Genomic DNA, 52,658 nt, shown 5'->3' with positions numbered 1-52,658 from the left:
GCCTCCACCACTGCCTGACCAAGCGCATCCCCTACAGCGAAGAGATCGCCTTCCCCACCATGGCTTGACAGATCAACCGCATCGGATGTCTGCCTCCGCCGCGATTCCGTGGCGCCCGCCCGTCGAACTCGGCCCCCGCCGTCCCGCAGGCCTGGTCTCCCAACTCCCTTTGCGCGAAGGGTTGACGACTCCTGTGTGTTCGTGAGCAACTTTGTGCGTTTACATCGTTGTAAGCATGGCAGTGAAAGGACGCGCCCGATGCCTTTCTCGTTAGGCCGAGTCCTCCGTCTCCCCGCCCGATCGGCAGCGAGCGCCACCGCGCTGCTGATGATCGTGCTCAGCCTGGTCGCCGTCCCGGCGCGCGCGGCCGGCGCGCCGCCGGGGCAAGCCGCACCGGCCCCTCTCCCGTCCGTGGGGGCCGGGACCCACTTCCTCGATGACGACGCGTACCTGGAGGGCTTCGCCGACCCCGACTGGTACAGAGCGAACGTGCCGTTCGTGGACCTGCCGGACCGCACGATGCAGAGCGTCTACTACTACCGGTGGCGCGTGTACAAGGAACATCTGCGCTGGACCGGCCCCGCCGACGGCTGGATCTCCACCGAGTTCCTGGACTGCTGCGGTTACGCGGCCCCCTACCAGGCGATCAACGCGGCCGTCGGCCACCAGGTCACCGAGGGACGCTGGGTGCGCGACCAGAGCTACAACCGCGACTACGTCGACTTCTGGCTCACCGGCCCGGGCGCCGGGCCGAAACCGGCCACCGACGCCGTGAACGCCGACACGACCGACTGGGCGCACGAGTACAGCATGTGGCTGGCCACCGCCGCCTACCAGCAGGCGCAGGTCACCGGCGACTTCGCACACCTGACGGCCCTGCTTCCGCAGTTGGTCCGCCAGTACCGCGGCTGGGACGGGCAATTCGACGAACGGCTCGGTCTCTACTGGTCGGTTCCGGTCTGGGACGCCATGGAGTTCTCCGCCTCCTCCTACGAGTCCGGCGACCCCTATCACGGCGGCGCGGGCTACCGGCCGACCCTCAACTCCTACCAGTACGGCGACGCCCAGGCGATCGCCGCCGTCGCACGTCTCGCGGGGGACACCGCACTCGCCCGTGAGTACGCCTCCCGGGCCGCGGCGCTCAAGTCCGCGATGCACACGTGGCTGTGGGACCCCGAGCGCGGCTTCTACTACGCCATGGCGCGCGACGGCAACCCCGGTCACAAGCTCTCCGGCACGCGCGAGGAGATCGGCTACATACCCTGGATGTTCGGTGCCGCCGAGCCCTCCGCCGCCGGTGCCTGGTCGCAACTGCTGGATCCCCAGGGCTTCGCCGCCCCCTACGGCCCCACGTCCGCCGAGCGCCGCAGCCCGTACTTCATGAAGGACGCCGGCAACTGCTGCCGCTGGGACGGGCCGAGCTGGCCGTTCGCCACCTCGCAGACGCTCACCGGGCTGGCGAACCTGCTCGACGACCAGCCGGCGCAGAAGGCCGTCACCAAAGCCGACTACGCGGCCGCACTGGCCCGCTACGCCGCGACGCAGACCAAGAACGGCAAGCCCTACGTGGCCGAGGCGCACGCTCCCGACCAGGACGCGTGGATCTACGACGGCACGAACCACAGTGAGGACTACAACCACTCGACCTTCGACGACCTGGTGCTCTCCGGCCTCCTGGGGCTGCGGCCGCAGTCCGGTGACACGCTCGAGGTGCAGCCCTTGGTCCCCGGCTCCTGGGACCACTTCGCCGCGGAGAACGTGCCCTACCACGGCCACAACGTCACGGTCCTGTGGGACCGCGACGGCACGCACTACCACCAGGGCACCGGCATGCGCCTGTACGTCGACGGCGACCTCGTACGCCGGTCCACGACGCTGCGCGACACCACCGTGAGCGTCGGCCGCACCGTCCCCGCCCCGGACGACGGTCTGGTCAACGACGCCGCCAACCCGCTGCGCACCGGCTACCCCCGGCCCATCGCCTCGTACACCTCGCCCTACGACAACCCGTGGAACGCCCTGGACGGCAAGGTCTGGTACGACGAGGTCCCGCAGAACACCCGCTGGACCAACTACGCCTCCCCCAACGGCAGCGACTCCTACGGTGTCGACTTCGGCGCCGCGATCCCGGTCGGCGACATCCGCTGGTCCGGATACGACGACGGCGGCGGGGTCAGGCCGGCGGCCGCCTACCGCGTGCAGTACTGGGACCGGGACGGCTGGCAGGACGTGCCCGGCCAGGTCCACAGCCCCGCCCAGCCGGTGGGCAACGGCACGAATCGGGTCACGTTCCCGACGGTGACCACCAGCAGGGTCCGGCTGGTGTTCACCGACCCGCCGGGCGCCTTCGTCGGCGTCACCGAGTTCCAGTCGTGGGCCCCGTCCAGTGCCGACGCCGACGTCGCCGTCGGGCCCGTCAACGCCGCCGGACTGGTCACGGTGCACCCCTCGACGCCGATCCGGGTGACGGTGCGCAACACGACCGACCGTACGCTCACCTCCCCGCGGGTCCGCCTCTCGCTGCCGCAGGGCTGGTCGGCCGAGGCCGTCGGGAAGCACCCGGGCGCCGCGATCCGGCCCGGCGGGCAAGCGGCATGGAGCTACCTCCTGACCCCTCCCGCCGGCGCCGAACCGGCGGGCACCGCCGCCCTGACCGCCACCGCCTCGTACCGTGCGGCGGGCAAGGGGACCCGCTCGACCCACCGCCTGCAGAACCTGCGCGTCGCGTACCCGGCCGGTCAGCGGGACCCGGTCGGCACGTGGAATCTCGACGAAGCCGCCGGCAGCACCGCGCACGACGGATCGGGCGCCCACGACGCCGGCCTGACCGGCTCGCCGGCCTGGGTCGGCGGCGTCTCCGGAAGCGCCGTGCAGTTCGACGGCGCGAACCAGTACGCCCAGACCGCAGGACCCGTCGTGGACACCGCCGGCAACTTCACGGTGTCCGCCTGGGTCCGGCTCGACAGGACCGGCACGTTCGCCACCGCCGTCAGCCAGGACGGCACCGTCAGCAGCGGCTTCTACTTGCAGTACTCGGCGGCCGACAGGCGGTTCGCGTTCTCGACCGGCGAGGGCCGCGCGCTCGCCGGCACGGAGCCACAGACCGGCCGCTGGTACCAGCTGGTGGGCGTGCACGACGGGGACGCGGGCACCTACACCCTCTACGTGGACGGCGTGCGGCAGTCCACCGTGTGGACCCAGCTCACCGGCGACACCGCGGACGGCCCCCTGGCCATCGGCCGCGCCTTCTCCGGCGGCCGCACCGCCGACCCCTGGCCCGGCACGATCGACCAGGTCCAGGTGTGGGACAGGGCCCTGACCACCACCGACGTCGCCGGCCAGTACCACCCGCCGGCCTGACCCCTGACGTGCGGCGGGTCGCGGCGCCCGGCCCACCGGCCGGACGCCGCGACCGCGCGCGTCACGCCTGCGCGGTGACCGCTCCGCCGAGGTGCCGGGCGAAGAACCGGACCGCACTGTCGGCCTCGAAGCGGGGCAACTCCTTGTGCCCGCCCGAGTTCACGTGCAACGACTTCTCCTTCGAGGCGAAGGCGTCGAACAGCGCGAGACCCTCTTCGCGGGAGATGTGCTCGTCGTCCCACTGCAGATCGAACTCGATCGGGACGGTGATCCGCCGCGCCTTCTCGGCCAGGGCGTCCGGCCAGTGCTGGCCGAAGACCGCGGCCCGGATCCGGGGCTCGGCCGCCACGAACGGCACGCCGATCGCGGTGCCCATGTTGATGCCCCAGTAGCCGACCGGCCCGTCGGCGCCGATCTCCGGAAGCTCCTGCAAGGCGTCCAGGAGTGCCATGTACTCGGGCACGGCGAGCCCGGCCAAGTGGTCGTTGTACCGGACGACGATCGGGCCTTCCGGCTCGCCGGCCGCCCTCGCCCCGAACAGCTCGGCGATCTCCGCCTCGTCGTGCGCCGTTCGCGGCCGGTCGCCGTGACCGGGCGCGTCCAGGACGGCCACGTGGAAGCCGCCGCCGGCCACCAGGCGCTGGGCCCGGCCGGACATCGCCGGGTGCTTCTTGTGGTTGCCGCCGCCGTGCCCCATCAGGACCAGGGGCGCGGGCCCGGCAACGGAAGCCGGCGACCAGAGCACGCCGGGGACCCCGTCCACGGTGAAGTCGCGCTCCACCATGCCGTTCGACGACGACTCGGCGGTGAACTGCAAAGAGTGCATCAGTGGTGCCTTTCGGGAGTGCCTTGTTGTCGAGGCGCTCCCAGCGACACCTACGTCAATCGCCGGACCGTGACGGCAGGGGGAGCACCCACACAGATACCGCGTTCATGGGTCTCACCTCCTCGGACTACGTCACGGGCAACCGAAAGCTACCAGACCGGCCACCCAGTCCGCCCCGGCTTTCTTCCTGACCCGGGATCACGATCCGGGCGGAGCAGCCCTCAGTCCCACCAGAAGGACCACACGTGCCGGCCCAGGACCTGGTGTGCCGCGTAGGCGCCCAGGCTCTCGTCGCACCCCTGGGTGATGTTGTCGGGCGCGAACGCGAAGTGTTCGGCGGCCACGGCCTCCGCTTCGCTCATCGTCCTCACGGGTGCTGCCACCGAGACGGTCACGCGGTCGTCCTCCAGGCCGATCAGCCGGATTCCGAAGCGTTCCTCCCAGGACCGGAGGACCGTGCACATCTCCGCCACGTCAAAGGGCCAGCACCCTCCCAAGTCCCGCTCCTCGGCCAGGGCAGGAAGATCCGCACTGCGGTACGCCCTCTCCAGGAGCGCTGTCTCCCCGTCCTCGTCCTCCTCCAGGCCGGCGATCTTCTGCGCCGCCAGTTGCTCGGGATCCGCCCAGGGCCCGGCCGGCGCTGCCGCCTGCCCCGGCCATCGGGCGCCGAAGGGGGAGACGACCTCCGCGAAGGCAGCGGACTCACCGAAGACCTCGAGGACCGTGTCCCGGCCGGGATAGTCCCGACCGGCGTCGGCCGTCTCCTCCCGCGCGTACCTCTCCCAGCTCTCCCCCAGGATCTGATCAGCTGTCCGCTCCTGCACGGCTCGTCCCCCACCTTCCCGACTCCGAGTTCACCCGCAAGCTAACAGCCACCTCCGACAGCGGGACGAGGAGTGCGGGAGCCGACCGGACCGGGTCCGGCGGCGCGGAGCAGGCGCGCGCGTTCGCCGTCACTCAGCGGAGCCCCGGCCGGCAGTCCTTTGTCGGCCGGCAGGCGCCGCACCCATGTCGCGCGGGCGGCGAACGACGCCCGGCACTGGGCCCGTTCCGGATGAGCCTCTTCGGGGCCGCTGACCGCGAGGTCCCAAGCACTGCTCGGGTCGGTCGGCTCGGACAGGGCCGCGGCCACGAGAACCAGGTCGAACAACCTGTCCCGGCGGCACCGGGGCGTCGGCCGCAAGGCGCAGCAGGAACGGCACGATCGCCGGCATCGCGCCGCTGATACGCAACGACCTTCAGCGGTCCGGCAGTCCTTCGCCCCCGGGGCGCTCGCGGTACGTCAGTCGCTCGCCGGGGCGGCGACCGGTTCGGGCTCGCCGAAGCGGGAGAGCGTGACGACATGTGCAGCGGGGTCCTGCCGGCCACGTCACGACCACGGTCACGCGGTGAGGTTCTCAAGGTTCTTGTCGGCTCCCGGGCGGCCGTCGGAACCCTGGAACCGGACGTGCGTGTGCGGGAGCTGCACGTGCCCGGTCGGCGTGCGCCAGGGCGTCGGCGTCGTCGAAGTCCGCGGTGACGCGGGGAAAGCGGCCGCCCCGCTCGGGCGGCGATGCGACGGCCCGAAGGGACCGGCCAGGTCGAGGGCACCGGCGGTCACTGCGAGGACGGAACGAGGGGTTGCGGGCACCGGCACGGCAGATGCCGATTCTCCTGCGGGCGGCGGACGGGCGGGGCGGACGCTGTCGTGCACGCTCCCGGTCCTGGGAACGGAATCCGGAGTCGCCCCGACTCACCTCGCGCGTCCGGTGGTTGAGCACACGATCGTTCACTTCCTGCGCCGGACGGCCTCACCGTAAGGTCCCCCCATGGACTGGCTGGCCCCCGTGAACACGTTGCTCGGCGCCGCGATCGGCGTCGGCTCCACGCTCCTCGCCGATCGCCATCGCTGGCGCCGTGACCGCGTGGCACTCGACCGGGACACGCGCCTGAAGGCGTATGCGGCGTTCATGGGTGCGTTGGCCGACGTGTACGCGCAATTGTGGGAGATCGCCCGCGACGGACGCCCGGTGGAGGAGGCACGTGCGGCGGCCCACGAGGTGTTCGCGTCCAGCCACTTGTACCCGCTGCGTTACGAGCTGGCGCTCATCGCCCCGTGGGAAGTGATGGACCCGGTCAACCGGGCCTTCTGGAAGGTGCGCTCCCTCCGGGACCTCGTGGCCGGCGGGGTCACCACCGAGGCCCCGGGGCTCGGCCGGCAGGGGCGCGACTACCTCGCGGCCGCCGAGGAAGCGCAGGCGGCCATGCGCCGCGATCTCGGCACGTCCTGGCCGCGACGGGACCCGGGCCCGGACCCCGGGGCGCCCGTGCCGGATGCCTGAGCGGCCGCTTCCCGGACGGCGGCGCGGTCACACCGCACACACTGTGGTCATCCCGTGTCATCACACTGTCAGTGCTTGAACGAGTCCTTGGTGTCCTCCTTCGCACTCCGCATCCTGCCCCGCGCTTCGAGGGCCGCGCCCTTAGCCGCGAGGGTGTCCTTGTGCATGGCGTGGGCCCCCTTCCGTACGAGCTTTCCGACGACCTGTTCGGCCTGGGCCTTGACCTTCTCCTGCGCGCTCATCTCGGTACCTCCGGGCACTCTCACTGGCCCCGTGCCCCTGGATCAGTCGGTAAAACCACCAGGAGCCGTGGGCCGGCCCCAGAGGCCGAACGCAGGGCCTGCGCCCCGTAGCCACAGACACAGCGGGCCGCCCGCCCGCGCAGGGATGCGCGTGGCGGGCGGAACCGTACCGAGCCGTGTCGTACGGCGCTTCAGGACTCGGCGGCCGCCTGCTGCGGCGCCGGCGCCGACGCGGACCCCGCGCCGCCGGCCGCGGCGCGCGCGGCCGGGATGGCGACGGCGATGAGGGCGGAGACGAGGGCGATGCCGCAGCCGATCACCAGTCCGGTGCGGAAGCCGCTCTCGGAGGTGAAGGTGTAGCCGCCCGCGGTCGTGGTCAGGTGCGAGAGGACCACGCCGATCACCGCGGCACCCACCGAGGTGCCGAGCGAGCGCATCAGGGCGTTGAAGCCGTTGGCGGCCGCGGTCTCCGAGACCGGGACCGAGCTCATGATCAGGGCGGGCATCGATCCGTAGGCGAGGCCGACGCCGCTGTTGACGACCATGATGGCGAGCATGAGCCCCCACGCGGTGCCCGTGAGCACCAGGGCCAGCCCGTAACCGGCGGCAAGCACCAACGCGCCACTGATCAGGGTGAACTTGGGGCCGCGGGCGTTGGTCAGCTTGCCGCCGAGCGGGGAGACGATCATCATCATGATGCCGCCGGGCAGCAGCCACAGGCCCGCCGCGAGCATCGACTGGCCGAGGCCGTAGCCGGTCGCCTTGGGGAACTGCAGCAGCTGCGGGACGACCAGCATGCCGGCGTACATGCCGAAGCCGACGAAGACCGAGGCGACGTTCGTCAGCAGCACACGGGGGCGCGCCGTCGTCCGCAGATCGACCAGCGGATCGCGGGTGCGCAGCTCCCACCAGCCCCAGGTGATCAGCACGACGACGGCGGCGGCGAGCAGGCCGAGGGTGGTGGCCGAACCCCAGCCCCAGTCGGCGCCCTTGGAGACCGCCAGCAGCAGGCAGACCAGGCCGGCGCCGAGGCCGATGGCCCCGGGGACGTCGAAGCGCTGGCCCTTGGCGCCGGCGGGGACGTCCGGGATGAAGAACCAGATCAGCACCGCGACGACGGCGGCCAGGCCCGCGGAGCCCCAGAAGAGCACACGCCAGTCGGCGTACTGCGCGATGGCGGCGGCGATCGGCAGACCGAGGCCACCGCCGATGCCCATGGAAGCGCTGACCAGGGCGATGGACGAGCTGAGCTTCTCCGCGGGGACGACGTCGCGGAGCAGGGCGATGCCCAGCGGCACCATGCCCATGCCCATGCCCTGCAGACCGCGCCCGACGATCATGGGGACCACGGAGGAGGACAGGGCGCACACCACCGACCCCGCCACCAGCGGCACCGAGCACACCAGCAGCATGCGCCGCTTGCCGACCAGATCGCCGAGGCGCCCGAACACCGGCACGCACACGGCGGCCACGAGCAGGGTGGCGGTGATCACCCAGGCGGCGTTCGAGCCCGAGGTGTGGAGGATCTGCGGCAGCTCGGCGAGGAGCGGGGTGACCAGGGTCTGCATGATCGCGGCCGTGATGCCGGCCAGTGCCAGCGTGGCGACCACGCCGCCCGCCCGGGCTGTCGGTTGTGGGGCATTCATGACGGCACTCCTCGCACGAACTGTCGGACGTCTCGGTGTGCATCGTACATAGGAAGTGCATCGCGCACATGATATGGCTGGTGCATACGCTGTGAGAGGATGGTTCCGGGTCCCGAACAGGCACGCCGGCGACCCGGCGAACGGCAGGAGGCTGAGGCACATGGGCAGGGCCACCCACGAGGTCGAGTACGAGCAGATGCTGCTCAGCCGGTACGAACTCCTGCGCCACAGGGACAGCTCGCTGGAGCGCAGCGCCTACATCCTGCTGAGCCGGATCCGCGTCCAGGGACCCATGTCGATCGGCGAGCTGAGCGACGCCTTCGCCCTCGACGCGTCCACCCTCAACCGGCAGACGGCCGCCGCGATGCGCGCCGGTCTCGTGGAGCGCATCGCCGACCCGGAGGGCGGGATGGCCCGGAAGTTCCGCATCACGGACAAGGGCGCCCAGATGCTCGACGAGGTACGCGACAGCAGCATCGGTGGCCTGGACAAGGTCATGGCCGATTGGCCGGACGAGGACATCGCCGCCTTCGCCGCTTACCTGAGGCGCTTCAACACCGACATCGAACGCCTCGACGGGCGGCCCTGGCCGCGCCCGTGAGCCGAGCGGGGTCCGGCGGTCCTGAGGACCGCCGGGGCACCCGCGAACAGCGACCCGCGCAGGATCTCCCCCGCCGCGCCCCGGGACGGACCCGCTCCGCCGTGGCCGGCCACGAGATCGGCATGGCCGCCGACCCGCACGGCCTCTCGGCGATGTTGGTCGGCCCCCTCCTCTACCACGCCACCATGCGGGCGGGGAGCGTCTCCCCGCGCCTGATCGAGCAGCTCATCGACAGCCTGGGAGAGTGGCACGGGACCCCCTCTGCCCCCGCCGGGCCCGGGCAACCGTAGGGGGCTCCCGGTCCGTCAGCGGGACTTCAGGCCGCCATGGCGCGGGACGGCGCCGTGGCCGGCGCGTCGGCGCTGCCGGTCCGCGGTGTGATCGCCGACCGCGCCGCCCCGCGCACGGGGTCGGACCGGCGCGGCCCGCGATGGCGATCCGCCCGAAGAGCACGGTCGTGGAAGGGGCCGACGAGTCGGTGCGCCCGTACCCCTTGGGGGCGATGCTCGGCTGGGAGAAGAGCCGCCTGCACCACCAGCCGATCCGGACGAGCCCGCGCGGCCTCCGCGGCCATCACCCCGAAAGGCCGCGGCGCCCTCGCCGAGGCGGCGCCCAACCGCAGCCGGCGTGCGCGAGCCGGTCATCGACCGCCTGAGCGCCGACGACCGCGTCTCGGGCCGGACCCGGTCGTGGACCGGCACGATCCGCGCGGTCCGGTGGTCCGGGTGGTCCGGGTGGTCCGGGTGGTCCGGGTGGTCCCTATCCCCGGCGCCGCCGCCCCCTGGCCTTGCGGGGGTACGGGAACAGCCGCGGGCTGCGCCGGGCGGCGACGTCCTCGATCCACCCGAAGAGCAGGATCGCGAGGGCGATCAGGGGGACGGCGACGATCAGCGGGAACCACTGGCTCCGCAGCAGCCACTGCAGGTGGGCGTAGAAGAAGCCGTTGCTCCACAGCGGGTCGATCAGCGGCTCGCAGAGCACCAGCGCGACGCAGTGCCACAGGTAGACGGTGACCGCTCGCGAGTTGAGCAGACTGATCACACCGTTGAATCGCTCCAGGTGCTTCGGCCACTGTTCCCACGAGGGGCTGAGGTGGAGCAGCAGCAGCACGCAGCCGAAGGACCAGATCGCCTGTGCAAGCGGTACGGCCTCGAGGTCGGCGCCGATGCGGGGGTCCTCGACCGGCTGTTGCTGCAGCCACCAGTATCCGGCGACGAGGACGAACGGCGCGAGCGACGGCACCACGTACTGCGGGATGCGGCGCAGCAGTCCCTCGTGGTGGGCCATGCCGAGCAGCCAGCACGCGCCGAAGGTGGTGAAGTCGGTGGCGGTCTCCATGATGCGCCCCGACTGGTCCACCAGGCCGGAGTTGAGGAGGGCCGACAGCGCCAGGGGCGTCAGCAGGGTGACCCAGGGCAGCCGGCGCATCGCCTTGAGCATGAGCGGGGACAGCAGCACGAACCAGAGGTAGGCGCGGAGGTACCAGAGCGGGACGGTGATCTGCTCGGCCCAGGTGGCGGGCAGGTGGCCGCCGAAGCCGTGCAGGGCGTCCGCGTAGGGCGGGGTGCTCAGCGGCAGGATCCAGAAGGCCAGTTCGCCCCACCACCGGTGGGGGTGGCCGGTGGCGTGCGGCCCCCAGCCGTCGATGATCATGGCGGGCAGCACGACCGCGCCGAACAGCCACATCGGCGGCAGCAGACGCCGCACCCGGCTGCGGATGACGCTCAGCGCCGGGCGCTTGAGCGACCGCGCCATCAGCGAGCCCGCCAGCGCGAACATCACGCCCATGGACGGGAACACCAGCGGCAGCCACGTCCAGCTGAAGTTGTGGTAGATCACGACGCGGACCAGGGCCAGCGCGCGCAGCAGGTCGAGGTAGCGGTCCCGGCCCGGCTTCGGCGCCGCTTGCGCGAGTTCGGGAAGGCGGGGAACGCGGAGCGTCAGGGTCTTCGAGGAGTCGCCGAGGTCCGCGGCGCCGAGGTCGGCCGTGCTCATGTCGGCATCTCCGAGGTGGTGACGTCAAGGCCGACCTCGCCGGTGCGCCGCAGCTTCTGCCAGCGCAGCCGGCCTCCGGTCAGGGCGGTTATCCAGGATTGGAGCAGGACCATGTACATGAGCACGCGATAGACCACCTGCTGTACGGGCAGGGTGATCAGGTGCCAGGCCTTCTCGCGGTCCAGGTGGAAGGACCACCACGCGCAGAAGCCCTGGAGGGTCAGCACCGAGAGCCAGGCGCCCAGGCTCTTGTACGGGTCGACGAAGAACACCCCGTACACCATCGCGATGTCGATGGCCGGCGCCAGCAGCGGGGTGAGCACCATGAACAGGGCGACGAAGGGGAGGCCGACGCGCCCGAAGCGTCCCGCGGCGCCGTGTTCGAGGACGGCGTGGCGGTGCTTCCACATCGCCTGCATGGTGCCGTAGCTCCAGCGGTAGCGCTGGGACCACAGCTGGCTCATGCTGCCGGGCGCCTCGGTCCACGCGCGGGCGTTCTCGACGTAGACGATCTTCCATCCGCCCCGGTGCAGGGCCATGGTCACGTCGGTGTCCTCGGCGAGGGTGTCGTCGCTCATGCCGCCCACCTCGTCCAGGGCGCTGCGGCGGAAGGCGCCGACCGCTCCGGGGATGGTGGGCATGCAGCCGAGCACGTCGTACATGCGCCGGTCGAGGTTGAAGCCCATGACGTACTCGATGTGCTGCCAGGCGCCGATCAGGGTGTCCCGGTTGCCGACCTTGGCGTTGCCGGCCACCGCGCCGATGCGGGGATCGGCGAAGGGCTGCACCAGTTCGCGGACGGTCCCGGGTTCGAAGACGGTGTCGCCGTCCATCATCACGACGAGGTCGTTCGACGCCGCCGCCACACCCGTGTTGAGGGCCGCGGGCTTGCCGCTGTTCGGCTGGCGGATCAGCCGGACCATCGGCAGGTCCATGCTCTCCACGATGGCCGCGGTGTCGTCGGTCGACCCGTCGTCGACGACGACGACCTCGACGGGATGGTCGCTCCTGGCCAGCGAGAGCAGGGTGTTGGTGATGCACTCCTGCTCGTTGTAGGCGGGGACGATCACGGTCACCCGTTCGGTGACGGCCGGGCCCCAGGAGAAGCCGGGCTTCCGTGTCCGCCGCACGTGGATGAGCGAGAGCACCAGCATCAGCGCGAACCGGGCGAAGACCAGGACCCCCACGACGGCGAGCAGCACGACCAGGAAGGGCATCACCCGCATCGAGAAGGCGGTGCACCACAGGAACGCCTTGCCGGCCCACAGGTCGTAGCCGGTGACCGGGGTGTTCGCGGGAGCCGTTCCGAGCGCCTCGCTGATGGTCTTGAACTGGTAGCCCTCGTCCTTGAGTTTGTCGATGATGACGGGGAGCGCGGCCAGCGTCTGCGACCGGTCGCCGCCGGCGTCGTGCAGCAGGATCATCTCGCCCTGCCCGGCGAGGTCGGGCAGGGCCGCCTTGACGATGGCGTCCACACCGGGACGCTTCCAGTCGTCGGTGTCCTTGTCGATGAAGGCCGTCAGGTACCCGTGCGCGCCGACGTCCTTGGTGACCGGCCAGGACCAGTCGTCAAGGGCGTCGGCGGTGGACGAGTAGGGCGGGCGGAACAGGCTGGAGTGGATGCCCGCGACGCCCGCCAGGGCGAGCTGGGTCTCACCGAGCTCCCAGGTGAGCCGGGTCCCGGAGTGCAGCGCCAGATCGGGGTGGGTGAAGGTGTGCAGCCCGATCTCGTGGCCGCCGGCCACGATCCTGCGGATCAGCGCGGGGTTGTGGGTGGTCATCGACCCGGTGACGAAGAAGTCCGCGCGGACGTCGTGCTGCTTGAGCACGGCGAGGATCTTGGGTGTCCACTGGGTGGACGGGCCGTCGTCGAAGCTGAGCACGACGGTCTTGTCGGGGATCGAGTAGCTGACCGGCTTGTCGTTCCTCGCGCCGCGCGCGTCGACGAGCGGCCCGCCCACCAGCACACTGCGGGGCACCGCGTCCTTGTCCACGGAGACCGCGATGCGCTCGTCGTGGAAGACCTCGTTACCGGCCATGCCGCGAAGCACCAGCAGGGCCAGCAGGGTCGCCAGGACGGTCACCGGCAGGAAGAAGCGCAGCGGCGGTGCGGCGAGCCGGCGTGGCCGCAGGAGGGACTGCCGGTGGCGCTGGTGGCGTGACATGGATTTCCTGGTGTGTCGCGTGCTGCGGTGTGGACGTCGTGGCTGTCACGGAGTCGGGGTGGGGACCCCGGTGGGAGTGGCCGCCTCGCCGGAGGCGGCCGGGACACCGGTCACGGGCGCGGCTCCCAGCGGCGCCGACGGGAGCGGCGCGTTGACGTACTGCCCGGGTTCCGCGGTGTCCGCGGTGGACGGGATCGAGAAGGCCGGCGCGTGCGACTGGGTCCCGACCAGACCTGAGATCATGGCCAGGACGAAGCCGACGAGGACGAGGCCCAGCAGCCAGCCGAAGCCGCGCAGACGCCGGCCACGGCGCCCGGTCCGGTCCACGAAGACGGGCGAGGTCTCCGCCTTGGTGAGCGTGCTGGTCAACGGGGGGCCTCGGGCTTTCGGTGAACGCGTCGCCGCGCGGTGGGTCGGATGCCGAACTTAGTCCAACCCCGGGGCGGATAGCGGACTGTATGTTCGATTTGCCGGATCCCGCGGCCAACGATGTGATCTTACTGAAATGAAAGTGTGTAGATCGCACTCAGGTCTCCTACACTCCCCGAGGTCACCTCCTTCGCCGTCGGCCGGATCGGAACGCCTCGTATGCCCAGCCCTCACCGCCTCGGCCGTCTGGCAGCCGCCGCGGCCCTCGCGGCCGGTGCCGCGGTCCTCGCGAGCGCGTGCGACGGCCAGGCCGCCGGCGGCGCCTCCTCCAGCGCCCCGGCGGCGCCCTTCGACGTCTCGTCCCTGCGGCACCCGACGGGCCGCATGCTGGGGGTCGTCGACGACAAGTCGCCATGGCAGTACGGCATCGTCACCACCTTCACCCGGCAGGCGGGACGCGCCCCCGACATCCGCGAGTACTACGGCTCCTGGGGGGACGACTTCGACACGGAGGGCAACGCCTTCCTGTGGCAGCACGGGCAGCTCCCGATGCTGGAGTTGGTCCCCTCCGACACCTCGCTCTCCGACATCGCCCAGGGCGCGGACGACGCGTGGATCCGCCGTCTCGCCCGCCAGATCGCCGCCTACGACGGCCCCCTCGCGCTGTCCTTCGCCGGTGAGATGAACGGCCCCTGGAACTCCTGGGGCCCCGGCCACGCCACCGCCGCCGATTTCGTCGCGGCCTGGCGGCACCTCCACGACGTCGTACGCAGTGCCGGTGCGGACAACGTGGTCTGGGTGTGGAGCCCGCACGTGGTGGACTCCGGTACCCGGGCCCGACTTCGGCCCTACTACCCGGGCGACGCCTACGTCGACTGGGTCGGTGTCATCGGCTACTACGGACCGATCGACGGTGCGGCGTTCTCCGGCCTCTTCACACCGACGCTCCGCGAGATCGCGCGCTTCTCGGACCGTCCGGTGCTGATCACGGAGACCGGTGTGGCGGAGAGCGGTCGCAAAGAGGCGCAGATCCGCGACCTGTTCACGGGAGCCGCGCAAGCGGACGTCATCGGACTGGTCTGGTACGACCAGCGCAAGAACTGGCCCGGCAGCTCGCTGCCGATGGACTGGCGGATCGACACATCGGTGGGCGCCCAGGCCGCGTTCCGCGTGGAGTCGGAGCGGGCCGGCTTCGGCCACCCCCTCAAGGACGGCTGAACCGCGGGGGCGGACCCGCCGGACGCAGGCCCGCCGGTGCGCCCCGCGATGACGCGCCGGGCCGGCCGAGGCCACGACACGTGACGAGCAGAACCGAGCAGAGCCGAGCAGAGCGGAAGTACAGGGATGACGACGGAAGGGCCGCCGGGACGGGGTGTTCCGCGGGAGTACCCGGACCAGGGTTCCTGGTCGTCCGGGCAGGGCGGGCCGCAGCCGGAGCCGAAGCCCGAGCCGTGGGAGGCGTGGCCGGCCTGGCCCGGCGAACCGCAGTCCCGCAACTCCCGCCACCTGCCGTCGGATGCATATGGCCAGGAGCCCGCGCCCGGGTCCGGCGCGCGGGCGGAGCAGTGGGCGCAGGAGTGGAACCTGCCCCCTGAGTGGGCGGAACCCTCCCCCGGTGCCGTCGCTGCCCGGTCGGCGGCCGCGCCGGCCGTCCCTGCCCCGGCCCCCGCCCCGCAGGCCGCGCCGCTGCCCGTGCCGGTACGCACTCGGCCCACGCGCGGTCCCCGCAGGGGCAGGCGCGTGGCCGGCGTCGCCCTGACGCTCGCCGTCCTCGTGGCCGGCGGCGCCACCGCCGTCGCCCTGGACCGGAAGGACGCCGCGCCGGTCGCGTCCCGGCAGTTCACCCAGGCCTGGCGGGTGCCCGCGCCGGCCGCCGACGACGCCCTGATCGGGAGTTGGGTCACCCGTGAACTGCTGATCCGGGCGAGCACCCGCGGCGGCATCAGGGCCTACCACCTGTCCGACGGCAGCGAGGCGTGGAAGGCCGCCCTCCCCCGGTCGGCGGGCACCGTGCCCTGCGCGATGTCACCGACGCTCTCCGCGGACGGGATCGGGACGGTCGCGCTCGGCACGGACGGCAACTCCTGCACCGCGCTGGCCGGTATCGACGCGGCCACCGGCCGGGTCCGGTGGACCAGCCCCCTGGTCGACCGCGGGCACCGCACGGCGACAGCCGCCCGGACGTACCTCCAGGGCGAGGTCGCCACGATCGTGAGCGGGAACTTCCTCGGCGGCCTCGACGTCCGTAACGGTCGCCCCGTCTGGGGCTACCGGGCCCGGGGGCACTACTGCAACGTCCGGGCCTCGGGCAGCGCCGGCGTCGTGCTGGTGGACGACTACTGCGCCGACCGCACGGACAAGTTCACCCTGCGCGCCTACGACGGCAGGACCGGAAGACTGCTCTGGGCCCTTCCGCAGCGCACCCACACCGACGTGCTCCAGGCCTTCTCCGGCTCCCCCCTCATCGCGTCCCTGCACACGCCGGACGAGGACAGCACCCGGGTCTTCACCGCCGCGGGCGGAAGTCGCAAGCTGGCCGTGGGCAACTCCCAGACGCTCTCCGGGAACGACACGGACGCCGACCACTCCGCCCGGCTCGTCGGGGACGTCCTGATCACCCCGGCACTGGGCGCGGACCACCTGGAGGTCGACGCCTTCGACGTCACCACCGGCACCAAGCTCTGGACCCTGCGCTCGGCCGCGCTCGCCACAACGGTGGCGGGGGACGACTCGGTGTACGCGGTGTCCTCCGCCGGATCGCCGCAACTGGTCCAGGTGGAGCCGCGTACCGGCACCCTCACGCCCGTCGCGGCTCTGCCGTCCGGGGTGGTCGGCTCCGACGCGCTCCACACGGGCACCGTGTACGTGATGCCGGACGACGGCGGAGTGCTGGAACTCGGCGCGCAGGGCAAGAACGGCGGAGCCCGGATGTACCGCTGACCGCCGGCGGCGCACGCTGCATACGCTGCGAGCGCCGGCCCCGCCCCCGGTCCTGGAGCGAGCGGAATCGGGCGAACCAGTGGAATCATCGGCAGTCCGAGGGTTCCGGTTCCCGGTGAGGGCGGTGGACGGACGTGGCGGCGACCGACTGGGAGTGGGACGACACGCTCTTCTCGGGCACGGCTCCCTACTACCGCCGCGGGCGGCTTCCCTACGCTCCCGGGCTGGTGGACACGCTCGCCGGGGAACTCGCGCTCGACGGGCGCGGGCGCCTCATCGACGTGGGGTGCGGGCCGGGCACCCTCGCGCTGAGCCTGGCGCATCTGTTCGCCGAGACCGTCGGCGTCGACCCGGACCGCGGGATGATCGCCGAGGCCGAGCGGGATGCCGTCGGCGTCGGCATGAGTGACAGGACGCGGTGGGTATGCGCCCGGGCCGAGGAACTGCCTTCGGGATTGGGCACGTTCACCGTCGCGACCTTCGGCCAGTCCTTCCACTGGATGGACCGGGACCTGGTCGCGGCCACCGTCCGGGACATGCTCCGGCCGGGCGGCGCGCTGGTGCACGTCTCCGACGCGAAGGCGGAGTCCCGGCCGGTCGACGGCCTCCCGCACCCGGCCGTGCCGTACGCCGCGATCGAGGAACTGGTCCGGCAGTACCTCGGTCCGGTCCGGCGCGCCGGCCGGGGAACGCTGCCCCGGGGAACACCGGGTGGCGAGGCCGCGATTCTCTCCCGCGCGGGATTCTCAGGACCGCGACGCCATCTCGTTCCCGGCGGGCAGGCGCTGGAACGCACCTGCGACGACGTGATCGCGTGGGCGTTCTCCATGTCGTTCTCCGCGCCGCACCTCTTCGGCCCGCGCCGGGGCGGCTTCGAGGACGACCTGCGCCGGCTGCTGCGGGAAACGTCCGCCTCGGGCCGGTTCAGCGAGCGGCTGCCGAGCACCGAAGTCCTCGTCTGGCGGAGGGGCGCCACGCGGTCCGACGTGCCCCTGTGACGTGCGGGATCACGCGGCGGCCCCCCTGACGAACCGGCGATGTGCCGGTCCGCCGGGGGACCCTGTGTTCGGCTCCGCGGGCGAGGGTTACCGGGAACCGCGCTTGACGCTGCGGAGCAGGACGAATCCCGCGATGGCGAGTACCGCTCCGAGCGCCGCCGGCCAGAGGTCGGCCCCGGTGTCCGCCAGCCCGCCGCCGATCTCCTGCTGACCGGCCTGCCCGGCGGGGCTGGGGGCCGGCACGGCGGCGGGCGTCTCCCCGGCCGTGGCCGCGGCGGACTGGTGGTCGTGGTGGTGCTCCTCGGGGACCACGGCCGCCGGGTTGTCCGTGGCGTCCTGGGTCGCCGGCGGTGCCGGGTCCGCCTTGGGCGTCACCGTACCGGGCACGGCGGGTGCGTCGTCACCGGGCTGCCCGTCCTGGGGTGCGCCCGCCGAGGAGTCCGTGCCGTACCCGTCGTTCCCGTTGTCACCGGCATCCTGGCCACCGTTCCCGCCGTTCCCGTTCCCGTTCCCGTTCCCGCCGGTCGCGTCTCCGGCTCCGGACGTCGGCTCGTCCGACGCCGGGGGCTGGTCCGTCGGCTCCTGCGAGGCCGGGGGCTCGTCCGACGCCGGAGGCTGCTCCGAGGCCGGCGGCTCGTCCGAGGGCTCCTGCGACGGCTGCTCACCGGCACCGCAGGTACGGCCCTCGTTGATGCAGTCGGCCGCCTCCCGCATCAGCTTCTCGTCGAAGATGTTGATGAAGTCGCCGTGGTCGGTGATCGGCTTGTGCAGGTTCTCCGGGAAGGAGTCGACCGCGAACAACGGGACACTGCGCCCGCCGTCCGACAGGCTCGGCGCGTCCACGTCGTAGACGATGCGCTGGACCAACTGCGGGATGGCCACGAATCCCTGGGGGCAGTTGCCCGCCGGGTCGGCGAAGGCCACGTGCGTACGGTGGTTGGCGCTGTCGACGTTCCGCCCGTCCCAGCAGCTCTGGAACCGGAAGGTGCGCACCACGTCACTGCCGTCGGGGCACAGCGGGTACTTGTCCTTCAGCTGCCGGTCCTCGTGACCCGTGCAGCTCCACGACGCGTTGGCGTTGGCCGGGCCGTTGACGAACGCCTTGGCATCACCGGTGATGATGCGCAGCAGGCGCGGCATGGGGGTGACCTTGGTGAGCGGGTTGCCGACGAACGTCAGCGTGACCTGCTTGGGCGTGACGATCTGGCCGGCGTTGCCCTCGGTTCCGCCGCCCGGGGCCTCGGCGTCGCGCTCCACGGTGCCGTTCTGCAGTCGCAGCACGGGCCAGTAGTACGACGACCTGTCGCCCTGGTCCTGGCAGCTGGTCTCGGCCTTCGCCAGGTCGTCGATGGTGGCCAGGCCGTTGTTGGCCTGGTTGCCGACGTAGTCGTGGAAGTGGTGCGCGCCGTTGGTCACTCCGGGCGCCACGATGATGTTGTCGGAGTTGAACAGGCCGCCCGCGTTCACACCGCAGTCGGAGGTGAAGGTGCCCGGTGAGGCGTCCGTCGGCCGCGGTGAGCGCGGTGCGTCGGACGGCACGCTCATGATGTCGGCGTAGTCCGCCGCGACCGGGCCGTTGCCGCCCTGGCCGCCCTGGGCGCCACCGCCCTGATCGCCCGGAGCCCCCTGGCTGCTCTGGCCGCCGGCCGGCGCCGTCGGCTGCTCGGCGGCCGGCGGGCTCTGGGTCTCCGGTGCACGCAGACTGCACGCCGCGAGGCCGTCGACGCCCTGCGGGCGGTCCCCCTCCTGGTCGATGGCGTCCAGGATCCGTGCGATCGTCGCGGCGCGCTTGTCCTTCAGCGGGCCCAGGATGGCGTTGTCGGCGAACGCGGCATCCTGCTGCTGCGCCGCCGACGACTCCTTCAGCCGCTGGTAGGCCTCGGCGATCTGTCCGTCCAGAGCCGCGAGTTCCTTGTCGACGTTCTCCCTGGCGCCCTCCGGTACGGAGGTCAGAGCGTTGCCCACGTCCGGGCAGTCGACCGTCATGGCCTGCGCGGCCGGTGAGGCCATCTGCATGCCCGGATCGCCGGTCGCGTCACCCTCGGTCGCGGAGGCGAAGACATTCGCCGTGACCAGCACCCCGCCTCCCAGCATCAGGGCGACGGCCACGAATGTGCCGCTCCGAGTACCGGTAGCACGTCTGCGCGTGTTGCGTCCCAAGGAATCCTCCTGCGCCCGATGGGTGACGGCCTGACACAGCAAGCCACCGCCCAATACGCACGCGACCCCCGGAGCGTTCAACCGCCCCGGAAATACTGCGGAGTTGCCTTGTACCCCACCCGTCGCGAGGGCTCCGGCCCGCACGTCGGCTCCGCCGACGAGCGCGCGGCGGGACGGGTGCGAGGATCGGCTCCATGGCGACCCCGAGCTACCTCGACTGCTGCGCCGCGCCCGAACTCGACTGGGTGCGGACGCTGTACGGATCGGCCCACGACCAGGAGTCCCTGCTGCGCTGCGGCGCCTGCCTGGTGTTCTGGTTCCACCGTTTCCACGAGTACCCCGACTGGTCCGGTGGGAACGACGACCTGACGACCTGGTACAGCCCGCTCACCACCGCGGAGGGCGAACGACTCCGGGACAGCACCGACCCGTCCGGCGAGGACCTGTCGTTCCTGCGGAGCCGGCCGAGCTGGATGGACGACGCCCGGGGCGTCCGGCGGGTCGACGGCGCCCCGGACCGGCCCTACCGCTGAGGCGACGCCGGGGCCCGTACCCGGGCGTTGGCTCAGGGCTCGACGACCATGCGGAAGCGCGCGGCGCCGGACGTCATGCGGGCGTACGCCTCGTTGATGCCCTCCAGCGGCACCGTCTCGGTCATCGGGCGGATCCCGGCGAGCGCGCTGAAGTTCATGGCGTGCTCGACGTCGCGCGAGGTGCCGGAAGGGTGCCCGACGACCGTACGGGACATCATGATCAGCTGGGCCGGGGTGATCGGCATCGGCTCGGGTGCGATGCCGATGACGATCAGCTCCCCGCCGGGCCGGAGCCCGTCGACCCCCGCCGCCATGGCCTGCGAGTTGGAGGCCGTGGCGAGAACGACGGTCGCACCGCCGAGCGCCTGCAGGGCCTCGGCCGTGTCGGTGGAGGAGCTGTCGATGTAGTGGTGGGCGCCGAGTTTCACGGCCAGGTCCCGCTTGTCCTCACCACGCGCGACGGCCACCGTCTCGAATCCCGACTTCGCCGCGTACTGGACCGCCAGATGACCGAGCCCGCCGACGCCGATCACGGCGACCACGTCGCCGGGCCGTGCGATGCTCTTCCTGAAGGCGTTGTACGTCGTGACGCCCGCGCAGCCGAGCGGCGCGGCGTCGACGGCCGTCAGGCCGTCGGGGATCCGGGCCAGCGCGTTGACCGGTGCCACCATGTGGGTAGCGTAGCCGCCGTCGTACGCCCAGCCGGGCACCTGGAGGTTCCGGCAGTCGATGAAGTCGCCCTCGCGGCACGGCAGGCAGTGTCCGCAGTGTCCGCCGAACCAGCCGACCTCCACACGGTCGCCGACCGCCCAGTACCGCACGCCCTCACCGAGGGCGTCGATGCGCCCGGCCACCTCGTGGCCCGCGACGAGCGGGAAGGAGACGCCGGGGTAGGCGTTGTTGACGAAGCCGACGTCGGAATGGCAGATGCCCGATGCCTCGACGGCGATCCGGACGTGGCCGGGGCCGGGCTCCGGGAGGTCGCGCTCGAGGATTTCGAATGGTCCGCCCGGTTCGGAGACCTGGGCCACCCGCATGGAGTTCATCGCACGTCCGGTGAGTGAGTGGTACGGCACGCAAGGCGTCCTTCCCGCTCATCGTGGCACGGGGGGCACGTCCGCGCGCGTCGGGCACGCGCCGCCGGGACCGCCCGGTCGCGCCGGTTGCCGCACCGGCGCTCCGGCGCTCCGGCGCTCCGGCGCTCCGGGAACCGTCGGGCTCCACGGCCCGGACCGGCTGGATCATCGCCATCCCCGGGCGCTCTCTGAACCGCCATGGACACGCCCGTCCCTTGCCCACGCCGGCCGCCCTGTCGGCGGTGACGAAGCGTCGGCAGGTCACGGGAGTTTCCCGGAGTCGTTTCCCGTTGCCCGCCGTTCCGGGCAACGCCTGACGCCTCGACAGTCCCCGGTGGCGGCACCCAGGCTCGGAGGGCCGGAAGGACGGGTCACCCGACCGGTTCAGGCAAGGCCGGATCGACTCTCGAACAGGAGCGCGTGCGCCTCGGCGGCGCATGCCGGGGGCAGGGGCTGGAAACCATGCGGGGTTGGATCAGAGCGGTGGCGGCAGCGGTCGGGGCACTGGCCCTGCTGTGCTGGCCGATGGTGTCGGCGGGACAGGCGGCACCCGTCCGCACGGTGGCCGCGGCCGGAGGCTGCGACGTCCTGGCGCCCGGCGCCTCCGCGACGGCCGTCGCGGCGGTGCAGGCGGCCTGCGGGCAGATCGGCGTCTGGTACACATGGGGCGGTGGCCACGGCAGCACGCCGGGCGCCACCTACGGACAGATCGACCCGACCGACCCCGACAGCGACGACGATCCGAACCGACTCGGCTTCGACTGCTCCGGGCTCGTGCGGTACGCCTATGCCCAGGCCACCGGCCAGGACATGCTCAACGGCACCGCCGCGACCCAGTACTACACGGCGCACGCCGCACAGCGCTTCACACCGGCGCAGGGCGCGGCGCCGCTCCTGCCGGGTGACCTGCTGACCTGGGGCACCCCGAGCACCGTCCATCACGTGGCCATCTACCTGGGCGCGGGAAAGATGGTCGAGGCGCGCGAGTCCGGAACGCACATCATGGTCAGCGATGTGCGATGGGCCGGCGACTACCTCGGGGCGGTCCGCGTCAACGGCGGGCCGGTGACCGAACCCACCTTCCGGACCTGGGGCACGGCCGTCTGGACCCACAGCGCCGCCTCCACCACCAGCCCCCGCGTCTACGCCTTCCCCGGACCGACCACCGTCCGGATCAGCTGCCAGAAGCACGCCGAGACGGTGACGGCGGAGGGCTGGACCAATGACGCCTGGTCCTACCTGCCGGACTACCGGGCATGGGTCACCAACATCTACATCCAGGGCCCGGCGTGGCTCAACGGTGTCCCGGCCTGCGCCTGATCCGTCACCCGCACGTCCGTACATCCCATCGGTCATCCCGAGACGAAGGAGAACGTCATGAGGAAGAGCCTGCGCGCGTTACTCGGTACGTCCGCCGTCACCGCGACGGTCGCCGCCACCGTGCTGACGGGGGCCGGCGCGGCCCACGCGGCCGGCGACCTGTACGGCTGCCCGTCCGGAGCGGTCTGCGTCTACGCGCAGGACCAGCCGGCCAGCAGCAGCACCCTGACCAGCGCCTACTACTCGTACGGGGCGCACAACCTGGTCAACCAGTTCGGCTGGCACTGGGTGATCAACAACCAGACCGGCGGTGCCAGTGCGACGATCTGCTTCGGCTCCAACGGCGGCAACTGCACCGGCGACACCATCCCGGCCGGGGGCTGGGCCGCGGAGGACCTCACTCCCGTCAACTCCATCCGGCTCAACCGGCCGTAGGGCCGGCGAAAGAGCGGCGCCCGCCACCGGACCGCACGGGTCCGGTGGCGGGCGTCGTCCTCGGGTGCGCTCAGCCGGCCCGGGGCGCCGTTTCCTTGATCCAGACGTCCGCGCCGACGTCGTCGCGGCCCGCCGCGGCGAGTACGGACCTCAGCAGTGCGGGGAAGCGCCGCTCCACCTCCGCCGACCGTGTCACGACGTAGCAGCGGGTGCCCTCCTCGCGGGTGCGGATCAGGCCCGCGGCACGCAGCACCGCGAGGTGGTGGCTCTGGGTGGACTTGCCGACGGGGACCTGGAGCGCGCTCCACCCCCGTTCGACGCCGTCCGCGAGGACGCGCATGAGCCCGACACGGATCGGATCGCTCAACGCAGCCGTCACATCGGTGAGTTGGACGTCGGCGAGGTCGGGGTGCTCATGCTTCCTTCTCACCGCTTCATCGTACCCCGCATGTGACGTTCGACGAATGGCAAACATACGCTCCCCGCCTTGCGCACCGGCCCGGCACATGCCAGCCTGCCCCGCTGACGGACGGAGCCGGGGAGGCGGAGCCATGACGCAGGACACCGTTTACGTGAGATTCCAGGCGACGGTGCCGAACCGGCACGGCCGGCACCCGGGACTCTTCGCCCTGGTGAACGGGCTGGGGCGCAGCGGCGTCCTCAGCGCGGAGGACGACCGGTTCTGGCGGGAGAACAACGCCTGGTACGAGGCCCACTACACGAATCCGAGCACCGTGGACCCGACGGTGTACGACCGGGCGGTCAACCCGGGGGCGGCGGCCTGGTTCAAACACACCGCAGGCGAACTGCTCGATCGCACGGCCGGCTACCTGGAACTGCTCGCGCGGCATCACGTGGCGTGCGAGCGGCTCGAGTCGTCCCGCCCCGGGCGCATCATCTACGAGGACGACCACCAGGTCGTGGTCGTCCCGCACGACTGACTACGCGGCCTTCAGCGGCCGCCGGTAGGACTTGCGCAGGGACGGGGCGGCGACGGGCAGCAGCCCGGCGAGCAACTTGCCCTTGAGCGTGCGCGGTTCCCGGGTGAGCTCGACGTCGATCCGCGTGCCGGCGGCCTCGGGGGTCAACTGGAAGACCCATCCGCCACCGGGCCCGAAGACCTTCGACTCATGCGTGGTGACGGTGACCCTCCCTCTCGCGGCGTCCCACTCGTAGCGCGCGCGTTCCCAGGCGGAGGTGGTCCCTTCGGTCACCTCGGCCCAGGTGTCGCCGATCGCGTGGACGGTGACGGCGTCGATCGTGGGCCAGTTCTCGGCGCGCGAGGGGCCGAAGTCGGTCAGCACCGCCAGGGCGTCCGCCGGGCTGAGCGAGGAGACGAGGTGGAAACGCACGACTGACACGGGGTTTTCCCTTTCCTGGAAGACAGCTGCTCTGACTGCTCTGACTGCCCGCTGCGGCGGGTCAGACCGCGGTGGCGTTGACGGTGACGGGGATGTTGCCCCGGGTCGCCTTCGAGTAGGGGCAGGTCTGGTGGGCGGCCTCGGCGAGGGCGGTGGCGGTCGCCTGGTCGACGCCGCCGATCTCGAGGTTGAGCACGGCGGCGAGACCGAACGCGCCGGTGTCGTCCTGGGCGAGCGTGATCTCGGTGTCGATGGCGGTGCTGGTCAGCCTGATCCCTCGCTGCCCGGCGACGAGGCGCAGGGCGCCGAGGAAGCAGGAGCCCCACCCGGCGGCGAAGAGCTGCTCGGGGTTGGTGGCGTCACCGGCGCCACCCAGTTCCTTCGGGAGGGACAGCGTCGTCCGCAGGAGGCCGTCGTCGGACTGGACGCGTCCGCCGTTGCGGCCCTCGCCGGTCACGTTCACAACAGCGGTGTAGTTGATCGCCATGATCTGTCTTCCTCTCGCCACCGGGAGCCCGAACGTCACCCGTTCAGGCAGTGACGTGATGATCGCAGCCGTCCACGCCACCTGTCAAACAGGTGACGATTCACGATGATGTCCCCGGTGGCCGCGCGTACCGGCCGTCACACGGGTGGAGGTGGCACCGCTCGGCGCGGAGGAGAGGTACGGGTGAACAGGGGTCCCCACGCGGTGAGCGCGGGGCAGTCCGCCTCACTGCCTCACTGCCTCACTGCGCCGAGGACAGCCCGCGCTCCTTCAGGCGGGCCCGGTAGGCCCGTACGTTCTGGCTGTTGCCGCAGGTGGACACGTTGTGCCAGACACGTGAGCAGTTCTTGGAGCGGTCGTAGAACGCGCCGCGGCAGCGGGGGTTCGCGCACACCTTCAGCCGGCGCAGCGTCCCGCCGTAGGAGGCGGCCACCAACTGGATCAGGACGTACGAGCGCACGGCCTCGACGCCGTCCCCGTGGGGACGCAGTCGTGCGCCTTCCGCGCCCAGACCGACCGCGGCCGTCGTCTCGATGGAGGGGACGGCCACGGCCTCCGAGGGCTCGCCTGCGGGGCCGGAGGACAGCACGGTGCGCAGGTCGTCCCGCAGCGACAGCACACGCCGGAGGCCTTCGGGGTCCAGGTCGTGCGGCGCCGCGGGGGCGCCGGGGTCGACGCGGCGCAGGACGTCGAAGGACGATTCGAGCCACTGCCGCGCCGACTCGGGCGACTCCAGGAGGTCCGCCTGCCGGGGCTTGCCCAGGCTCGCCGTGTTCAGCAGGTCCTGGACGAATCCCAGTCCGCCCGGGGCACTGCTCTCCGCGTCCTCGTAGCGAGCGGAGGCAGGCCACAGGACCGGTGTGCTCATCTCGTCCTCCTTCTCGCCCCTGCGGTAAGAGCCTATCGCCTTGACTCCTGACAACCGGGCGGGCCACCGGACTCGAAGGGCGGCATGACGATGCCCGACATCGCGCGGCGGGCGGCGGCGCCGCGAGCGGGATCACTCACCCAGCAGCGCGACGGCTCCGTACCAGACCGGGCCGGTGTTGATCCGGTCCGGATGGCGGCGCAGCATCTCGTCGTAGAACTCGCGCGCGCCGGAAGCCGTCCCCAGCAGCTCGGCCACATCGTGCAGATACTGCCGCGTCCGTCCGATGACGGCCGGGGAGTCGGGCAGGTCCCTGTTCTTGTGACCTGCCACGACGGCGGTCGGGTTCAGTGCCTCCACCTGGTCCAGGGCCCTCAGCCACGCTTGCAGACCGTCGTCCCCGCATTCGACGACATACTGGTGGACGCCGTTGTAGGCGACGTCCCCGGCCACCACCAAGCCGATGGACGGCACGTGCAGGACGGTGGTCGAGTCGGTGTCGGTGTGCCCCACCTCCACCGGACACAGCGCCCGGCCCTCCAGTTCGAGCCCGCCCGTGGGGACGGGCTCGGCCAGGACGGGGCTCTCGGGGATCAGCCCCGGCCACAGCACGTCCCACATCTGCTCGCGGCCCTCACCGGCCTGCCGGCGCATGAGCCCGATGGTGCCCTCGGTGGCGTGGACCGTGACCCCTGGGAAGCGCTTGAGCAGTTCGGCGGTGCCGAACCAGTGGTCACCGTGGCCGTGGGTGATGTAGACGTGGCGCAGACGCCTGCCGGACGCCTCGATCCAGTCGCCCGTCTCCTTGATCTGGTCGCGGGTGAACGGAACGTCGACGAGTACGGCGTCCGTCTCCCCGTGGATCAGCGTCGTGGTGATCGGCGAGGAGACGATCGGCCCGCCGTCCGGCAGGCGCTGCGCCCCGGCGCGCGGCGCGCCGTCCACGACGAGGGTGCTGTAGGCCAGGGGCTTCGGGGTGTTCACGGGCCTTCCTCCTTCGTTCGGGTACTGCGCGGCGTCACAGGGCGAGGAGTACCCGCCCGAAGGGTCCCCCCTCGATGAGGTGGCGCTGGGCCTCGGCGGCCCGCTCCAGAGGGAAGACCCGGTCGACAAGGGGATGGATCTCCTTTCGGGCGAGCATGTCCAGCAGCTTCACGTTGCCCGCGTTGATCTGCTCCTGGGTGAACATGCCGAACTGGAAGCCGCACACCCGGGCCGCCTTCCAGATCAGGTCGGTGACGTTGATCTCCGCCCGCATTCCGCCCGAGTAGCCGATGCTGACCAGGGTTCCGCCCCTGGCGAGCGCGCCCAGCGCCTGACCGGTGATCGGCCCGGCCACACCGTCGAGGACGATGTCGACACCCTTGCCGCCGGTGAGCCGCGCGACACCGTCGCGCAGCGATTCTGCGGTGAGGTCGATGACCTCGTATCCCGCCGCCCGCGCGAGCTCGGCCTTGGCCGTGGAGGTCGCGGTGGTGATCGCGAGGGACGCGCCGAGCCGCCTGGCGATCTCGACGCCGCCCTGGCCCACCGCGCCACCGCTTCCCGGGGCGAGCACGGTGGCACCCGGCCGGAACCCGGCCAGTTCGGTCAGCGCGAGCCAGGCGGTGAGGTAACCGGCGCCCGCGGACAGTGCCACGGCGCCGGTGTCGTCGATCGCCTCGGGAACGGGCACCAGGTGGGCCGGGTCGACCACGACGTAGTCGGCCCAGGTGCCGTCGGCCGCGATGCCGTAGCGGCCGCCGCTGATCATCACCCGGGTCCCCGCCGCCGGACCGAGCGCACCGGGCTCCTCGACCGTTCCCACGCCGACGCTGCCCGCCGTGACCGGGAAGGGCTTGACCGTACCGGGAGGCATCTTCCCCGAGCGCACGGTGTTGTCCAGCGGGTGGATGCCGGCCATCGCCAGCCGCACCAGAACCTGCTGGTCCTGGGGTACGGGCCTGGGGACGTCGGCCAGGCGCAACACGTCGTAGTCACCGAACCGGTCGTACTGGACAGCTCGCATCGTGATGGCCTCTCGAAGTCGGATCGTGGCGGATCAAAGCGTCGCCCGGCGGCCGCGACACCACGTCGATCGGCGCCGGCCCCGGTCCAGCCGGGTAAAGCGATCGCTTTCCTCGACGCTAATACACCCCGGCCGTCGAAGTAAAGCGACTGCTATACTTTTGCCGTGGAGACCGAGAGCACATCCGGCACCCGGCGCCGCGGCGGCCGGGGGGCGCGCGAGCGCATCCTGCGGGCGGCCGCGCAGCTGTTCTACGAGGAGGGCATCCACGCGACCGGCGTCGCGCGCCTGGTGGAGACCGCCGAGGTCTCCACGCGCACCTTCTACCAGCACTTTCCCACCAAGGCGGCGCTGGTGCAGGAGTACCTGAGCAGCTACGAGACGGGACTGACGCAGCGGATCGAGCAGCATCTGACCCGGGCGGGGCTCACCCCCAGGGACCAGCTGCTGGCCCTGTTCACCATGATCGCCGACGCCGCCCAGGGACCCTCGGGCACCGTGAGCACACGTGGTTGCCCGCTGCACAACGCCGCCGTGGAAGCGGCGGGCACCATGCCCGACGTACGGCAACTGGTCCGGCACAACAAGCAGGGCGTCACCCGGCAGCTCGTCGACATCGCCGCCCGCGCCGGTGCCGCAGACCCGGAGCAGTTGGGCCGCCATCTGGCCGTGCTCCTCGAAGGCGGCACCGCGCTGTCGACCTCCCTCGACAACCCCCACCCCCGCCATGACGCCCTGGAAGCCGCGCGCGTACTGATCGATCACGCGCTGCCCGCGGCCCGGCCCGCCGACTGAGGGCACGGCCGGGCCGTCCGGTGTGATCACCCGAACCCTTGCCCCGCCGGCCGCGCGTATCCGTCGCCCGTCCAGCCGCAGAGTCCGCGGCTTCTCGGTGCTCCTCTCGGACAGCTTGCGCAGCCCGCCAGTGCCGGTCGGCAGATGGGCATCACCGGAGGCGAAGGCGCCGAACCGTGTCTGCCGGAGGTCGGCGCCCGAGGCGCCGCTCGCCGCGGGGCAGCGCCGCCGTCAAGGCCGGTTCGGGTCGGGATGCACCACCATGAACAGCGACCAGGCAGGCGCGGCAGGGTCATCGGGGCGGTTGGCGAACTCCTCCAGCAGATCCTGGAGTCGGGTGCGGAACTCCTCCATCTGCGGTGGGGGCAGGCGCAGCCCCATCCTGGTGCCCTCGGCCTCGGCCGCGGGGACGAGGGCGAGTTCCTCCAGGAACGCGTCGAGCATCGAGCGGTCCTGTGCGGGGGCCTCGATGCGCCAGGTCTTGCGCGTCGACAGATAGGGGATCTCCCGCGCGCCGCGCGCGCCGCGCCGTACTTCCTGTGGTTCCAGAAACCCGGTGCGGACCAGTGTTCTGGTGTGGTGGAGCACGCTGGCCGGGTCACGCCCGAGGATCGCCGCGATCTCCTTGTTCGTGCGCGGCTCCCGCGCGCAGATACGCAGGATGCGCAGGCGGAGGGCGGAGGCGAGTGCCTTGGCCTCCGCGTCGGTCGCCGGCCGGCGTTGGGTCACGACCGGCAGTCTACTGAAGTGCCGGCAGGCCATTGAGGACCGGAACGCAAGTGATTGACAAAACCAAATCACTCCTCCAGGGTGCCACTGTGCTCTTCACGGGCCGGGGAGGACCTCTGGCCGATCCGCGCAACTCCCGTCAACGAACGAGGTCGACCATGCCGAACCGCCCCGGAACGACCGGCGGACCCGCAGCTCCCGAGACCGCCGGACGGGCTGGCGTCCATGTGCCCGGCCCGGTGTCCTGGATCAGTCCCGTCGAAGCTGCCCCGGGCCCCGGGGAGACGGCGAACGACTACGACCGCTTCGCCGAGGCCTACGCGGCCGAGAACGAGACCAGCCTCATCAACGCCTACTACGCGCGCCCGGCGATCGTGGACCTGGCCGGCGACGTGGCAGGCCGCCGCATCCTCGACGCCGGCTGCGGCGCCGGCCCCATCGCCGAGGACCTGCGCAAGCGGGGCGCCATCGTGGCCGGCTTCGACTCCAGCGCCGGGATGCTGGCGCTGGCCCGGCAGCGGCTCGGCGACGGCGTGGTACTGGAACGTGCCGAGCTGGGCGGCCCATTGCCGTTCGCCGACGCCGAATTCGACGACGTCGTCGCTTCCCTGGTCCTGCACTACCTGGAGGACTGGACGACCGCCCTGGCCGAACTGCGACGGGTACTCAAGCCCGGCGGCCGGCTCATCGCGTCCGTCAATCACCCCTTCGTCAGCCAGATGGCGGCCCCGCCCGGAACCGACTACTTCGCGACTCGCTCCAGCTCCGAGATGTGGGAACTCGGCGGCGCCGCACACCTGATGACCTTCTGGGACAGGCCACTGCACGCGATCACCGACGCCTTCACCGCAGCCGGCTTCCGGATCGACGTCATCAGCGAGCCTGCCCCGGCGGCCGGCGCCCGCGAACGCTTCCCCGAGGTCTTCGCACAGAAGCAGTCCGGCACATTCCTGTGTTTCCTGTTCTTCGTCCTCACCAGAGCCTGACCTCCGCGCCGGGGGCCGGATCGCCACGCCGGGGAGGACCGTCGAGGTTGCCGGAAGACCTGCCGGTCGTTCCTCGGCCGAGGAGACGCCGACTGGCCCTTGGCTGATCATGTCGCTGCCGCTGTGCCGTATTCGTGGCCACTGCTGGGCGAGGCGCAGGCGCTGATCAGCACAGCCCAGTGAGAGGCGCCGGAATCTCGGTGTCTCCGTGGGACAGGGGTGTCACCGGCAGACCGGCACCCTCAGCGGAGTGAGGCCGGTTGCAGAACCCCCTTGTCCTCCTGGTTGCTCCGCCTGGACCCGGGATCGGCCCGCGCGACAATGCACGGATGCGCGATCGGCTGCGGGCGTGGGGCGGGATCCAGGTCGTCGGGCCGCTGTCCGGCGGTCACCGCAACGAGGTCCTGGAGGTGCGGCGCGGCCGCCGGAGATGGGTGGCACGGCGCAGCAGGCGGCGGTCCGCCGCCCTGGAGTGGGAACTGGACCTCCTGGAGTACCTGGGCGCTCACGGTTTCACCGTCCCTGGCGTGGTGCCCGCCGCGGACGGCCGCCGTCACATCGACGGCCTCGTGGTCCAGACGTGGGTGGAAGGCGAACCACCCGCACCCCGGGACTGGCCTGCCGTCGCTGCCGAGTTGCGACGCCTGCACACCCTCACCGAGAACTGGTCCCAGCGACCCGGCTTCTGTTCCGCCACGGATCTGCTCCGGCGCGAACGCGGCGGCGACATCGATCTGTCCGTGATGCCCGAGGGGGCCGTCGCTGCCTGCCGGGAGGCCTGGCGGCAGTTGGAGGGCACCCCGCGGGCCGTCGTGCACGGCGATCCGGCCGCGGCGAACATCCGCGTGACCGGGGGCGGTGTGGGATTCCTGGACTGGGACGAGGCCCGTGTCGACCACGTCGACCTCGATCTCGCGGACCTCCCCGTGGACGCCCTGCCGCCGCGCCGACTGGCCCCGGCGCGGGCGGCCGTCCACGCCTGGGAGGCCGCGAACGGGTGGCTCGTGGAGCCTTCGTACGCGCGTCGGCGACTCGCGCAACTCGTCGCGACGGGGCGCGGTGAGGAGACGCACGGCCCCGGTGCGGAGGACCCCACCCCTGACGTGTGAGACCTTGCGAAAGCAGACCAACGGTGGCGTGGGCCGCGGGAGAGGTGACCCGACCGAGTGGTATCGCCGTGAGGACTGCACAGCGGAGGAGCCGGGCAGACGTCGCGGCAGCGAGCACTGCCGCCCACGGCACACCACCGCATGCGGTGGGCCCACGCAGTGTGCCATCGGCGGGCACACCACAGGCCTCACACGCACACGTTCGGGGTCGCTGTGGTACAACACCCGCCATTTCGACGAACGAATAGGTACCATCCGGCAACAACACCGGAACAAGGAGAGCGGGCTGACGTGTCCAAAGAATCCAACGAGCCGGGCATCACCACGATCCAGGACCGGGCGGCGGCGCGCGCCGCGCGCATCGCGGCCGACCTGGACAGCAACGCCCGCGAACAGGAAGGCGTCCGCGCTCAGATCAGTGAGCTGCAGGACCACTTGGCCAAACTGGGCCGTGAGCACGAGTGGCTGACCCAGTTGCAGAGCACCGAGCCCGCGGAGAGCGCCGCGGCCACCCGGCGGCACGAGGTGACCGGCGCGGCGGAGGCGACGCCCGAGGCCCCCATCACACCCACCGCGCCCACCGCACCCGTGGACGCCGTGGCGCCGAAGGCGAAGAAGACAACGCCGAAGACGACGGCCAAGGCCACAGCGACCACAGCGACCACCGCGACGGCGGCGGAGACGGTCACCGAGCCCGCGGTCCCCCGTCCCCGCGGGGGCCGCAAGAAGGCGCCCGTCCAGACCCCCACACGGGAACGCAGGAAGAGCGCGGTACGGGCCCGCAAGCCGGAGTCCGGGCCGACGCTGGTCAGCCTCCTCGAGGAGATCCTGTCCACGAGCCATGAACCCCGCATGGTGAGCGAGGTCGTCAACATCCTGACCGAACAGCACCCCGATCGTGCGGCCAAGACCCAGGTGGTCCGGAACACGCTGGAGGCGCTGGTCGCCAAGGGTCTCGCCGAACGCACGCGGAAGCAGGGCTCGGTGTTCTACACCCCGGTCGCTCCGGCCGGGAACAAGGCGGGCGCCAATGGCGACGGCCCCGCGGCGGCGAAGCACGAAGAGGTCGCCGAGCCGGCCCCGGCGACCGCCTGAGAGCGGCATGGGGGAAAGGACCCCGGAGCGGGCGCCTCCGGGGTCCTCGGCCGCCGGCCGGCCGGTCAGACGGTCGTGACCGGCGGGTGGAAGTAGTGGCCCTTGTCGAGGTCTTCGAGGAGGCCCGGCTGGGTCGGCTGCCAGTCGAGCAGTTCGCGGGTCAGGGTGTTGGAGGCCGGGACGTCGAAGGCGAGGAAGGCGCCCAGCCAGGCGAAGTGCTCGGCCGCGGCCTCCGGGGCCACGGAGCGCACCGGGACGCCGAGGTGACGGCCGATCACCTCGGCGACGTCACGGATCGCGACGCCCTCCTCCGCGATGCCGTGCAGCACCGAGCCGGCCGGGGCCTTCTCGACCGCCAGGCGGAACAGGCGTGCGGCGTCGAGGCGGTGGACGGCCGGCCAGCGGTTGGCGCCGTCCCCGAGGTAACCGGAGACGCCCTTGGCCCGGGCGGTGGCGACCAGGGTCGCCATGAATCCGTTGTCGCCGTCGCCGTGGCAGGTCGGGGACAGCCGCACCACGGATGAGCGCACGCCGCGGGAGGCGAGTGCCAGCACGGCCTGTGCCGTGGTCGCCCGGATCGACACCGGCGAGCCGTCGATCGTGGGCATGTCCCGCTCGGTCGCCACGTGCCCCGGCGCGAGTCCGGCCACGCCGGAGGCGATGACGAAGGGGCGGTCGGTGCCGGCCAGCGCGTCGCCGAAGGTGTCGACGGCGCGGCGGTCGGCCTCGCCCGCCTCCTGGAAGCCGCCGCTGAAGGCGATGTCGTGCTTGAAGGCGAGGTGGATCACCCCGTCCGACGCGACCGCCGTCTCGCGCAGCACGTCGAGGTCGTCGATGGTGCCGCGGACGACCTCCGCCCCGGCGGCGGTGAGGGCGGCGGCGGAGGCGTCGGAGCGGGCGAGCCCGACGACCCGGTGCCCCGCCTCGATGAGCTCGGGAACGACGGCGGAGCCGATCCAGCCGGACGCGCCGGTCACAAAGATGCGCATGGGAAGAACCCCAGACTGTTGATGTCAGTTGCTGTCATCGACGCTAGCACCTGATGTCAGGCACTGTCATCACGTAGGATCTGCGCATGGGCAGATGGGAGCCGGACGCGCGTGGACGCCTGGCGAGAGCGGCGTTGGAGCTCTACAGCGGGCGTGGCTACGAGCAGACCACCGTGGCGGAGATCGCCAAGCGGGCCGGCCTGACGGAACGGACCTTCTTCCGGCACTACGCCGACAAGCGCGAGGTGCTGTTCGACGGCTCCGGCACCTTGCAGGAGCTGTTCGTGGAGGCGGTCGCCGGGGCTCCGGAGTCCGCGGCCCCCATCGACGCGGTGGCGGCGGGCCTCGACGCCGTCTCCGCCGCGTTCGACGGCCGCCGGGAGCACTCACGGCTGCGGCAGGCCGTCATCGTGGGCAACCCCGAGCTCCAGGAGCGCGAGCTGATCAAGCTCGCGTCGATGGCGGCCGCGCTCGCCGACGCCCTGCACCGGCGCGGCGTCGCGCGCTCGACCGCGAGCCTGACCGCCGAGGCGGGGATCGCCGTCTTCAAGGTGGGCTTCGAGCGCTGGATCGCGGCGGCCGAGGAACGCGGGCTGCCGCAGTTGATGCGGGATTCGCTGGCCGAGCTCAAGGCCGTGACCGCGGGCGGCTGAGGCGGACGGCAGGTCACCGGCCCACCCCCGGCAGCAGCGGGGGCCTCACGTGCCGCGCCCGCCCCGAGCGCCAAGCTTTGCTCCACGCCTGACAAAGGGCTGGTGCGGGTCCGCCGCGGGACGGAGGATGATCCCCATGCCTGAATCCACTCCATTCCACGACCTGGCGGCGTTCATCGCGCTGCCCCGGGTCTCCTCGCTGGCCCTGTCACCGGACGGAACCCGTCTGGTGACGGCGGTTCAGGAACTGTCCAGTGACCGCACCCGCTTCATCGGCGCACTGTGGGAGGTCGACCCCTCCGGTGAACGACCGGCCCGGCGGCTCACCCGGTCCGGTCGCGGCGAGTCCGCCCCCGGGTTCCTGCCCGACGGCACCCTGCTCTTCCTCTCCTCCCGCCCGGCCGCCGACCCCGGTGAGGGCGCGGACGACAAGCAGGAGGCGGCCCTGTGGAGCCTGCCGGCAGAGGGCGGCGAGGCGTCGCAGCTGCTCGTCAGGGCCGGCGGGATCGACGGGTACGCGACGGCCACCGCGGCGGCCCGGATCGCCCTGGCGGCCGGTCTGCTGCCCGGCGCGGCGGATGCCGAGCAGGACGAGCGGCTGCGCGAGGCCCGCCGGAAGGCCAAGGTCTCCGCGATCCTGCACGAGTCGGTGCCGGTGCGGTACTGGGACCACGACCTGGGCCCCGCCGTCCCCCACGTGTTCGGCGTCCCGGACGCCGGCGCCGAGCCGTCCGTCATGGTGGACTGCGGTGCCCGCCGGATCGGCGGCTCCGGGCACATCGCGGTCTCCCCCGACGGCTCCCTGATCGCCTACACGGCGGCCCTGGGCACACTCCCCGACGAGATCCGCGACGCCGTCGTGGTGGTGGACGCCGCCACGGGCAAGCAGCTGCGGGTCCTGGAGGCCCCCGACGCCGAGTTCGGCGCCGCGGCCTTCACCCCGGACAGCCGCCACCTGGTCTGCGTCCGCGAGCGCCGGATCACCTGGGACAGCCCCGGCGACGTCACGCTGTGGCTGGCCGACGCGACCGACGACCAGGACCCCGGGCGCGATCTGCTGCCCGCCTTCGAGCAGTGGCCGGGCGCCCCGGTGGTCTCCCCGGTGCCCGGCGAGGACGGCACGCCGGTGGTCTGGTTCACCGCCGACGAGGGCGGACACGCACCCGTCTTCCGGCTCTCCACCGGCAGCGGCGACATCGTCAGACTCACCACGTCCGGCGCCTACTCCGACGTGGTGGCGAGCCCCGACGGGGCCACCCTGTACGCGCTGCGCTCGGCCGTGGACAGCCCGCCCGCGCCCGTACGCCTCGACGCCGCGGCGTCCGGGCAGGAGCCGGTGACGCTGCCGAGCCCCGGGCAGCCGGCCGCACTGCCCGGCAGCCTCACCGAGGTGCACACCACCGCCGAGGACGGGACGGCACTGCGCGCCTGGCTGGTGCTGCCGCAGGACGCCCGCCCCGACACCCCGGCGCCGCTGCTGCTGTGGGTGCACGGCGGCCCGCAGACCAGCTGGAACGCCTGGCACTGGCGCTGGAGCCCCTGGGTGGCCGCGGCCGCCGGTTACGCGGTTCTGCTGCCCGACCCGGCGCTGTCCACCGGCTACGGGCAGCACATGCACGAGCGCGGCTGGGCGCACTGGGGCGGTGCCTCGTACCAGGACGTGCTGGCGCTGACCGACGCCGCACTGCGACGCGACGACCTGGACGGCGAGCGCACCGCGATGATGGGCGGCTCCTACGGCGGTTACATGGCCAACTGGATCGCCACCCACACCGACCGCTTCAAGGCGATCGTCACCCACGCGAGTCTGTGGAACATGTACAGCTTCGCGCAGGTCACCGACTTCCCGGCCTACTGGATGCGCCGTCAGGGCGACCCGCTGAAGAACACCGAGCGGTACGAGCGGGAGTCGCCGCACCTGCGGGCGGCGAACATCACCACCCCCATGCTGGTGATCCACGGCGACAAGGACTACCGGGTGCCGATCGGCGAGGGCCTGGCCCTCTGGAACGACCTGGCGCGGTTCGAAGTCCCGGCGAAGTTCCTGTACTTCCCCGACGAGGGCCACTGGATCACCAAGCCCAACAACATCCGCCTCTGGTACGCCACCGTCCTGGGCTTCCTCGCACACCACGTGCTGGGCGAGCAGTGGCAGCGTCCCGACCTGGTCTGACGCTCCCCGCTGCCGGGGCCCGGTGACACCGGGCCCCGGCGGAGGCGCGCGCGGCGGTCCGTCAGTACGACGCGTCGTGCGGCCGCTCGGGGTTGACCGTGTCGCGTCGCTGATCCAGCCGGCGCGTTTCCTGGGTCGAGCGGATTTCCCGGAGGAACGCCTCGCTCTGAAGGGTCATCAGCGAGTTCAGCGCGTGCCGCTCCCTCGCGGGGTTGGCCAGACACAGTCCGTAGAAGTGGGCGGCGCGCTGGAGGTCGGCGTACGCGGTCCGGTACAGGTCGGCGACGCGGTACTGCGCGTACGGGTGGCCGGCCCGCGCGGCCGGCAGGAAGCACTCCAGCGCGTGGTCCACCGGGGCCCGGTCGAGTCGCACCAGGCGTTCCAGGTACATGTCGCCCAGCGCCAGCATCGCCTCGGGTTCGCCGAGTGCGGTCGCGCGCCGGTACCACTCGGCGGCCGCGTCGAAGGACTGCGGGATGCCGGCCTCGGGGCAGCCCTGGTGGTGCAGGACGCCCAGGTAGTACGCCGCCCTGGGCGAGCCGGGGTTGCGGCGCAGCCAGGGGACGGCCCCGGCCCGGTCCCCCTGGGTGAAGCAGACGTGGCCCAGCAACTCCCCCGCGAGCGCGTGGCCCTCGTTCGCCGCGGGCTCCAGGAAGAAGGCCGCGGCCGCGCGGTACTGCCCGCTGTCCCAGCAGTACCGGCCGATCTGGTAGAACTCCTCGGCCGTGGTGGGCTCACGCCCGTCCGCGGTGAAGTCGACCCCGTTCCAGAGCACCATGCCGCCGGCCCCCTCTCCCCTTGTCCTGCACGCTACCCCGGTACAGCCGTGCGGTGACGTGGGCGCGGGCGGGATCATGGACGCATGACGCACCTGCGAAGGGCCCTGCCGCTGCTCCTCCTGCCGGTGGTGGTGACGTCGGCCGCCTGTGGGACGGAGTCGGCGAACCGCCCCGAACTCGAGGCCCGGGCCCGGGCGCTGGGCATCGAACGGGACATGGTCTACGTGACCGACGTGCCCGGATACACCCTCGCGGCCCAGTCCGTCGGTGTGGTCGGCGACCACGGCTACGGGGCCTTCTCCTCCTCGCCCGGCGGCGGGATGATCGCGATACGGGTGGACGAGCGCAGGGGCGACCCCGTGGCCTGCACCGATCCCGACACCCGGCCCGCGACCGAGCGGGGGTCGTGCGAGCAGGACGACGAGAGCTGGTACCGCGCGTCGGGGACCGGTCATGAGTACGTGTTCCAGGACGGCGGACGGGTGATCCGGCTGAGCGGGGACCGGGCCGGTGTCACCCGCGACGTTCTCCGTCGGGCGGCGGAGCACGCTCATCAGGCGGACGACCGCGAGCTCGCCGGGGTACTGCCGACCGGCGGCGTCGGGCCGGGGCCTGTCGAGCGCGGTGATCTGCCGGCCGACGGCGACGGGGCGCCGCAGGACCCGTTCGGGATCACCGCCGGGACCAGCGGTTGAGGGACCGCGAACGGAACCCGGCGCAGGCGAGGTCCGTCTCAGGAACATCGCGGGAATCCCCGCACCACGTCCGGGGGGCCTCATGAGATCGTTCGCATTGCTGGGTGTGCTCTGCCTGTTCACCATGGGGTCGGCCGGGTGCGGGACCACCGTCGGAGCGGACGCGGCCGCACCGCGTATGCGGCAGGTGGCCGACGCCTGGAAGGGCACGGAGGCGGCCCGGGCGTGGCGGGAGGGCTATTACCCGTTGGAGGACGCCGTCCGGCTGCCGGACGGTGCCTTCCACAACGAGGAGGACAAACTCGCCTACCTGCACCGGAACTTCACCCTGCGCCGAGCGCTGCCGGGCAGCACGGCCCGGCACGGGCACATCCGGTGGACGAGCGGTGCGTCGCTTCCCGCCACGATCATGACGGCGCGACAGGCCTACGAGACCCTGGACCGCGACGACGACGGTCCCGGCGCCGGCGACGCCCCTCTGACCGTGACGGAGGCCGTCCTCGGCACGACGACCCTGAACACCAGCCGGGGTCCGGCCCGGGTCCCCGCCTGGCTGTTCACCCTCGACGGGTACGACACCCCGCTCAAGCGCGTGGCGGTCGCCCCGTCGAAGCCCCCGCGGGCCCCGGTCCGGTCGCTGTCGGAGGGAACGGACAGCGGGTCGCCGCTGTACGGACTCCGGTCGGTGGCCGAGGACGGCCGATCCGTCACCGTAGGGGCGGCGCACGGCGCCTGCGACGACGGTCCGACCGTCGACGTCCTGGAGACCCGTGACAGCGTGGTGCTCTCCGGCGGCGTCCGGGGCGTCGACGACGGTCCGTGCACGATGCAGTTGCTCGTCGACCCCGTGACGGTGCGTCTGGACCGCCCGCTCGGCGGGCGGCTGCTCCTCGACGCGTTCACCGGCGCTCCGGTCACGATGACGGGCTGAGCCGTCCGTGACCGTCTTGGGGCGCTGCTCCTCGTGCGGGGCCGGCGTGCTGAGGTCGGTGGCGCGGCCCGAGGCGCAGCGACCGCAGTGCGGGAGTTCGGCGGTCTGCACCGGACGGCAGTCGAGCCGGACCTCGCCCGCGATCAGCCGGCCGGCGAGGTCGAGGTCCGCGGACAGGTCACGGGTCCGCACGCTCGCCGGCGGCGCCCGCGGCACCGCGTGCGCCAGGGCGACGGCCGCATCCGGGTCCTCGGCCCGTTGCACGGTGAGCAGCGGGCCGAAGTCCCGCCCCGCCAGGCAGTCCCGGGCCCCGGCGGCCACCGATCACCCGGGCGGGGGCGACGCAGCTCTGACCGGCGTTGCCGGTGCAGGCATGCGCCGGCGGCGCACGCCGCCAGTCGCCCGGAACGGCGGTGAGGACGCCGTGACCCAGTGCCCCGGCGGCGTGCTCCGTGAGGCGTTCGAGGGTGTCGGGGGGGTCTCCGCGGCGGAGCCGAGGGCGGTCGCAGGGGCGACGACGGGTGATCCGCGTCCCATGGCAGGGGTACGGTTCACGAGGTCCCGGCCCAGTGAACGCCGCACGACGGGCGGCGGCGCGGAGCGGGGCCGCCCCAAGGACACCCCACAGGTCCGCCTCATCCGGGCGCTCCCGGCATGCACCGTCACGGCCGGCACCGCCGCCACCGCGGACTGCCCGCCCTGACGTCCGCGACCGATCCGGCCGCCGAACACCGGATGCGCACACCGCTGAGCAGCGCCACCGACGCCGAACGCCGCCGTCTGCGGGAAGTCTCCGAGCGGGTCACCAGGACCGCTGTCCGACCGCCCCTACCGGCCGCCGATCATCGCCAGCAGCGACGCGTGGGTCCCGGTGTCGGCGGCCACCACGAGTCCGCGTCCCGCCCGCCCGATCGGCGCGCCGTCGATCCCCGTGACCACGCAGCCGGCGGCGCGGCACACGGCGATGCCCGCGGCGAAGTGCACGCTCCCGGACAGGTCGCCGCCGTCGGTGACGTACGCGGCGCGCTTGCCGGCCGCGACCCAGGTGAGCGCCAGCGTCGTGGACACGACCCGGGGCCGGAACCGCTCGACGAACTCGGGGTGCGACAGCAGGTCCACGGCCCGGAATCCGGGCGCGCCCGGAAACGGCGGATCCAGGTTGACGTCCACCAGCCGGGTGGCGGCGGTGGGCGCCAACCTCGATTCGGTGCCGTCGCGCCGCACCCGGGCCGTCTGGCCGTCGGTGAGGAAGACCTCGCCGCTGAACGGGTCCGCGACCGCGGCGGCGCCGCCCCGCAGCGCCACGTTCACCGCCACCAGCATGCTGCCGACCGCGTAGTTGAGCGTGCCGCACAGGGGATCCACCAGCCACTGACGCGCGGCGCCGGCGGCGCCCTGGTGTCCGCCCTCCTCACCGAGGACCGCGTCATCGGGCCGGGCGGCACGGAGGACGCGGAGGATGGCCTCTTCCGACGCCACGTCGGCGGTGGTGGCGAAGTCCCCCGCGCCCTTGTCGATCCGGGTGAGTTGCCTGCCGTACATGGCGCGCACCACGTCCGCGCCGGCACGCGCCGCGGCTGCCGCGACCTCGGCATCGTCAGGAGCCACAGGTGAGACGGTCACGGCCCGCAGGCTACCGGGCGGGCCGGGCGGTCGTCGGCCCGATTGCGCCCTCGAATCCACTGTCGGGGCGGGGCTGTCGTCCGTACACTGACAAGTTGAAAACATTCGGGCATTGTCGACGGGGGGAACCGCCATGTCCGAGGAACAGCAGGGCAATCCGTACGGCAACCCCTACGGCAATCCTTACGGCAACGCGCACCAGAGTCCGCACAGCAATCCGTACGGGTTCGTGATCCCGCCCATGCCCTCCACCCCGCCGTCCCCGCCCCCCGCGCCCGCGGACGGTCTCCGGGCCGCGGCGGTCGCCCTGCTCAACCTCACCGGCCTCGGCCTCGGTTACGCCCTGCTGCGGCGCTGGGGCCTGATGGCCGCGTGCTGGCTCGCCACCGGCGTGCTGCTGCTCGTGGCGCTGCCCGCCGACCCGGACGGCGTGCCCTCCGGGGTGGTCGTCGGCTACCTCGTCCTCCTCGCGCTCGCGGCGATCCACGGCGCCTTCGCCGGTCTGCGGACCCGGCTGGCATGGCCCACGGGGTCCCCCGTGGCGATCGCGCTGGGCCTGGTGCTGCTGGCCGTGCCCGCCGGGGGCGTCGTGCTGTACGACATGGCGCGCGACGAGGCCACCGAGCAGATGCTCCTGGACCGGCTCGACCAGGCCGACCGGCTCGTCCGGGCCGGGGAGGGCCGGGAGTTCGGCACGGCGGAGGCCGGCTACCGCAAGGCCCTGCGCGCCTACCGCGACCTCAGGGCCGACCACCCGGACTCCCGGGCCGCCGCCGAGGTGCCCGACCGGCTCAAGACGTACTACACGACGGTCGGCGCCGCCTACGAGCAGAAGGACTACTGCGGCGCGATCCCGGGCCTGACCTACCTGCGGACGGTCCCGGCCAGCATCGGCAAGAAGGATCTCGGCACCCTGGCCGAGTGGCCCGACGACCGTCTGGCGACCTCGCTCTACGAGTGCGGGGCGCAGGGCATGGCCACGAACGCCACCGGATGGACCGGGCTCTTCGGCGATCTGCTCAGCGCCTTCCCCGACTCGGCGCAGGCGGCCGAGGTCGCACCGGCGATCGGCTCGGCCGTCGACAAGGCGGTGAAGGCCGTGGGCGGCTCCGACCCCTGCGCGGCCGTGGACCGGTTGCGCTCCCTCGGCACCCAGGTGCGGGGACTGCGGGGAGGCACGGCAGGCGTGGACGAATCCCTCGCCAAGCAGGCCGGCCGGGCCACGAAGAGCGCCGATTCCGGCGTCTACACCTGCGGGGTCGACCAGTACAAGGACGGCGACTTCGACGCGGCGGCGCAGACGATGAACACGTTCGTCGCCGGCCACAAGACCGACCGTCGCCGCGCGCTGGCCCGCAAGTTCGCCATAGCGGCGGAGGTCGCGAGCGAGGTGCCCGCGGCGGGCAAGCACCTGCCGACCCTGGCCTCCGGCGGAAGCATCTCCGTCACGATCAAGAACGACAGCCCGCACCCGGTCACCGTCTACTACACCGGCCCGGTGACCGGAAGCCTCACACTCGGCGCCTGCGGCAGCTGCACCACGTACTCCCTGCTGGAACCCAGTCTGCTGGGGTTCAAGCCCTGCCAGAACACCTCCAGGCACTACCCGCAGCGGACCATCCGGCTGCCGGTCGGCACCACGTACTTCCTGCACAGGTCCAGTGCAGGCCTCGGCACGACCCCCGCGACCGACACGGCCAAGCTCAAGTCCGGCTACATCTACACCGAGTGCGCCTACACGACGAAGGCCCTGGGCTTCTGACGCCGCGTCACGCCGGAGGAGAGTTCCGCCGCACGGGTCACAGGGGTGTGGAGAACCCGTGCCGGTAGGCGATCGCCGCGGCCTCGGTGCGGCCGGAGGCGCCGAGCTTGGCGAGGATGCTGGAGACGTGGGTGCTGGTGGTCTTCTGCGAGATGAACAGCTCTTCCGCGATGCGGCGGTTGCTGTACCCGCGGGCCACCAGCTCCAGCACCTCGGACTCGCGCGGGGTGAGTCCGAAGGAGGACAGCCCGTCGGTGCCCGCGGCGCCGCTCTCCGCGCGCCCGGACGCCGCGGCGGACGAGGGCTCCGGCACGGGGGCCGGGCCGGTCGCGCCGGCGGCGCCGGTCGTGCCCGTCAACTGCCCGATGTCGGACAGGAGAAGGCCCGCGCCGAGCCGGGTGGCGATGGCGTGCGCGCGGGTCAGACGGTCGTGGGCCTCGGCGTCGCGCCGCCCGCCGGCGAGCAGTGCCCGCCCCTCGCCGAAAAGCGCCCAGGCCGACTCGTAGCTGCGTTCGGTCCCGGCGAAGGCGGCGACGGCGGCGGACCACGGACCCGGGTCGTCGTCCCCCTCCGCGTGCAGCAACTCGGCCCGCAGCAGCAGGCCGTAGGCGACCGAGACCGGCAGGACGGCCTCCTGGCGTGCGGCGGCGCGGTGCAGACGGGCGAGGACCTCGGGTGACGCGCCGCCGGGCGCGGAGCGGCGCGCCGCGCCCTCGACGGCCGCGGCGGTGCAGAGCATGGGCAGCGCCCAGCGGACCGGTCCGTGGGTCAGTCCGGCGTCGTCGGCGCGCAGGAACTCGGCACGCGCGTCGGCGAGCCGGCCCTGCCGCGCCGCGATCTCCAGCGTGCAGTGGCTGAGCGCGACGAGGAACTGCGCCTGCAGTTTCTCGGTGCCGCGCAGTTCCTCGGCCAGGTCCAGTTGCGCCGCGGCGGCGTCCACCTCGCCGCGCAGCAGCAGGAGGACCGCGCGGCGCGCCTCGAACGTCCAGCGCGGCAGGCGGGCGCGGGCCAGGGCGGCCGCCTCGTCGAGCGCCGCGGCGGCCTCGGCCCAGCGGCCGAGCGAGACGAGGCTGAACGACCGGTTGGAGTGGACCCATGCCTCGCGGTCGGTCAGACCGAGCGAGCGGCACAGTGCGATGCCGTGGTCGGCCGCCGCCAGGGCCTCCTTCGAGCGGCCCACTCCCTCCAGGACCGACGGCAGGTTCTGGTTCACGCGGCCGGCGATGGTGAGTTCGCCGAGTTCCTCGGCCCGTTCCCGGACCGCGTAGAGCTCGTCGACGACGCTGCCGTCGGCGTCGGTGTCGGCGTCCAGCATGCAGCGCGTCAGGCGGGCGTGCAGGGCCAGTTCCTCGGCGCCCGCCCGGGTCGCGTACTCCACCGCCTCCTCGGCGTCGGCCCGGCTGCCGGGTCCGGGACGGTGCATCGCGCCCCAGTTGGCGACACGCACCAGCACCTCCGCCCCGACGACCGACGGCGGCAGGGCCGCGACCGCCTTCCGGGCGGTCTGCACCTCGTGCCAGCCGTCCCCCCGGCTCAGCCCTTCGACCAGACGCGAACGCTGGATCCAGAACCACGCGACGTACAGGGGGTGTTCCGTCTCCACCGCAGACAGGTCCTCCAGCGCCGTGTCGACCAGGTGCAGCGCCCGCTCGAAGTCACCGCTGTGCATGGCCGCGACGGTCGCCGTGGCTATCAGGTGCTGGTGGCAGGGGCCCTCCTCGCCGGGCGCCCCGTTCGGGTACGTCGCCGGGAACCGCAGCGCGGGCAGGTCCGCGCGGTCCTCCTGCGCCACCCGGTCCCACAGGTGCAGGGCGCGCTCCAGCAGGAACAACTGGTCGGCGTAGGCGCACCGGTTCCGCGCCTCCTCGGCCGCCGCGACACTCATGTACAGCGCCTTCACGTCGTCCTCGGCCGCGTGCCAGTGCTGGGCGAGCCGGCCGGTCAGCTCCTCGGCCCGTACGAGCGATGGGTCCGCCTCCAGCGCCTCGCCGTACCGACGGTTGATCAGGGCCTGCTCGCCGGGCAGCAGGGTCGTGCCGACCGCCTCGCGCACCAGCGAGTGCCGGAACCGGTAGTCCGTCCCGTTCGGTTCGGGAACGAGGATCTGCGCGAGCACCGCGGCGCGCAGCGCGTCGATCAACGCGTCCTCGGGCAGCCCCGCCACGGCCTTCAGCAGGGGGTACCCGATCACGGCACCGCCCTGGGCGGCCGTGCGCACGACCCGCTGGCTGGCCTCCGGCAGCGTTTCCAGCCGGGTCAGCAGGATGTCGCGCAGATCGTCCAGCCCCGTGCCGACGTGGTCGCGGTGGGCGCGGGCGAGCTCCTCCACGAAGAAGGCGTTGCCGTCGGACCGGGCGAAGATGTCGTCCACCACGTCCGGGTCCGGCGGCGCGCCGAGGATGCCCGTGAGCTGCCCGGTGACCTCGCCGCGGGAGAACCGGGACAGGTCCACGCGGCGCACCGACCGGAGCCGGTCCAGCTCCGCCAGCAGCGGGCGCAGCGGATGCCCGCGGCGGACGTCGTCGGACCGGTAGGTCCCCACGATCAGGAGCCTGCCGGTGCGTCGGGTGCGGAACAGGAAGCCCAGCAGATCACGGGTGGACGCGTCGGCCCAGTGCAGGTCCTCGATGACCAGCACCACCGGCCGCTCCGACGCCAGCCGCTCCAGGACGCGGGTGATCAGGGCGAACAGCCGCGTCATGTCGCCCTCCCGGTGCACGGCGGGCACCGGGAGCTCCGCGTCCGGCAGGACCCGCGCGAGCAGAGCCTCCTGGCCGGCGCTCGCCGCACGCACCTCGTCGCGGAACCGCTGCCACAGGGTCCGCAGGACCTCGGAGAACGGTGCCAACGGGAATCCGTCGCCCCCGACCTCGATGCACCCTCCGACTGCCACGACGGCCGCCGCCCCGGGCTCAAGTGCCCGCAGCAGTTCCTCGACGAGGCGTGTCTTGCCCACCCCTGCCTCGCCGCGCACGAGCACGGCCTGGGAGTCGCCGCCCTCCGCGGCACGGGCGGCCCGCACCAGTTCGGCGAGCTCGGCCTCCCGGCCCACGAAGACGGGGCTGACCGGGGTGCGTGCCGTAGTGGGGTTCATCCAGTCCATGCAAGGGTGCTGATCATGCCTTGTGTGCGCCGGGGACTGCGCGGGGGCCTGTGCGTGCGTGCCGCGGGGGTCGTAAGGGTGTTCTGTCCTGTCCCGTTCACGATACCAATGGCCCGGTCCGGCTCCGGCTGCCCCGCTCCGGCCGCCCGCGCGGCCACGCGGCCGGCCGGACCGGATCGACCGGCCAACATGCTCCGCCCTGCGGCCCGTTCTCCGGTTCGTCGCCCTCCGGCAGAAAGGCCGCGGCAACTGATTCCCCCGTCGGCTCGTCCTGAGGAGTGAGACGACGAGGACGGGCCATACGGTGGAACAGGCACGGGCGGGCGACGGCACGACGCCGACGGTCAGCGCGGCAGGGGACGCGCGCGGGGACGCCGCAGGCCCGTCGGCCCGGCCGCCCCGGGCACGAGGGCGCGTGGTCGCCGCACTCGCCGTGGTCACGGCATGCCTGCTGCTCTTCCACCGGGCGGTTCCCAACTCCGTGGTGCGGCTGGGCAGTCTGCTGGAGTCGTTCCTGCCGTGGCTCGGCCTGGCGGTCGTGGCGCTGCTCGTCCCGGCGCTGCTGCGCCGCTCGGCCACCGCGTCGGCGGCCCTCCTCCTGCCGGCGGCCGCCTGGACGTACGTGTTCGGCGGGCTGCTCCTGCCCGCGGCGGAGCCCGGCCCGGACCACCTGGTCGTGGTGCAGCACAACGTCAGCGACGAGAACGCCGACCCGGCGGGCACCGCCAGGGCCCTGGCCTCCGCCGGGCCCGATCTCATCGCGCTGGAGGAGCTGACGCCCCCGGCGCTCCCGCTCTACGAGCGGGCCCTCGCCCACGGCTACCCGCACCACGCGGTCCGGGGCACTGTCGGGCTCTGGTCGAAGCGCCCGCTGACCGGCACCCGGGCACTGGACATCAAACCGCGGGGGATCACCGAGGACTGGAATCGCGCTCTGCGGACGGTGGTGGACGCGCCGCGCGGCCGCGTCGCGGTGTACGTCGTGCACCTGCCCTCGGTGCGGCTCGGCCCGGGCGGCCTCGGGTCCGCCCGGCGCGACGAGAGTGCGGGCCTGCTGGGCTCGGCACTCGCCGCCGAGGAACTCGGGGCGGTCGTCCTGCTCGGCGACCTCAACGGCACCGTCGACGACCGCGGACTGGCCCCGCTCACGACGCGGATGAACGTCGCGGAGCGGGGCTTCGCCCTCAGCTATCCCGCCGCCTTCCCGATGGCCCGGATCGACCAGGTCATGGCCCGCGCCGCGACCGTCGGCCGCATCCGCACCCTGCCCGCGACCGGCAGCGACCACCTGCCGGTCGTCGCGCGCATCGCATTCGGTCTGCCCGCCGGGCGCTGAGAGCAGCCGGCGAGCCGCCGTGCACGCGGGGGAGCCCGGCGGCCCCCCTCGCGCGGACGGTGTCAGCCCTCCGCGCGGGCGGACCGGCGGGGGCGGCCGGCGCGCGCCTCGCGACGGCGGGGAGTGTCGACGGGTACGGCGGACTCGATGGGGTCCGCGGCGCGCGACCGGACCAGGAGCATGTCGTCGGCGGTCAGTTCCCTGCCGTCCGCCGCGGTGAGCGTCAACGGCTCCGGCTGCTGGCCGGTACGGGCGTCGATGACGCGGTTCATCGGCTCGTCGTCGTCGAACAGGTGCTTCTGACCCCACTGCCGCAACGCCGCCAGCACGGTGTGGAAGTCCCGGCCCTTCTCGGTCAGCACGTACTCGTGGGAGTTGCCGAGCCCCGACTCGCGGATCTCGAAGATCCCCACCGCCACCAGCTTCTGCAGCCGCGCGGTCAGCACGTTGGTGGCCAGCCCGATGTTCTTGCTGAAGTCCGTGAACCGCGTGACGCCGTGCATCGCGTCCCGCAGGATCTGCAGCGTCCAGGTGTCACCGACCTCGAACAGCGACCGGTCGATGGGACAGGCCGAATCCCCCAGCTCTCGACGCTTCATCGGTGACTCCCCTCACGGCTCACTTGCGATTGTAGAGCAAGGGTGTTCCGCGTCCGGCCGTCTCATTCCGTCCGCAGGTGCCCACGGAAGAACCGCACCGCCGCGGTCGTGCTCGTCCGGAAGCCGGCACCGGTGTAGGGGTCGAAGTGGCCGCCGGGCATGATGACCAGCTCCTTGGGCTCCAGCGCCCGTTCGTAGGCGCTCAGAGCCAGGTCGGTGGGAGCGACGGTGTCGTGCGTGGCGACCAGCATCATCAGCGGGGTCGGCGAAATCCGGTCGATCCAGTGACCGGGGTCGTACGACCTGGAACGCCGGTTGGACTGGAGCGTCACCCGGTTCTCCCAGACGCCCTCGGGCATGTCGTGCTCCAGGTAGAAGCGGATGGCGTCCGCGTTCCGGTAGGACGCGGTCACGGCCGGGTCGTCGCTCACGAAGGGTGCGGAGGCCGGCGCCTCCCCCCGGGCCTGGGCCAGTTCGTCCGCGGCGAACTCCGCCTCCAGGGAGCCGACCAGGTGCGGGGGTACGCGCCGCAGACTGCTCTGGGAGCCGCTGACGGTGGGCACCTGCGAGTAGACGGCCTTGATCCGCCGGTCCGTGGCCGCGAGGACGAGGGCGTGCCCGCCGGAGTAGCTGGTGCCCCACAGCCCGATCCGGTCGGGGTCGACCGCGTCGAGGGTCTGCAGATGGGCGATGACCCGCCGCCAGTCCTCGATCTGCCGGTACGGGTCGATGTCCTGGCGCGGCTCGCCGCCGCTCTCGCCGAAGCCGCGGTGGTCATGGAGCGAGACGACGAAGCCGGCCTCCGCGAGCTCGCGCGCGATCGGCTCGATGCCGTGGTACTTCGTGCCCCCGAAGCCGTGCGCCATGGTGACGGCCGCGTGCGGCCCGGGCCCGTCGGGCACGAACAGCCAGGCGCTGAGCACCGTCCCGTCGGGGAGGTGGATGAGCTCTTCCGTGCGCTCGACCATGTCGAGCCTCCTCACGTGGTGACGGTGCGGCGGTGCCGGGAGCGGCGGGGCGGGCGCGCCCCGGGATTCCCGGAAATCTCACTTGCAAAGAGAAAGTATCGATGTCAAGGTAGACATGTCACTTGCAGAAAGCAAGTAGAATTGCCGGAGGAGACGCGGACCGATGACCTGGGACTACGCGACGATCAAGGGTGAACTGCGCAACGGGGTCCTCTGGGCGACGATCGCCAACCCGCCGATCAACCTGATCGACGAACGGTTCGTCGCGGACCTGATCTCGCTGCTCGACGACACCGAGACCCACGGGGACGTACGAGTCGTCGTCTTCCGCAGCGGCGACCCCGACTTCTTCGTCCCGCACGTCGACCTCGAGCGGATCGCCGAGTACACGGCGAAGGCGGCGACCTCCGGCGGCCCCGACGACGTCAGCCTCGGCGCGCTCTTCCGGCGGCTCAGCGAGGCACGGCCCGTCACGATCGGGGTCCTCGAAGGCCGGGCGCGCGGCGCCGGCGCCGAGTTCCTCTACGCGTGCGACATGCGCTTCGCCTCCGTGGAGCGCGCGGTGATCGGGCAGCCCGAGGTCGGCGTGGGCACCTTCCCCGGCGCGGGTGCCGTCCAGCACCTCGTACGGCTCGCCGGCCGCGGCCTGGCCATGCAGATCATCCTGGGGTCCGAGGACATCGACGCGCGCGAGGCCGAACGCGCCGGCCTGGTCAACAAGGCGCTGGCCGACGAGGACCTGGCCCCCCACGTCGAGCACCTCGCCGAGCGCATCGCCTCGTTCCCCGAGGCGGCCGTGCGCACAGCCAAGCGCCGGATCAACGCGGCGGGGCTCGCCCCCAAGGAGGACGTCCACGTCGACGCCGGCTTCTTCCAGATCCTGGCCCGCGACCCGGCGAGCGGGGCCCGGGTCGCCGCGCTCTTCGAGCGCGGACTGCAGGAACGCTCCCGCACCGAGCTCGAGTTCGGCGCGGTCCTCGGGGAACTCTGAGCGCACGCCGGGAAGCCGTCCGAAGCGGTGACCGGACGGCGGGCGTTTACCGCCGCATGACCATTCCTTGACCACCGGGTTACCGGGACGAATACCGCCGGCACCGTTCAGGGAAAGCCGTCAAAACGTCTACTTCCCTGCAAGCGACGGCAATTGATGAATCATCAGCCCTGCTCCGCAGCCACGCACAAATGACCGGATCACATGTTCCATTCACGTGATCGCTCGTCAATCGATCCGGGGCCTTCACATGCGGGTTGCGCAGGTCACACACATTCTCCGAGGCGTTCCGCGCCCAGCAGCCGAAGTTGCGTCGACAGCTCCGAGGAGATCGTGTGCGTGGTACACAAGCCGTGAATACGGCCGGATCGAACGGGGTCGGCAGGGCACCGTTCGGCGTGCTCGCCGCGATCGAGGCGCAGGCGTTGCGAGCACCCGACGTGCCGGCCGTGGTCGATGCCACGGGCCGGGTCACCTACGCCGAACTCCTCTCCGCCGCCGCCCGGTTGGCCGATTCGCTGGCCGCGTCGGGAGTGCGTCCGGGCGATCTCGTCGCACTGTGCCTCGGGCGCGGCCGGGACGCGGTCGCGGCGATGCTGGCCGTCCTGCGCCTGGGCGCCGGCTATGTGCCGCTCGACCCGGGGTACCCGCCGGCCCGTCTCGCCCTGATGATCGAGGAGGCCGCGCCCCGGCTGGTTCTGGTGCCGGCCGCGGGAGCGGACGGCGCCGCGCCTTCCCTGCCCGCGGGCACCGCGGTACTGGCCGTGGACGCGGTGGCCGGAAACGGTGCCGGCGCGCCGCTCCCGCCCGCGGCGCCCGCCGCGCCGGAGGACCCCGCCTACGTCATCTTCACCTCCGGGTCCACCGGGCGGCCCAAGGCCGTGGTCGTCCCCCGCCGGGCGCTGACCCACTTCTGCGGTGCCGCCGCCGAGGCCTACGGCTTCACTCCGGCCGACCGCGTGCTGCAGTTCGCCTCGCTCAGCTTCGACGCGAGTGTGGAGGAGATCTTCCCCCCGCTCACCATCGGGGCCACGCTCGTGGTCCGCGACGAGGACATGATCAGCCGTCCGGACCTCTTCCTGGACCGCTGCGCGACGCTGGGCGTCACCGTGCTCGACCTGCCCACCGCCTACTGGCACGAGCTCGTCGGCGCGATCGCGCGCGGGGAGGCGGTCCTGCCTGCCGCGGTACGCCTGGTGATCATCGGCGGGGAGGCCGTCCAGGCGGGCGCGGTCACCCGCTGGCAGGAGCACGTCGGCACCGGCGTCCGGCTGCTCAACACCTACGGTCCGACCGAGACCACCGTCGTGGCCACGGCCGCCGACCTGACGACGTGGTCCGCCGACCGGCCGCCGCCGATCGGCTCCCCGCTGAGCGGCGTGTCCGTACGGGTCGTGGCGGCCGACGGCACCGAGGCGGCACCCGGCGAACCCGGTGAGCTGCGCATCGGCGGTGCGGGCCTCGCCACGGGATACCTGGGGCGTCCGGAGCTGACCGGGGAGCGCTTCCGCGAGGGTCCTGACGGGCGGATCGAGTACCTCACGGGCGACCGCGTGCGGCAGCTGCCGGACGGCGGCCTGGAGTTCCTGGGCCGGCTCGACCAGCAGGTCAAGATCCGCGGCTTCCGGGTGGAGCCGGGCGAGGTCGGGACCGCGTTGCTCGCGATGCCGGGTGTCGCCGACGCCGTCGTCCTGGTCGACCGCGCCGCGGGCACGCCGAGGCTCGCCGCGCACGTCGTCACCGCCGACGGCGGCCCGCGAGCCGACGAGATCCGTCGGTGGCTCGCCGCGCGGCTCCCGCACTACCTGGTACCGGCCGCCTTCTCGGTCCACGCCGCTTTCCCTCTGACGGTGCAGGGCAAGGTGGACCGCGCGGCGCTGGCCGGCGCCCCGGCCGCGCGGGTCGCCCCGCCCGTCGACGCGGTGGACGCGGTGGACGCGGTGGACACGGGAGACTCCACGCCCGAGGCCCGCGTGGGCGCGCTCTGGCGGGAGCTGCTCGGCGCCACCGGCATCGGCCCGTCCGACGACTTCTTCTCCCTCGGCGGGGACTCCCTCTCCGCGATCCGCATGATCAGCAGGCTGCGCCGCGCCTGCGGAACCGACCTCTCGCTCAGCGCGCTCTACGCGGCGCCGACGCTCGCCGAGGTCGCCGAGGCCGTCCGGGCGAGCGGGAGCGCACCGCCGGAGGGCGGCGTCGATGCCGTGGCACCGGACGCGGACACGGTGGACGCCGGTACGGCGGACGACGAGTGGACGCTGCCGCTGACCGCGCTGCAGCGCGACTTCTGGATGGCCGAGCAGATGAGCACCGGGCTGCCGGTGCACACCCTCGGCATCCGCTACCGGTGGGCGTCCCCCGTCAGGACCGATCTGCTCGTCGCGTCCCTGGCCGAGCTGGCCCGGCGCCACCCCGCCCTGCTGGCCCGCTTCCCGTACCGCGGCGACGAGCCGGTGATGGTCGTCGACCGCTCCCGTACCGTGCCCTTCGAGGAGATCGACCTGCGGGGCGCCACCGCGCAGGCGGCGGAAGCGCGGGCGGCCGAGGAGCGGCGGCGGATCGTCGCCGAGCCCGTGGACCTCGCCGAGGGCCCGCCCGCGCGCGCGGTCCTGCTGCGGACCGGCGACGGCGGCGATGCCGGTCACGGTGACGGTGACGGTGACGGTGACGAACTGTTCCTCGCCGTGCACCACTTGGTGTTCGACGGCTGGTCCGTGGGGGTCGTCGGGGACGAACTGGCGGAGATCTACCGGAACCTCTCCGAAGGACACGAGGTGCGGTCCGTCGCCCCCGACCGGCTCCCCGCGATCGCGTCCCGCGGCCGGGCGTCCGCGGCCGCCGACCCCGCACTCGCCGCGTACTGGCGCGACCGCTTCGAGGGCGCCGACCTGGACATGGAACTCCCGGCGGACCGCCCGCGCCCCGCGCTGCGGACCCATCGCGCGGCACGGGTGACCCGCCGGCTGGAGGCCGGCTCGCTCGACCTCCTCGGCTCCTGCGCCAGGGACCACCGGGCCAGCCTCTTCATGGTCGTCCTGGCCGGCGTGCAGGCCGTGCTCGGCCGGTACACCGGCCGCGGTGAGGTGGTCGTGCTGGCCCCCGTGGCGGGACGCGACGACCCCGCACTGGACTCCGTGGTCGGCGCCCTCCTCAACATCCTGCCGCTGCGCGGGGACCTCACGGGCAGTCCGACGTTCGCCGAACTGATGGGCCGCGTGCGGGACGGCGTCATCCGCGACCTGGAACACCAGGGCCTGCCGCTGCCGGACATCACGGCGACGACGCGACGGCCCGGCGAGGGCCGGGCCGACCCGCTCAGCCGGGTGAGCGTCACCGTGCACAACACGGCGGCGCCGCGCGATCCCCTGATCGCGTACGCGGGCGACGAGGCACCGGTGGCGACCATGGCGGACCTCGCCATCGGGCTGGACTTCCCGGCCGGCGGCCCGGTGCTGACCGTCGACTACGCCGCCGAACTCCTCGACGGCGAGCGCGTCGAGGCATTCGTCGACCATCTGCTCACCCTGCTGCACGCCGCGGCCGGGGCACCGGACACCGAGGTCGGCCGGCTGCCGGTGCTGACCGCCGCCGAGCGCCACACGATCCTGCACACCTGGAACGACAGCGCCAC

Annotated in this window: 45 protein-coding genes and 1 pseudogene (1 of these 46 cut by a window edge); 23 read left to right on the top strand and 23 right to left on the bottom strand. The window is 72.6% G+C overall.

What is annotated here, in order from left to right; all coding sequences use genetic code 11:
• The first annotated feature begins 258 nt into the window (after nt 1-258).
• Nucleotides 259-3,360 (top strand): MGH1-like glycoside hydrolase domain-containing protein, encoded by a 3,102-nt coding sequence (locus ACIP98_RS19300; protein WP_401976994.1) that lies wholly within the window; start codon nt 259-261, stop codon nt 3,358-3,360.
• Nucleotides 3,361-3,421: 61 nt separating this feature from the next.
• Here the strand turns inward: ACIP98_RS19300 and ACIP98_RS19295 are convergent, their stop codons facing one another.
• Nucleotides 3,422-4,186 carry an alpha/beta hydrolase gene (locus ACIP98_RS19295; RefSeq protein WP_401976993.1) on the bottom strand — a complete coding sequence of 255 codons (765 nt, stop codon included), beginning with the start codon at nt 4,184-4,186 and terminating at the stop codon, nt 3,422-3,424.
• Between the two features lie 221 nt (nt 4,187-4,407).
• Nucleotides 4,408-5,010: a DUF4253 domain-containing protein gene (locus ACIP98_RS19290; RefSeq protein WP_401976991.1), complete on the bottom strand. Its 603-nt coding sequence runs from the start codon at nt 5,008-5,010 to the stop codon at nt 4,408-4,410.
• 984 nt (nt 5,011-5,994) lie between these two features.
• Between ACIP98_RS19290 and ACIP98_RS19285 the strand changes: the two genes are divergently transcribed.
• Nucleotides 5,995-6,507 carry a hypothetical protein gene (locus ACIP98_RS19285; protein WP_401976989.1) on the top strand — a complete coding sequence of 171 codons (513 nt, stop codon included), beginning with the start codon at nt 5,995-5,997 and terminating at the stop codon, nt 6,505-6,507.
• A 68-nt stretch (nt 6,508-6,575) separates the two neighbouring features.
• Here ACIP98_RS19285 and ACIP98_RS19280 read toward each other — a convergent pair whose 3' ends face one another.
• Nucleotides 6,576-6,749 (bottom strand): hypothetical protein, encoded by a 174-nt coding sequence (locus tag ACIP98_RS19280; RefSeq protein ID WP_319659266.1) that lies wholly within the window; start codon nt 6,747-6,749, stop codon nt 6,576-6,578.
• 191 nt (nt 6,750-6,940) lie between these two features.
• Nucleotides 6,941-8,395, bottom strand: coding sequence for an MFS transporter (locus tag ACIP98_RS19275; protein ID WP_319659267.1), 1,455 nt, complete (start codon nt 8,393-8,395; stop codon nt 6,941-6,943).
• A 160-nt stretch (nt 8,396-8,555) separates the two neighbouring features.
• Here ACIP98_RS19275 and ACIP98_RS19270 point away from each other — a divergent pair, with 160 nt between their 5' ends.
• Both ACIP98_RS19270 and ACIP98_RS19265 read left to right on the top strand, forming a co-directional pair.
• Entirely contained in the window at nt 8,556-8,996 is a 441-nt protein-coding gene (locus tag ACIP98_RS19270; RefSeq protein ID WP_319659268.1) for a MarR family winged helix-turn-helix transcriptional regulator, read from the top strand.
• Between the two features lie 101 nt (nt 8,997-9,097).
• On the top strand, nt 9,098-9,286 hold the full coding sequence (locus ACIP98_RS19265) for a hypothetical protein (protein WP_401976987.1): 189 nt from the start codon (nt 9,098-9,100) through the stop codon (nt 9,284-9,286).
• A gap of 469 nt (nt 9,287-9,755) precedes the next feature.
• Here ACIP98_RS19265 and ACIP98_RS19260 read toward each other — a convergent pair whose 3' ends face one another.
• From ACIP98_RS19260 to ACIP98_RS19250, 3 genes are read right to left on the bottom strand one after another with little or no spacing between them, the layout of a single operon-like run.
• A complete protein-coding gene (locus ACIP98_RS19260) occupies nt 9,756-10,991 on the bottom strand; it encodes an acyltransferase (RefSeq protein WP_401976985.1) in 1,236 nt (411 codons plus the stop codon).
• Nucleotides 10,988-13,156 (bottom strand): bifunctional polysaccharide deacetylase/glycosyltransferase family 2 protein, encoded by a 2,169-nt coding sequence (locus tag ACIP98_RS19255; protein WP_401976984.1) that lies wholly within the window; start codon nt 13,154-13,156, stop codon nt 10,988-10,990. Before ACIP98_RS19255 ends, ACIP98_RS19260 begins: the two co-directional genes overlap by 4 nt.
• Before the next feature lie 45 nt (nt 13,157-13,201).
• Nucleotides 13,202-13,525, bottom strand: a complete 324-nt coding sequence (locus ACIP98_RS19250; RefSeq protein WP_401976982.1) for a hypothetical protein — start codon at nt 13,523-13,525, stop codon at nt 13,202-13,204.
• A 219-nt stretch (nt 13,526-13,744) separates the two neighbouring features.
• Between ACIP98_RS19250 and ACIP98_RS19245 the strand changes: the two genes are divergently transcribed.
• The 3 genes from ACIP98_RS19245 to ACIP98_RS19235 all read left to right on the top strand — a co-directional run bounded on the left by ACIP98_RS19245 (nt 13,745) and on the right by ACIP98_RS19235 (nt 17,463).
• A complete protein-coding gene (locus ACIP98_RS19245; protein WP_401976981.1) occupies nt 13,745-14,743 on the top strand; it encodes a glycoside hydrolase family 26 protein in 999 nt (332 codons plus the stop codon).
• 126 nt (nt 14,744-14,869) lie between these two features.
• A complete protein-coding gene (locus ACIP98_RS19240) occupies nt 14,870-16,465 on the top strand; it encodes a PQQ-binding-like beta-propeller repeat protein (protein ID WP_401976980.1) in 1,596 nt (531 codons plus the stop codon).
• Nucleotides 16,466-16,599: 134 nt separating this feature from the next.
• Nucleotides 16,600-17,463, top strand: a complete 864-nt coding sequence (locus ACIP98_RS19235; RefSeq protein WP_401976979.1) for a class I SAM-dependent methyltransferase — start codon at nt 16,600-16,602, stop codon at nt 17,461-17,463.
• 87 nt (nt 17,464-17,550) lie between these two features.
• Here the strand turns inward: ACIP98_RS19235 and ACIP98_RS19230 are convergent, their stop codons facing one another.
• Complete coding sequence (locus tag ACIP98_RS19230) at nt 17,551-19,557, bottom strand: DUF1996 domain-containing protein (protein ID WP_401977005.1); 2,007 nt, start codon at nt 19,555-19,557, stop codon at nt 17,551-17,553.
• Nucleotides 19,558-19,817: 260 nt separating this feature from the next.
• Between ACIP98_RS19230 and ACIP98_RS19225 the strand changes: the two genes are divergently transcribed.
• Complete coding sequence (locus tag ACIP98_RS19225) at nt 19,818-20,156, top strand: hypothetical protein (protein WP_319659272.1); 339 nt, start codon at nt 19,818-19,820, stop codon at nt 20,154-20,156.
• 32 nt (nt 20,157-20,188) lie between these two features.
• On the opposite strand, the gene ACIP98_RS19220 is transcribed toward ACIP98_RS19225, so the two are convergent.
• Nucleotides 20,189-21,202, bottom strand: a complete 1,014-nt coding sequence (locus tag ACIP98_RS19220; RefSeq protein ID WP_319659652.1) for an alcohol dehydrogenase — start codon at nt 21,200-21,202, stop codon at nt 20,189-20,191.
• Between the two features lie 513 nt (nt 21,203-21,715).
• Here ACIP98_RS19220 and ACIP98_RS19215 point away from each other — a divergent pair.
• Together ACIP98_RS19215 and ACIP98_RS19210 are read left to right on the top strand one after the other, a co-directional pair.
• On the top strand, nt 21,716-22,552 hold the full coding sequence (locus ACIP98_RS19215; RefSeq protein WP_401976977.1) for a C40 family peptidase: 837 nt from the start codon (nt 21,716-21,718) through the stop codon (nt 22,550-22,552).
• A 57-nt stretch (nt 22,553-22,609) separates the two neighbouring features.
• The gene (locus ACIP98_RS19210; protein ID WP_319659274.1) at nt 22,610-22,987 is read left to right on the top strand and encodes a hypothetical protein; all 378 of its coding nucleotides are present in this window, start codon (nt 22,610-22,612) and stop codon (nt 22,985-22,987) included.
• 70 nt (nt 22,988-23,057) lie between these two features.
• Here ACIP98_RS19210 and ACIP98_RS19205 read toward each other — a convergent pair whose 3' ends face one another.
• Nucleotides 23,058-23,417, bottom strand: coding sequence for a helix-turn-helix domain-containing protein (locus tag ACIP98_RS19205; protein WP_319659275.1), 360 nt, complete (start codon nt 23,415-23,417; stop codon nt 23,058-23,060).
• Nucleotides 23,418-23,538: 121 nt separating this feature from the next.
• On the opposite strand from ACIP98_RS19205, the gene ACIP98_RS19200 reads away from it, so the two are divergent.
• Entirely contained in the window at nt 23,539-23,928 is a 390-nt protein-coding gene (locus ACIP98_RS19200) for a hypothetical protein (RefSeq protein ID WP_319659277.1), read from the top strand.
• Here ACIP98_RS19200 and ACIP98_RS19195 read toward each other — a convergent pair whose 3' ends face one another.
• From ACIP98_RS19195 to ACIP98_RS19175, 5 genes are all read right to left on the bottom strand, one after another.
• The gene (locus ACIP98_RS19195; protein ID WP_401976975.1) at nt 23,929-24,348 is read right to left on the bottom strand and encodes a hypothetical protein; all 420 of its coding nucleotides are present in this window, start codon (nt 24,346-24,348) and stop codon (nt 23,929-23,931) included.
• Nucleotides 24,349-24,409: 61 nt separating this feature from the next.
• Nucleotides 24,410-24,835 carry an Ohr family peroxiredoxin gene (locus ACIP98_RS19190; protein WP_319659279.1) on the bottom strand — a complete coding sequence of 142 codons (426 nt, stop codon included), beginning with the start codon at nt 24,833-24,835 and terminating at the stop codon, nt 24,410-24,412.
• A 241-nt stretch (nt 24,836-25,076) separates the two neighbouring features.
• Nucleotides 25,077-25,703 (bottom strand): CGNR zinc finger domain-containing protein, encoded by a 627-nt coding sequence (locus ACIP98_RS19185; protein WP_319659280.1) that lies wholly within the window; start codon nt 25,701-25,703, stop codon nt 25,077-25,079.
• A gap of 132 nt (nt 25,704-25,835) precedes the next feature.
• On the bottom strand, nt 25,836-26,687 hold the full coding sequence (locus tag ACIP98_RS19180; RefSeq protein WP_401976974.1) for an MBL fold metallo-hydrolase: 852 nt from the start codon (nt 26,685-26,687) through the stop codon (nt 25,836-25,838).
• Between the two features lie 34 nt (nt 26,688-26,721).
• Nucleotides 26,722-27,711 carry a zinc-binding alcohol dehydrogenase family protein gene (locus ACIP98_RS19175; RefSeq protein ID WP_401976972.1) on the bottom strand — a complete coding sequence of 330 codons (990 nt, stop codon included), beginning with the start codon at nt 27,709-27,711 and terminating at the stop codon, nt 26,722-26,724.
• Between the two features lie 165 nt (nt 27,712-27,876).
• Here ACIP98_RS19175 and ACIP98_RS19170 point away from each other — a divergent pair, with 165 nt between their 5' ends.
• Complete coding sequence (locus tag ACIP98_RS19170) at nt 27,877-28,506, top strand: TetR/AcrR family transcriptional regulator (RefSeq protein WP_319659283.1); 630 nt, start codon at nt 27,877-27,879, stop codon at nt 28,504-28,506.
• Between the two features lie 231 nt (nt 28,507-28,737).
• Here the strand turns inward: ACIP98_RS19170 and ACIP98_RS19165 are convergent, their stop codons facing one another.
• On the bottom strand, nt 28,738-29,235 hold the full coding sequence (locus ACIP98_RS19165; protein ID WP_319659284.1) for a winged helix-turn-helix domain-containing protein: 498 nt from the start codon (nt 29,233-29,235) through the stop codon (nt 28,738-28,740).
• Nucleotides 29,236-29,393: 158 nt separating this feature from the next.
• On the opposite strand from ACIP98_RS19165, the gene ACIP98_RS19160 reads away from it, so the two are divergent.
• From ACIP98_RS19160 to ACIP98_RS19150, 3 genes are all read left to right on the top strand, one after another.
• Nucleotides 29,394-30,221, top strand: a complete 828-nt coding sequence (locus ACIP98_RS19160) for a methyltransferase domain-containing protein (RefSeq protein ID WP_401976970.1) — start codon at nt 29,394-29,396, stop codon at nt 30,219-30,221.
• Nucleotides 30,222-30,550: 329 nt separating this feature from the next.
• A complete protein-coding gene (locus ACIP98_RS19155; RefSeq protein ID WP_319659286.1) occupies nt 30,551-31,330 on the top strand; it encodes a phosphotransferase in 780 nt (259 codons plus the stop codon).
• A 291-nt stretch (nt 31,331-31,621) separates the two neighbouring features.
• Nucleotides 31,622-32,425: a hypothetical protein gene (locus ACIP98_RS19150; RefSeq protein ID WP_401976969.1), complete on the top strand. Its 804-nt coding sequence runs from the start codon at nt 31,622-31,624 to the stop codon at nt 32,423-32,425.
• Nucleotides 32,426-32,490: 65 nt separating this feature from the next.
• On the opposite strand, the gene ACIP98_RS19145 is transcribed toward ACIP98_RS19150, so the two are convergent.
• Entirely contained in the window at nt 32,491-33,414 is a 924-nt protein-coding gene (locus tag ACIP98_RS19145) for an SDR family oxidoreductase (protein ID WP_401976968.1), read from the bottom strand.
• An 86-nt stretch (nt 33,415-33,500) separates the two neighbouring features.
• Between ACIP98_RS19145 and ACIP98_RS19140 the strand changes: the two genes are divergently transcribed.
• The gene (locus ACIP98_RS19140; RefSeq protein ID WP_401976967.1) at nt 33,501-34,067 is read left to right on the top strand and encodes a TetR/AcrR family transcriptional regulator; all 567 of its coding nucleotides are present in this window, start codon (nt 33,501-33,503) and stop codon (nt 34,065-34,067) included.
• A 136-nt stretch (nt 34,068-34,203) separates the two neighbouring features.
• The gene (locus ACIP98_RS19135; protein ID WP_401976966.1) at nt 34,204-36,240 is read left to right on the top strand and encodes a S9 family peptidase; all 2,037 of its coding nucleotides are present in this window, start codon (nt 34,204-34,206) and stop codon (nt 36,238-36,240) included.
• 61 nt (nt 36,241-36,301) lie between these two features.
• On the opposite strand, the gene ACIP98_RS19130 is transcribed toward ACIP98_RS19135, so the two are convergent.
• Entirely contained in the window at nt 36,302-37,018 is a 717-nt protein-coding gene (locus tag ACIP98_RS19130) for a tetratricopeptide repeat protein (protein WP_319659291.1), read from the bottom strand.
• Between the two features lie 84 nt (nt 37,019-37,102).
• On the opposite strand from ACIP98_RS19130, the gene ACIP98_RS19125 reads away from it, so the two are divergent.
• Together ACIP98_RS19125 and ACIP98_RS19120 are read left to right on the top strand one after the other, a co-directional pair.
• Nucleotides 37,103-37,714: a hypothetical protein gene (locus tag ACIP98_RS19125; RefSeq protein ID WP_401976964.1), complete on the top strand. Its 612-nt coding sequence runs from the start codon at nt 37,103-37,105 to the stop codon at nt 37,712-37,714.
• An 82-nt stretch (nt 37,715-37,796) separates the two neighbouring features.
• Nucleotides 37,797-38,645 (top strand): hypothetical protein, encoded by an 849-nt coding sequence (locus ACIP98_RS19120; protein ID WP_401976962.1) that lies wholly within the window; start codon nt 37,797-37,799, stop codon nt 38,643-38,645.
• Between the two features lie 57 nt (nt 38,646-38,702).
• Here the strand turns inward: ACIP98_RS19120 and ACIP98_RS19115 are convergent.
• Together ACIP98_RS19115 and ACIP98_RS19110 are read right to left on the bottom strand one after the other, a co-directional pair.
• Nucleotides 38,703-38,966 (bottom strand): annotated as a pseudogene (locus tag ACIP98_RS19115) (aldehyde dehydrogenase family protein); the annotation flags it as partial.
• Between the two features lie 507 nt (nt 38,967-39,473).
• Nucleotides 39,474-40,268, bottom strand: a complete 795-nt coding sequence (locus ACIP98_RS19110; protein WP_319659294.1) for an inositol monophosphatase family protein — start codon at nt 40,266-40,268, stop codon at nt 39,474-39,476.
• Nucleotides 40,269-40,401: 133 nt separating this feature from the next.
• On the opposite strand from ACIP98_RS19110, the gene ACIP98_RS19105 reads away from it, so the two are divergent.
• Complete coding sequence (locus ACIP98_RS19105) at nt 40,402-42,030, top strand: hypothetical protein (RefSeq protein WP_401976960.1); 1,629 nt, start codon at nt 40,402-40,404, stop codon at nt 42,028-42,030.
• A 37-nt stretch (nt 42,031-42,067) separates the two neighbouring features.
• Here ACIP98_RS19105 and ACIP98_RS19100 read toward each other — a convergent pair whose 3' ends face one another.
• Nucleotides 42,068-45,124: a helix-turn-helix transcriptional regulator gene (locus tag ACIP98_RS19100; RefSeq protein WP_401976959.1), complete on the bottom strand. Its 3,057-nt coding sequence runs from the start codon at nt 45,122-45,124 to the stop codon at nt 42,068-42,070.
• Nucleotides 45,125-45,548: 424 nt separating this feature from the next.
• On the opposite strand from ACIP98_RS19100, the gene ACIP98_RS19095 reads away from it, so the two are divergent.
• Nucleotides 45,549-46,469, top strand: coding sequence for an endonuclease/exonuclease/phosphatase family protein (locus ACIP98_RS19095; RefSeq protein WP_401977004.1), 921 nt, complete (start codon nt 45,549-45,551; stop codon nt 46,467-46,469).
• A 62-nt stretch (nt 46,470-46,531) separates the two neighbouring features.
• Here the strand turns inward: ACIP98_RS19095 and ACIP98_RS19090 are convergent, their stop codons facing one another.
• Complete coding sequence (locus ACIP98_RS19090) at nt 46,532-47,068, bottom strand: winged helix-turn-helix transcriptional regulator (protein WP_401976957.1); 537 nt, start codon at nt 47,066-47,068, stop codon at nt 46,532-46,534.
• Nucleotides 47,069-47,130: 62 nt separating this feature from the next.
• Nucleotides 47,131-48,036 (bottom strand): alpha/beta hydrolase, encoded by a 906-nt coding sequence (locus ACIP98_RS19085; RefSeq protein ID WP_401976956.1) that lies wholly within the window; start codon nt 48,034-48,036, stop codon nt 47,131-47,133.
• A 163-nt stretch (nt 48,037-48,199) separates the two neighbouring features.
• Here ACIP98_RS19085 and ACIP98_RS19080 point away from each other — a divergent pair, with 163 nt between their 5' ends.
• Both ACIP98_RS19080 and ACIP98_RS19075 read left to right on the top strand, forming a co-directional pair.
• A complete protein-coding gene (locus ACIP98_RS19080) occupies nt 48,200-49,027 on the top strand; it encodes an enoyl-CoA hydratase/isomerase family protein (protein ID WP_319659298.1) in 828 nt (275 codons plus the stop codon).
• Between the two features lie 353 nt (nt 49,028-49,380).
• Nucleotides 49,381-52,658, top strand: partial view of an amino acid adenylation domain-containing protein gene (locus ACIP98_RS19075; protein ID WP_401976954.1) — the 5' end (the start) only. The gene runs 4,042 nt beyond the window's last position; only the first 3,278 of its 7,320 coding nucleotides appear in the window; the start codon lies at nt 49,381-49,383; its stop codon lies beyond the right edge, outside the window.

This window comes from Streptomyces sp. NPDC088354 (assembly GCF_044753585.1).
GTDB lineage: Bacteria > Actinomycetota > Actinomycetes > Streptomycetales > Streptomycetaceae > Actinacidiphila.
Note: the sequence above shows the minus strand (reverse complement) of the source record. Positions and strands in the feature narration are given on the sequence as shown.

What these genes read in the sequence shown, in the direction of transcription:
- ACIP98_RS19300 (WP_401976994.1), top strand. Translation starts at nt 259, where the DNA reads ATGCCTTTCTCGTTAGGCCGAGTCCTCCGTCTCCCCGCCCGATCGGCA.
- ACIP98_RS19295 (WP_401976993.1), bottom strand. Translation starts at nt 4,186, where the DNA reads ATGCACTCTTTGCAGTTCACCGCCGAGTCGTCGTCGAACGGCATGGTG.
- ACIP98_RS19285 (WP_401976989.1), top strand. Translation starts at nt 5,995, where the DNA reads ATGGACTGGCTGGCCCCCGTGAACACGTTGCTCGGCGCCGCGATCGGC.
- ACIP98_RS19280 (WP_319659266.1), bottom strand. Translation starts at nt 6,749, where the DNA reads ATGAGCGCGCAGGAGAAGGTCAAGGCCCAGGCCGAACAGGTCGTCGGA.
- ACIP98_RS19275 (WP_319659267.1), bottom strand. Translation starts at nt 8,395, where the DNA reads ATGAATGCCCCACAACCGACAGCCCGGGCGGGCGGCGTGGTCGCCACG.
- ACIP98_RS19270 (WP_319659268.1), top strand. Translation starts at nt 8,556, where the DNA reads ATGGGCAGGGCCACCCACGAGGTCGAGTACGAGCAGATGCTGCTCAGC.
- ACIP98_RS19260 (WP_401976985.1), bottom strand. Translation starts at nt 10,991, where the DNA reads ATGAGCACGGCCGACCTCGGCGCCGCGGACCTCGGCGACTCCTCGAAG.
- ACIP98_RS19255 (WP_401976984.1), bottom strand. Translation starts at nt 13,156, where the DNA reads ATGTCACGCCACCAGCGCCACCGGCAGTCCCTCCTGCGGCCACGCCGG.
- ACIP98_RS19245 (WP_401976981.1), top strand. Translation starts at nt 13,745, where the DNA reads ATGCCCAGCCCTCACCGCCTCGGCCGTCTGGCAGCCGCCGCGGCCCTC.
- ACIP98_RS19240 (WP_401976980.1), top strand. Translation starts at nt 14,870, where the DNA reads ATGACGACGGAAGGGCCGCCGGGACGGGGTGTTCCGCGGGAGTACCCG.
- ACIP98_RS19230 (WP_401977005.1), bottom strand. Translation starts at nt 19,557, where the DNA reads ATGCTGGGAGGCGGGGTGCTGGTCACGGCGAATGTCTTCGCCTCCGCG.
- ACIP98_RS19225 (WP_319659272.1), top strand. Translation starts at nt 19,818, where the DNA reads ATGGCGACCCCGAGCTACCTCGACTGCTGCGCCGCGCCCGAACTCGAC.
- ACIP98_RS19220 (WP_319659652.1), bottom strand. Translation starts at nt 21,202, where the DNA reads ATGAACTCCATGCGGGTGGCCCAGGTCTCCGAACCGGGCGGACCATTC.
- ACIP98_RS19210 (WP_319659274.1), top strand. Translation starts at nt 22,610, where the DNA reads ATGAGGAAGAGCCTGCGCGCGTTACTCGGTACGTCCGCCGTCACCGCG.
- ACIP98_RS19200 (WP_319659277.1), top strand. Translation starts at nt 23,539, where the DNA reads ATGACGCAGGACACCGTTTACGTGAGATTCCAGGCGACGGTGCCGAAC.
- ACIP98_RS19190 (WP_319659279.1), bottom strand. Translation starts at nt 24,835, where the DNA reads ATGGCGATCAACTACACCGCTGTTGTGAACGTGACCGGCGAGGGCCGC.
- ACIP98_RS19185 (WP_319659280.1), bottom strand. Translation starts at nt 25,703, where the DNA reads ATGAGCACACCGGTCCTGTGGCCTGCCTCCGCTCGCTACGAGGACGCG.
- ACIP98_RS19175 (WP_401976972.1), bottom strand. Translation starts at nt 27,711, where the DNA reads ATGCGAGCTGTCCAGTACGACCGGTTCGGTGACTACGACGTGTTGCGC.
- ACIP98_RS19160 (WP_401976970.1), top strand. Translation starts at nt 29,394, where the DNA reads ATGCCGAACCGCCCCGGAACGACCGGCGGACCCGCAGCTCCCGAGACC.
- ACIP98_RS19155 (WP_319659286.1), top strand. Translation starts at nt 30,551, where the DNA reads ATGCGCGATCGGCTGCGGGCGTGGGGCGGGATCCAGGTCGTCGGGCCG.
- ACIP98_RS19145 (WP_401976968.1), bottom strand. Translation starts at nt 33,414, where the DNA reads ATGCGCATCTTTGTGACCGGCGCGTCCGGCTGGATCGGCTCCGCCGTC.
- ACIP98_RS19140 (WP_401976967.1), top strand. Translation starts at nt 33,501, where the DNA reads ATGGGCAGATGGGAGCCGGACGCGCGTGGACGCCTGGCGAGAGCGGCG.
- ACIP98_RS19135 (WP_401976966.1), top strand. Translation starts at nt 34,204, where the DNA reads ATGCCTGAATCCACTCCATTCCACGACCTGGCGGCGTTCATCGCGCTG.
- ACIP98_RS19130 (WP_319659291.1), bottom strand. Translation starts at nt 37,018, where the DNA reads ATGGTGCTCTGGAACGGGGTCGACTTCACCGCGGACGGGCGTGAGCCC.
- ACIP98_RS19125 (WP_401976964.1), top strand. Translation starts at nt 37,103, where the DNA reads ATGACGCACCTGCGAAGGGCCCTGCCGCTGCTCCTCCTGCCGGTGGTG.
- ACIP98_RS19120 (WP_401976962.1), top strand. Translation starts at nt 37,797, where the DNA reads ATGAGATCGTTCGCATTGCTGGGTGTGCTCTGCCTGTTCACCATGGGG.
- ACIP98_RS19105 (WP_401976960.1), top strand. Translation starts at nt 40,402, where the DNA reads ATGTCCGAGGAACAGCAGGGCAATCCGTACGGCAACCCCTACGGCAAT.
- ACIP98_RS19100 (WP_401976959.1), bottom strand. Translation starts at nt 45,124, where the DNA reads ATGAACCCCACTACGGCACGCACCCCGGTCAGCCCCGTCTTCGTGGGC.
- ACIP98_RS19090 (WP_401976957.1), bottom strand. Translation starts at nt 47,068, where the DNA reads ATGAAGCGTCGAGAGCTGGGGGATTCGGCCTGTCCCATCGACCGGTCG.
- ACIP98_RS19085 (WP_401976956.1), bottom strand. Translation starts at nt 48,036, where the DNA reads ATGGTCGAGCGCACGGAAGAGCTCATCCACCTCCCCGACGGGACGGTG.
- ACIP98_RS19080 (WP_319659298.1), top strand. Translation starts at nt 48,200, where the DNA reads ATGACCTGGGACTACGCGACGATCAAGGGTGAACTGCGCAACGGGGTC.